Origin of the sequence: Pseudomonas sp. BS3767 (assembly GCF_900099665.1) — a bacterium.
Classification (GTDB): domain Bacteria; phylum Pseudomonadota; class Gammaproteobacteria; order Pseudomonadales; family Pseudomonadaceae; genus Aquipseudomonas; species Aquipseudomonas cerasi.
On sequence record NZ_FNCX01000002.1, the window covers coordinates 517,791 to 575,461 of the forward strand.

Here is a 57,671-nt window from a genome sequence, read left to right on the forward strand (position 1 = left end):
GACGTTAGAATCGACGGCGCAGGCGGTGTGACCACGGCCAAGGGAATGAAAGCGTATTTGAAAGACAGCAGGATGGACCTGCTGTCCAACGTAAGAGGACAGTATGAGGCTCGTTAAAACTCTTCCTTTATTGCTCGGCCTGGGCGCAGCACTGGGAAGCGCGAGCGCCTGGTCCCTGCCAACCGACCGAGATCAGCCTATCCACATCCAGTCTGACGATGCTCAGCTCGATGACAAGAAAGGCGTGGCGACTTACAAGGGCAATGTCATCATCACTCAGGGCTCGATGAAAATCACGGGCAACACCGTGACGATCACGCGCAACGCCCAGGGCGAAGTCGACGTATTCACCTCCGTTGGCAACCTGGCCTACTACGAGCAGAAGCCTGCCGTGGATAAACCGATCGTGCAGGCCTATGCCGTCACCATCCAGTATTACGCTGGCCAGGACCGTATCGTCCTGATCGACAAGGCCAAGGTCATCAATGATGGCAACACCTCGGAAGGCGAAAAAATCGTCTATGACACGGTCAGACAGGTCGTCAGTGCCGGCCGGGCCAATGGCGGTGCCAAGGTGACTACACCACGTCCGCGTATCGACATGGTCATCCAGCCGAAAAAGAAAACCGATCAACCTCAGAAGGCCCAGTAAATGGCGACGCTCAAAGCCCAGCATCTGGCTAAAAGCTACAAAAGCCGGCAGGTCGTGCGCGATGTGAGCATCTCCATCGACAGCGGCCAGATCGTCGGCCTGCTGGGCCCGAACGGCGCCGGCAAGACCACCTGCTTCTACATGATCGTGGGTCTGGTGCAGGCTGATCAGGGTCGTGTGCTGATTGACGATCTGGATGTCAGCCATCAACCCATGCACGGTCGCGCCCGCGCGGGTATCGGCTACCTGCCACAGGAAGCCTCGATCTTCCGCAAGCTCTCGGTGTCCGACAACATCATGGCGATTCTCGAGACCCGCAAGGAGCTCGACGCCGGTGCACGCCGCAAGGAACTGGAAAGCCTTCTGCAGGAGTTCCACATCACCCATATCCGCGACAACCTGGGCATGAGCCTGTCGGGTGGTGAACGTCGCCGTGTGGAAATCGCCCGAGCCCTGGCCACCGCGCCGAAATTCATCCTGCTGGATGAACCATTCGCAGGTGTCGACCCTATTTCGGTAGGCGACATCAAGCAGATCATTCACCATCTCAAGGCCAAGGGCATCGGTGTACTGATCACCGACCACAACGTCCGGGAAACACTGGATATCTGCGAAACGGCCTACATCGTCAACGATGGACAGCTGATTGCGGAAGGCGACTCCGAGACCATTCTGGCGAACCAGCTGGTGAAAGAGGTCTACCTCGGCCACGAGTTCCGCCTTTAATCGACTGCCCCTTTGCGCTTCGCAGCCGATTGATGCCTACGCAGTGTATTGACAACATTTTATTTGTCATATCACTCTAGGCAAATGCACAGGTTTCAGGCATATAATTTGCTTAAGTTGGCGCCACGGCGCCTGTAGTAGATGGCGCATGCGCGCCGGCGAATAAGGTGTTTAGCCCCTGCCATGAAACCATCGCTAGTCTTGAGAATGGGCCAGCAGCTGACGATGACACCGCAGCTGCAACAGGCAATCCGCTTACTTCAGCTTTCAACTCTGGATCTTCAGCAGGAGATCCAGGAAGCGCTGGAGTCAAACCCTATGCTGGAGCGGCAGGAAGAAGGCGACGACTTCGACAACTCCGACCCGCTTGCCGACAACATCGAACAAAAGCCCAACCCCGACGTTCAGGAACCGACCTATCAGGAATCCGCGCCTACCGTGGATAATCTTGAAGACGGTGAATGGAACGAGCGCATTCCCAACGAGCTGCCCGTGGATACTGCATGGGAAGACATCTACCAGACCAGCGCCAGCAGCCTGCCAAGCAACGATGACGACGAGTGGGACTTCACCACACGTACCTCCGCCGGTGAAAGCCTGCAAAGCCACCTGCTGTGGCAACTGAATGTTGCGCCGATGTCCGACAAGGACCGTTTGGTAGCGGTCACGCTGATCGACTGCATCAACAATCAGGGCTACCTCGACGAGACGCTCGATGAGATTCTCGAGTCGTTCGACCCTGAGCTGGACATCGAACTCGACGAGATCGAAGCCGTACTGCATCGCATCCAGCAGTTCGAACCTGCCGGCATCGGTGCTCGCAATCTGAGCGAATGCCTGCTGCTGCAACTGCGCCAGCTGCCAGCGAAAACGCCGTGGCTGACAGAAGCACAGCGCCTGGTCAGCGACTACATCGATCTGCTCGGAAGCCGCGACTACGGCCAGCTGATGCGGCGCATGAAGCTCAAGGAAGACGAGCTGCGCCAGGTCATCGAGCTGGTGCAAAGCCTCAACCCGCGTCCAGGCTCGCAGATCGAATCCACCGAAGCCGAATACGTCATTCCGGACGTGATCGTGCGCAAGGACAACGAACGCTGGCTGGTCGAACTCAATCAGGAGTCGGTGCCACGCCTGCGGGTCAATCCGCAATACGCGGGCTTCGTGCGGCGCGCTGACACCAGCGCAGACAACACCTTCATGCGCAATCAGTTGCAGGAAGCGCGCTGGTTCATCAAAAGCCTGCAAAGCCGCAACGAAACACTGATGAAGGTCGCCACGCAGATCGTCGAACACCAGCGCGGTTTCCTCGAGTACGGCGACGAGGCCATGAAGCCGCTCGTCCTGCACGACATTGCCGAGGCAGTGGGCATGCACGAATCGACCATCTCGCGGGTGACCACGCAGAAATTCATGCACACCCCACGCGGCATTTACGAGCTGAAATACTTCTTCTCAAGCCATGTGAGCACCTCCGAGGGCGGCGAATGCTCGTCCACGGCAATTCGCGCAATCATCAAAAAACTGGTTGCGGCGGAAAATCAGAAAAAGCCGTTGAGTGATAGCAAGATCGCTGGTTTACTGGAGGCACAAGGCATTCAAGTAGCCCGTCGCACAGTCGCCAAGTACCGTGAGTCTCTCGGGATCGCCCCTTCCAGTGAGCGTAAGCGACTGATGTGATGCAGGCCGAGCCACAGCGTCCCAGTGGCAGGCGCCATGCCTGCCTCTTTATGCACTGGCAAAGGAGAAAGCTGTATGCAAGTCAACATCAGTGGACACCAACTGGAAGTGACCAAACCCCTTCGTGAATACGTTGAGCTCAAGCTCAAGAAGCTCGAAGGGCATTTTGACAAGATTACCAACGTGCAGGTCACGATGACGGTCGAAAAGCTCAAGCAGAAGATCGAAGCCACGTTGCACATCCATGGTGGAGAGGTCGTTGCCAATGCTGAACATGATGACATGTACGCTGCCATCGACCTGCTCACTGACAAGCTAGACCGACAATTGCTCAAGCATAAGGAAAAGCAGCAAAGCATCCTCAAAGGTGCGGCCGCTCGCTAACGCCCATTTAATGATCCGAATCGAAAATATCCTGACCCCCGGCCGCTCCCTCGTGAACGTGCCGGGTGGCAGCAAAAAGCGTGTACTCGAAGAAATTGCCAACCTGATCGGCCGTGAAGTGCCGGGCATGGTCTCGGATACAGTATTCGCAAGCCTCGTTGCCCGGGAAAAACTGGGCTCGACCGGTTTTGGCAACGGTATTGCCATTCCCCACTGCCGCCTTGCTGACTGCAGCGAGCCTGTCAGTGCAGTCATTCACCTCGCTACACCCGTGGATTTCGACGCCATCGATGGCGCGCCGGTTGACCTGCTGTTCGTCCTGCTGGTCCCGCAAGCCGCTACCGATGAGCACCTGGAGCTGCTGCGCCAGATCGCCAGCATGCTCGACGACAAAGATGTGCGTAAGCGCCTGCGCAGTGCCGAAAGCGCTCAGGCGCTTTATCAAGTGGTGCTGGACGTGCAGAACGGAAACTGACCATGCGCATGATCATCGTCAGCGGTCGCTCCGGCTCAGGCAAGAGTACGGCGCTCGACGTGCTGGAAGACAACGGTTTTTACTGTGTCGATAACCTGCCGGCAGGTCTCTTGCCGGAGCTGGCGGAACGCGCGCTGATCAACACCGAACTCGCCGAACCGCTGCTGGCGGTTTCGATAGATGCGCGCAACCTGCCCAGCCATCTGACCCGTTTTCCGCAGATGCTGAATGAAGTACGCGCGCGCAATATTCAGTGCGACGTGCTCTACCTGGATGCAGACGAAGCCACACTGCTCAAGCGCTTCTCGGAAACCCGGCGCCGCCACCCCCTGAGCACGGCCGATCGTTCGCTGGCCGAAGCGATACGCGACGAGACCGCACTGCTTGGCCCGATCATCGATCTGGCCGACCTGAAGATCAACACCACCCACCTGAACCTCTATCAGTTGCGCGACGCGCTCAAGCTTCGCCTGCTGAACAAGCCCGAGCCAGGCACGGCGTTTCTGATCGAGTCATTTGGTTTCAAGCGTGGCATGCCCATCGATGCAGACCTGGTATTCGATGTGCGCTGCCTGCCCAATCCCTACTGGAAGCCAGAACTGCGCGACCATTCAGGGCTTGAACAGCCTGTTATCGACTACCTGTCGGTGCAGCCTGATGTCGAAGAAATGTTTCAGGACATCTTTGCCTACCTGAACAAATGGCTACCCCGGTTTGCAGCCAGTAACCGTTCCTACGTTACCATTGCCATCGGCTGCACCGGCGGACACCACCGTTCGGTCTACCTGACCGAGCGGCTTGGTCAGGTTTTGCAACAATCACTCAAGAACGTTCAGGTCCGCCACCGCGACCTCAGCTGAAGGATTTTCACTGCGATGCCCGCTCGTCAAATCACCATCATCAACAAACTGGGCCTGCATGCCCGCGCTGCCGCCAAATTCGTCGGCGTCGCAGGCAAGTTCCCCTGCAAGATCAGGGTCGGCCGCACTCCGGAGAGCATGGTCGATGGCAAAAGCATCATGGCCGTGATGATGTTGGCTGCCGGCAAGGGCACCGAGGTCCACCTGCACACTGAAGGCGAATTCGAACAGGAAGCGCTCGATGGCCTGGTCGAGCTGATCAACAACCGGTTTGATGAGGGCGAATAAGCCCTCGGACAAACGCGGTATACGTCACCACCAGCCTTGCAAGTGCATCCAGCTCAGCCCATGGGCAACCAGTAGCGCCATACCCGCCAACAACAGCACGCTACCCACTACCAGCCGAAATAACCGCGCAGTACTGAGCGTAAGGAATCCGAAGCGCATGGGTTGCCTTGGGTCCGGGTGCCAGGCTCAGGCCAGGGCGGCCTGATAACGGCGGGACACCTCATCCCAGTTGATCACGTTGTAGAACGCGTTGATGTATTCGGGACGACGGTTCTGATAGCGCAGGTAGTAAGCGTGCTCCCACACGTCCAGCCCTAGAATCGGCGTGTTGCCGTTCATCAGCGGGCTCTCCTGATTACCGCTGCTTTCCACCACCAGCTTCTTGTCAGGCGTGACGCTCAGCCATGCCCAGCCACTGCCGAATCGGGTCAACGCGGCCTTGGTGAACGCTTCCTTGAAGCTTTCGTAGCCGCCCAGTTGTTCGTCAATCGCCAACGCGACAGCGCCTGTGGGCAAGCCTCCCCCGCCCGGCACCATGACTTCCCAGAACAACGAATGATTGGCATGGCCGCCACCCTGATTGATCACCGCTGGACGCAGGTTTTCAGGCAATTGCTGGACACTGGCGACGAGTTTCTCGACAGACCAGTCCGCAAACTCCGTGCCTTCCACCGCTGCATTGAGATTGTTGATGTACGTCTGGTGATGCTTGGTGTAGTGGATTTCCATGGTTTGCGCATCGATATGCGGTTCAAGGGCATCGTATGCGTAAGGCAGTGCGGGCAAGGTGTATGGCATGTCAGTGTGCTCCGTAGAAAAGTCCGGAAGGGGCTCCCGAATGGCGTTGCAGCGCTGAGCGCGTATGCTCACCGCTGCTGTTCAGCAACCGATGGGTGCGCGGGTATTCGCCATGTTCGCTGATGAAACTCAGCAGCTCGGCGTAGGTTTTGCTGCTATGACGCAAGGCCGCCTCGCGCAGGGCGGGCGGGAGGCGCTGATCCTGTAGGGTCCGCAACAGGTGCTGGTGGATGGCACACAGGTACTCGGCGCTCTCCTCCGGCTGGCCCAGACTCAGGTGCAGATCCGCCAGGTTATGGTGAGAAATCACACAGGCCGCGACCGCTTCGTCGGCATCCGCCCAGCGTTCGAACAGGACTTGCGCCAACGCCAGCGCCTGAAGGTACAACTCGCGGGCCTCGACCCACTCGCCGAGATTGAAACAGCGATTGGCCTGCTCGATGGTGCATTTCCAATGCTGCATGACATACCTCCAGGAACGTTGGCTAGGCAGCGACCATGGGCCAGGGCGTGGCGGTCAATCGCGTCAGGAACGCCTCTTGACGAGGTAATGCTTGATCAGCAGAGGCTCGTCGGTTTAAAGCGCACAACGAATCCGCAGACCCAAGCCACGCTAGTTTCCAGCTAAGACAACTCGTTCAAAGCAGACCCCGTGATCGCAGTTCATTTTATAAATGATATTCATTATTAAATGAGATACAGAATCAACACAAGCCCAATCGCTTCACCGCCTTGCGCCGGTGAGCGTGAACATGCTTTGAGGGAAGCGTAAAACGCGGGTTCGGAGGGAGGTTATTGGCGGTCAAAGCCGCAAGCGGATGGGTGACGCAGAGCGTCACGAAATGCATTCCCAAGCTGAAGCGTAGGGAACGATAACCTCAACTATCGTGCGGCGCTCCGCGTCGCATGCCGTTCCGGACGCTCTGCGTCCTTTTGACGACGCAGAGCGTCGTGAACTGCATTCCCACGCTGGAGCGTAGGGAAAGATAACCTCAACTATCGTGCGGCGCTCCGCGTCGCATGCCGTTCCGGACGCTCTGCGTCCTTTTGACGACGCAGAGCGTCGTGAACTGCATTCCCACGCTGGAGCGTAGGGAACGATAACCTCAACTATCGTGCGGCGCTCCGCGTCGCATGCCGTTCCGGACGCTCTGCGTCCTCTCGACGACGCAGAGCGTCACGAAATTCATTCCCACGCTGGAGCGTAGGGAACGATGATCGCAACTATCGTGCCCACGCTCTGCATTTATGGGCACGATAGCCGGAATCGGGGGCCTGTCAGCTACCCGCTACGGTCATTCGCTCGATCAGTACCGAGCCGGTGCGGATGTTGCTGCGCAGCTCAAGATCGCTGCCAACGGCGACGATCTGCTTGAACATGTCGCGCATGTTGCCGGCGATGGTCACTTCCTGAACCGGGAACTGAATCTCGCCATTCTCGACCCAGAAGCCTGCCGCGCCACGCGAATAGTCGCCGGTGACCATGTTCAAACCGCTGCCCATCAGCTCGGTGACCAGCAAGCCCCGCCCCATGCGCCGAATCAGCGCAGCCTGGTCGTCCGAACCATGGGTGACGAACAGGTTATGTACACCGCCCGCGTTGGCGGTGCTCGGCATGCCCAGCTTGCGGCCGGAATACGTGCTCAGCACATAGGAAACCAGATCCCCACCTGCCACGAATGGCTTGGCGAAGGTCGCCAGACCGTCGCTGTCGAACGCCGAACTGCCCATCGCATGCTTCAGGTGCGGGCGCTCATCGATGGTCATCCACTCAGGGAACAGGCGCTGACCCAGCGCGCCTTCGAGGAACGACGATTTGCGGTACAGCGTGCCACCGGAAATGGCGCCGAGAAAGCTGCCGAAGAGGCCGCCCGCCAGTTCCGCAGCAAACAGCACTGGCACTTCACAGGTCGGCACCGGACGCGCACCCAGACGGCTTGCCGCACGCAACGCGGCCTTGCGGCCAATGCTCTGCGCATCGGCCAGCAGCTCGCCCTGGCGGTTGACGTCATACCAGTAATCGCGCTGCATCTGGCCTTCACCCTCGGCAATCATCACACAGCTGAGGCTGTGACGCGTTGAGGCATAGCCACCGATGAAGCCATTGCTGTTGCCATACACGCGGCAGCCCTGATGGGTATTGAGCGTAGTGCCATCGGCGTTCTTGATGCGGCTGTCGGCATCGAAGGCCGCCGCTTCGCAGATCAGCGCTTTCTCGATGGCCTGCTCGGGCGTGATGTCCCAGGTGTGATAAAGGTCAAAATCCATGACCTCTTTGGCCATCAGCGCAGCGTCGGCCAGCCCGGAGCTTTCATCCTCGGAGGTGTGTTCGGCAATCGCCAGTGCAGCGGCGACCGTTTCACGAATCGCATCGGCGCCGGTTGCCGACGTGCTGGCCGAGCCCTTGCGCTGCCCGACATACAGGGTGATACCAAAGCCCTGATCGCGGTTGAACTCGACGGTTTCGACTTCACGCTGACGGACCGATGTCGACAGCCCCTGGTCCACCGACACCGCGACTTCGCAGGCGCTGGCACCCTGACGCCGGGCTTCGGCGATGATCTGCTCGACCTGTTCCTGCAGTTCGGGCAAGGCTTGTGGGCCGACGCTTTGGGTTGCACTCATGACTTTCTCCATCAAATTCTTCTTTCAGCACAGGCCGAATACCGACCGGGCCGGACAAGCGGCCCACGACTGGTTATCATGGCGGCGTTTCTTTGCGGACTGCCCCCATGGTTGATTCTTACGACGACTCCCTCGACGGGGAGAAAAGCAAAACCCAGGTCAAACGAGAGCTGCATGCTCTGGTCGACCTCGGCGAGCGACTGACAACACTCAAAGCCGATGTGCTGGCCAAGCTGCCGCTGACCGACGCTTTGCGCAAGGCCCTGGCCGAAGCGCCCAAGCACACGGCGAACATCGCGCGAAAGCGGCACATTCTGTTCATCGGCAAGCTGATGCGCGATCAGGACCAGGAAGCCATTCTGGTGTTGCTGGACCAACTCGATGCCTCCACTCGCCAATACAATGAACGTTTCCACAATCTGGAGCGCTGGCGTGATCGCCTGATTTCGGGCGATGACGCCGACCTCGAGAAATTCGTGGTCGAATACCCCGATGCCGACCGTCAGCAGCTGCGTTCGCTGATCCGTCAGGCGCAACACGAAGTTGCACGCAACAAACCGCCGGCCACCAGCCGCAAAATCTTCAAATACATCCGTGAGCTGGACGAACTTCAACGCGGTCTGCGTTGATTTCGCCCTCGGGGCCGGCAGCAGAGGCAGCCGGCCCCGACTCACATTCAGCTACCGGTGCCACCCACGGTGATCGCGTCGATTTTCAGCGTAGGCTGACCCACACCGACCGGCAGCGACTGGCCATCTTTCCCGCACGTACCGACGCCGCTGTCCAGCGACAGATCGTTACCCACCATCGACACCCTGCTCATGGCTTCCGGCCCGTTACCGATCAAGGTCGCGCCTTTGACCGGCGCGGTGATCTTGCCGTCTTCGATCAGATAGGCCTCACTGGTTGAAAACACGAACTTGCCGCTGGTGATATCCACCTGGCCACCGCCCAGGTTGGCGCAGTAGATGCCGCGCTTCACTGAGGCGATGATTTCCTGCGGATCGCTCTGCCCGCCCAGCATGTAGGTGTTGGTCATGCGCGGCATCGGCAGGTGGGCATAGGACTCGCGACGGCCGTTGCCGGTACGTGCCACGCCCATCAGGCGCGCATTGAGCTTGTCCTGCATGTAGCCCTTGAGCACGCCATTCTCGATCAGCGTGGTGCATTCGGTCGGTGTGCCCTCGTCATCGACACTCAGCGAGCCACGACGCCCCGCCAGGGTGCCGTCATCGACGATGGTGCAGAGTTTCGACGCAACCATCTCGCCCATGCGCCCGCTGTAGGCCGAACTGCCCTTGCGGTTGAAGTCGCCCTCAAGGCCGTGACCCACTGCTTCGTGCAGCAGCACGCCGGACCAGCCAGAGCCGAGTACTACCGGCAAGGTGCCTGCCGGGGCGGGAATCGCTTCCAGGTTGACCAGTGCCTGACGCAGGGCCTCACGGGCATAGCCCATGGCGCGATCGTCGGTCAGGAAATAACGGTAGTCGGTACGCCCGCCGCCGCCATGCCCGCCCCGCTCGCGACGGCCATTCTGCTCGACGATGACACTGACATTGAAGCGCACCAGCGGGCGCACATCGGCGGCAAGGCTGCCATCCGCTGCGGCCACCAGAATGCGCTCCCAGACGCCGGCCATGCTCACCGAAACCTGCTGGATACGCGAGTCCAGCGCACGCGTCGCAACGTCGATGCGCTTGAGCAACTCGACCTTCTCGGCGCGGCTCAACACTTCCAGCGGGTTATCCGGGGCGTACAACTGCGCCACGTCCTGCGAGGTGAAAGCCTGCACGCGACCATTCTGGCCAGCGCGGGAGATGGAACGCGCGGCCTGCGCGGCGGTGCGCAGTGCCTCGGCGGTGATCGCGTTGCTGTACGCAAAGCCGGTTTTCTCACCCGACTGGGCACGCACGCCCACGCCTTGATCGAGATTGAAACTGCCTTCCTTGACGATCCCGTCTTCGAGCGACCAGGACTCGGAGATCATGCCCTGAAAATACAGATCGGCCGCGTCGATTCCTGGCCCGGCCAGATCCCCCAGCACGGACTGCAGGCTGTCGAGGTTCAGGCCGCCGGGTGCCAGAAGGTGTTCGCTGACTGAGGACAGATCACTCATATTCACTCCGAAGCAGGCCGCATGGCGTCCTGCGAAAAAAAGCGCCGGTGACTGGACACCGGCATCCGCGCCCGTATGGACGCCTGTTCTTGACTGTCTCGTGTGGCCAGCAGCACCGCTTCACCCTGTGCCTGCTCGGCCAGTACGCGGCCCCATGGATCAACGATGGCCGCGTGTCCGTAAGTCTCGCGAGGCCCCGGATGGACCCCGCCCTGTGCCGCCGCCAGTACGTAACACTGGGTCTCGATGGCACGCGCGCGGATCAGAATGTCCCAGTGCGCAGCCCCCGTTACCGCAGTGAACGCTGACGGCGCGGTAATCAGTTCAGCACCGGCTTCACGCAGCGCGGTGTACAGCTCGGGAAAGCGCAGGTCGTAGCAAACGGTCAGCCCCAGACGCCCCACGGGCGTATCGGCTACCACCACACTGCTCCCATGAGCATAGTCATCCGATTCACGATAGCGGCCACTGTTGTCAGCGACATCTACATCGAACAGATGCAGTTTGTCATAACGGGCCACCTGCTCACCGTGCTCGTCGATCAACAGCGAACACGCCGTCACCTTGCCATCCGGCCGATCATCCGGCGGCAGTGGCAAGGTTCCGGCAACAATCCATAACTTGAGGTCGCGAGCGGCCAGTTTCAACCATGGCAGGATCGGTCCGTGCCCCTGGGCCTCGGCACGACCGATATCGGCAACGTCACGGCGCCCCATCGCGACGAAGTTTTCGGGCAGTACCGCCAACCGCGCGCCACCTTCAGCCGCCTGTTCCAGCAAACGCCGAGCACTGCCCAGATTAGCCAGGACATCGCTTTGGCTGACCATCTGAATCACCGCGAAGGACATGGCAACCCGCTCCTGAATGACATGGCCACCACTGTACTCCATGAGACGCTATTGGGGCTTTTCAAATGGCTTGTCGAACGTGATCTTCGGCTCTTTCCAAGGCCCTTCGACCTTGTATTGAACGCTGGCGAAACGCGCAACCCGGTCGCCCAGCAGCTTGTCGACCAGAAACAGCGCCCCGCCAATGGCGGGTGCGCCGACAATCAGCGCAGCGATAGGCAGGTTGTTGGTGACCGGCAAGGTCACCAGCAGCTTCGCATCGACGCGATCACGAACCATGTCCAGGGTACCGTTGAGCTCCAGATTACTCGAAGGCCCGGTCAGGGTGATCGGGTTGCGCGTCACATAGACACCGTCGCTGGCGACCAGCAGCCCTTTGACCCGGTCGTAGCTCAGGCCTTTGCCCAGCAGGTCGGAGAAGTCCAGGCGCAGACGCCGGCCGATGGAGTTGAAGTTCAACAGCCCGAATACCCGCAACGCCTGAGCACCGCCCTCGACTTCGACAAACTGGCCTCTGTTGAGCGTGGCATCCAGACTGCCGGAATAGCGCTTCAGACCGACCCAGGCAGGCGAACCCGGCCAGCGTCCGTCCACGTTCATCTCGAAGCGTTCACTGGTGACGGTGGGGGCGAAGTTCCACGCCTTGAGCACATCCGCCAGGTTCTTGCCCGCCAGGCGGCCTTTGAACGAACTGCTGCTGGCCCCGGGCGTGCCCTCCCAGGTAGCGTCACCCTCCAGCAGGATGCCTTTGAGCCCCAGGCTCATGTCCGACATGCGCATGCCGGCAGGCGTCGGCCGGGATTTCAACGCCCAGGCCCCCAGCAACTGATCGCCCTGAAACAGTTGGGAGATCTTCACGTCCAGCGCAGGGATATTGTGCGGGTCGATATCCGCCAGAGGGTCAGGTGCGTTTTCCACCACGGTCGCTGTCGGATCGGATGCAGGCAGTCGAACGTAGAGCATGTTGATGCCGATCGGGGCAGACTTGGCGTCGGGCAGCGTTGCCGTGCCCTTGGCCAGCGCGCTGTCCAGCGACAGGGCCCAGGCTGCCGCGTTGCGCTGCAATTGAACACGCACGTCATTGAGTGTGGTGCCCATCGCGGTCAGCTTGCCGATCTGCAGGTCAACGCTGTTAAGCAGTTGCTTCGCGTTGCCGCCCGGATCATTCCCGGTGTAACGCGCGGCCAGTTCCTGCCAGGGCGCGATATCCAGCTCGGACAACTCGCCACGGATCCGCAAGCCTTTGGCGTCCGGCACGATCGCCCCGCCGCGCCCCAGATAGAGTTCGCCTCGACCTTCGGCAAACTTGCCATTCGGTGCAGCGAAAGCAAAGTTGGCCTGATCGTTATACGCCGCGCCGAGCCTGCGCTCCGCGCCTTGCAGAGTCATGCGGAACTCGCTGGGACGCTCCTGTTCGGCGGTTTTGCCAAACGGTGCGGGCAAATCGATCGCCACGCCCTTGAGCGTGGAGTTGATTACCAGCGGGCTGTCCTTGCTGTCCAGAATCAACTGCAACTGATACGGCAGGTCACCGGAGACCGGCAGCGGCTGGGTCACGTTCAGCCAGTCGGTCAGCCGCTTCACGGTGATTTGCCCGTTCGCCACAATGCGTGTCACGTTGTCGCCTGGCTTGCCCTCGGCGGCGATTTCTGCGGTCACAGGACGATCGAATGCCTGGGCCTTGATGCCTTTGCCACTCAGGCCACTGGCGCTGTCGAAACGGAAATCGCCCTTCAGGCGAGTCAGCTCCAGCACCGGGTCAGCCAGTTTCAGACGCGCATTGTCGGTGCTGAAATCCACCACGACCTTTGGCTCGACGCCCTTGGCCAGCGGGATATCCAGCTTCAGTTTGCCGTCCAGCGGACCTTCGCCCTGCCATCCGGCAAATGTGCTGCCCGTGCCAATGGGCGCCTGCTGGAGAATCTTCAGGCCGTCGATCAGGTTTCCGGAGAAATTACCGTCCACCAGCAGGTGACTGTCCTGACCTGACGGCACATGAGGAATATTGACCAGCACGTTGCTGACCTTGGTATCGAGCAACTGGCCTTTGCTTGCCTTGACACGTACGCCGCTGTTTTCGACGTAGACCTTGCCATCCACTCCGGTCAGCGACGGCCAGCCCGGCTGGAACGCCAGCGTTGCGTTACTGACATCGAAGAACAGGCTGATGACACGCGCCGTATCGGGCGAATTCTTGTTCAGCGACCCTTGATACTGGAAGAACCCCTGCTTGACCGCGCCACTTACCACCGCGGTGCGCAACCAGTGATCGAGCTCCGGACTGAGCGCTGTCGGCAGGTACTTGCTGGTGTAACGGCCATCGCCGTCAACCATGCCGACCCGCAGGTCCATGTAATCTTCCTGATCATGACTGAGATGAATCTTGATCAGAAAGTCCGCCGCAATCTTGCCTTCGTCGCCAAGCACCTTGATATACGGGGCGATCAGCGTGAACGCCTGATCATCCAGTTTCCAGGTCAGACGGGCATTGGCCTTCTGGTAACGCCAGGGTTTGGCGAAGATCGGGTCCAGGTGCAGCATGAAATCATCGGTGTCGAGGCGCAGCTCGCCCTGGCCCAGATCCCCGCTGATGGCACCGGTGACATTTCCGGCCGCCGGGGCCCCGCGATAGGCGTTGAAACCCACCTTGTCCAGATTGGCCGCAAAGCTCAGGCGCTTGTCGCCCACTGCCTGCGGCCGGTAGTCGAGCAGCACGTTATGCAGCCCGCCTGTCACCTTGAGGCCGTCGACCACTGCCATGGCCTTGTCAGGCAGGGGCGCGAGGGAGTCGATCAGCGGCGTGACGGGAGTCAGGTCCAGACGATCAGCCTGTACGTGCCAGAGCTCTTCGCTGTCGGGCGTCGCGGCGGTTTGCGTCAGTTGCACACGGCTTTCCCAGCGCGTGTCGCCAAGGCTCATCGCCAGTGAATCGAGGTTCAGGTCGAAACCTGTTTCAGTCCGTGCAAACCATGCGTTCAGCGCAAGGTTATCGATCGTCGCCGGTTTGCGACCGGCATAAACGCCTTTGACCTGCGGTGCATTGAGGCGCGTCGTCGCGCTTTGCACGGTGCCCTTGCCCCAATTCAACCAGACCTCGCCCCCGGCCTGCAGCTTCGACAGTGTCCATTCGCGCGTGAGACTTTTCGGCAGCCACTTGGCCCAGTCGCTTTGCGGCAGGCTGGCGTAGACATCGGCCTCGCCGTCCTTCCACTGACTGGCCTGAATGCGCGAACGCACGTTGAGCGCGACCGGCTGACCATCCGGCAGGGTCAGGCGTGCGTCAAGTCGCTGGGCATAGCTGCCGGTGTCCAGACTGAGGTTTACATAGGTGAGGGTCAGCGGCGCGGCGTCAAACGGTTGCACCGTAACCTGGCTGTCGAGCAGCGACAAATGCGCGACCATCTGCATCTGCCTGAGCACCTGCTCGGGGTCGAAGGGGCTGTCGTTGTGCACCGGCAAGCCCTGAACCGACCACGCGCCGTCCTTGTCCTGCCTGAGGCTGAACTGCAGGCCGTCCACTTCAAGATGAGCGATGCGCACGTCACGCGCCAGCAGGCTTTCCCAAAGGTCGGGAACAACCCTTACACGATCCAGACGCAGGGCACTGGTGCCCTCGCCGACCATCACATCGTTGGCCAGCAATACCGGAGCAAAGCGGCTCCAGCTGCCTTCCAGGCTGCCGATGCTCAACGGTATACCCAACGCGCTGCTGGCACGGGTTTCCACATCGACACGGTATTCGGCAACCAGCGGCGTCAATTGACGGCCGAGACTCACGTACAGCGCCGCAAGCACCAGAATCAGTGCGCACAGGCTCAGCCCCCAGCGGGTCAGGGTTGCGACAAGGCGAGGAAGACGTCCCATCTCAGGAAGCCCTCCACTGCGGGGTGCGAGGAGCGGAATCGGCGAACGGATTCCGGCTCGGAGGTGCAGGTGCGGTCAGGTACAGGTTTTGCTCATTCGCCACGCATCATTCTCGATAAAACGGCATACCTGCCAGAAACCCGTAGGGCACTTTTCATATATTTCAAACGATCAGCACCCTCAGAGCAGCACCACGTCGTATTGTTCCTGCGAGTACATGGTTTCTACCTGAAAACGGATAGTGCGGCCAATAAAGCTCTCCAGCTCAGCCACGTTGCCGGACTCTTCGTCAAGCAGGCGATCCACCACGCGCTGATTGGCCAGAACGCGATAGCCCACTGCCTGATAGGCCCTGGCCTCGCGCAGGATTTCCCGGAAGATTTCGTAGCAGATGGTCTCGGGGGTCTTCAGCTTGCCCCGCCCTGCGCAGCAATGACACGGTTCGCACAGCACCTGCTCGAGGCTTTCGCGGGTGCGCTTGCGCGTCATCTGCACCAGACCCAGCTCGGTGATACCGATGATGTTGGTCTTGGCGTGATCGCGTTCCAGTTGTTTCTCCAGCGTGCGCAGCACCTGACGCTGATGCTCACCGTCTTCCATGTCGATGAAATCGATGATGATGATGCCGCCCAGATTGCGCAGGCGCAGCTGCCGGGCGATGGCCGTGGCGGCTTCCAGATTGGTCTTGAAGATGGTTTCTTCGAGGTTGCGATGCCCCACGAAAGCACCGGTATTGACGTCGATGGTGCTCATCGCTTCGGCCGGGTCGATTACCAGATAGCCACCCGACTTGAGCGGCACCTTGCGCTCGAGGGCCTTCTGGATTTCGTCCTCGACCCCATAAAGGTCGAAGATCGGCCGCTCGCCCGGATAGTGCTCAAGCCTGTCGGCAATTTCCGGCATCAGCTCGGCCACGAACTGGGTGGTTTTCTGAAAGGTCTCCCGCGAGTCGATACGGATCTTCTCGATGCGCGGGCTGACCAGATCGCGCAAGGTGCGCAGCGCCAGGCCCAGGTCTTCGTAAATCACCGTAGGCGGACTGACGGTCTTGATCTGCTCGCCGATCTGATCCCAGAGCCTGCGCAGATAGCGGATGTCCATGAGGATTTCGTCGGCACCGGCGCCTTCCGCAGCGGTGCGCAGAATGAAACCTCCGGCTTCCTTGATACCTTCCTGGGCAACACAATCGCTGACCACTTTCTTGAGTCGTTCGCGCTCGGCTTCGTCCTCGATTTTCAGCGAGATGCCCACATGCGCAGTGCGCGGCATGTACACCAGATAACGTGACGGAATGGAGAGTTGCGTGGTCAGCCGTGCGCCCTTGCTGCCGATCGGGTCTTTGGTGACTTGCACGACAAGGCTCTGGCCATCATGTACCAGCGACGCAATGCTCTCGACCGCTGGCCCTTCCCGCATGGAGATTTCCGACGCATGAATGAACGCCGCGCGGTCCAGACCAATGTCGATGAACGCCGCCTGCATGCCGGGAAGCACCCGCACAACCTTGCCTTTGTAGATATTGCCGACAATGCCGCGACGCTGGGTGCGCTCGACGTGCACCTCTTGCAGAACCCCGTTTTCCACCACTGCCACGCGCGATTCCATCGGCGTGATGTTGATCAGAATCTCTTCACTCATGACTTGTCACCTTCCAGGCATTGCCAGCAGGGTATGCCGAAATGGCCGAGCAGTTCTGCGGTTTCGCACAGGGGCAGCCCCACCACCCCAGAATAGCTGCCTTGCAGACCCTCGACGAAAATCGCTGCCAACCCCTGGATGGCATAGCCGCCGGCCTTGTCGGCGGGCTCGCCACTGGTCCAGTAGGCGTGGGCTTCATGGGTTTGAATCGGGCGAAAGCGCACACGACTGGTAACAATACGGGTTTCGCTGCGTTGCCGATCACTGAGCGCGACAGCCGTCAGCACGTCATGCTCGCGCCCGGACAGGGCCATCAACATCGCCAAGGCATCTGACTCATCGACCGGCTTGCCAAGAATGCGTCCATCGAGCACCACCGCCGTGTCGGCCCCCATCACGCAGGCCTGGTGTTCGGCTGGCAGCACGGACAGCCCGGCCTGAGCCTTGCCCAGCGCAAGACGCTCGACATAGGCAGCGGGGGTTTCATGGTCGAAGGGGGTTTCGTCGATCTGAGCGCTCAGTACGGTAAACGGCACACCGATCTGAGTCAGAAGTTCGCGGCGGCGCGGCGAGCCAGAAGCCAGATAAAGCGAGGGCATAAGGACATCTCCGTGTCTGTGCGGGTGAGCGCGAGGGACGCAGCGGGGCGTCGCGCTCACCTTGCGCTTAATTGATTTTCAAACGTTTGCGCAATCCACGCAGGCCATAACTGATCCAGGGCCACAACAGAGCGCTGACCAACGCGGGCAGCACCAGCGCCAGCGTAGGCTGACGGTTGCCGGTCAATGCGCTCAGCCAGAGTTGCGCAAGCTGCGCCAGACCGAATACCACCAACAGCACCAGACACTGTTGCCACATGGGAAACATGCGCAGGCGCTGCTGCAGGGACATCACCAGAAAGGTAATCAGGCTGAGGATCAGGGCATTCTGGCCGAGCAGTGTGCCGTACAGCACATCCTCCATCAGGCCCAGTATCCACGCGGTGGTCATACCGTATTTGTGCGGCAGCGCGAGAACCCAGAAGGTCAACAGCAGGGCCAGCCACAGCGGGCGGAAAATTTCCATGAATTGCGGCAGCGGCGAAACGCTCAGCAACAGACCGATCGCAAATGTCAGCCAGACCACCCAGCCATTGCGCCCTGAAACATGACTAACCATCGATAGGCTCCCGAGCGGTGGAAGGTCTTGAGGCAGGCGGCTGTGACGCCGCAGGCCGGGAGGCAGGTCTTGCCGGTGTCGCAGGCGTTGCCGCCGGTGCAGGGGTTGTCGATTGCGCCGCCGGCTTGTGCGTCAGCGTACTGCCCGGAAAGACCGGAACGACTGCCTGTGGCCACATCGGAAAGGCGGGTGTCGGCGGAGGCAACGTCGCCATCACGGAAGGCTCGATGCCCTTGTCGAGGGATTCCTGCGCTTGCGCCGCATCGGCAGCGCGCTCTTCCGGCGAGCGGCCGTCAGAGAACACCAGCAACAGATAGCGACTGCGATTCAACGCAGCGGTGGGCACTGCCCGAACGATCGCGAACGGCTGGCCGGAATCGTGAATCACTTCCTTGACCGTTGCCACCGGGTAGCCGGCCGGGAATCGCTGGCCAAGGCCCGAGCTAACCAGCAGGTCGCCTTCCTTGATGTCTGCGGTGTCCGCCACATGCCGAAGCTCCAGACGTTCCGGATTACCGGTGCCGCTGGCGATGGCACGCAGACCGTTGCGGTTGACCTGCACCGGGATGCTGTGGGTGGTGTCGGTCAGCAACAAGACGCGTGAGGTATAGGGCATCAACTCGACCACCTGCCCCATCAGGCCGCGTGCATCGAGCACAGGCTGACCGAGCACCACGCCGTCGCGTTCGCCCTTGTTGATGATGATGCGATGGGTGAAGGGGTTCGGGTCCATGCCGATCAGCTCGGCGACCTCGACTTTTTCGTTGACCAGCGCCGAGGAGTTCAGCAACTCACGCAGCCGGACGTTCTGCTCGGTCAGTGCCGCCAGCTTTTGCAGGCGACCTTGCAGGAGCAGGGCTTCGGTCTTGAGTTTTTCGTTTTCGGCGATCAGCTCTGTGCGGCTGCCGAACTGACTGGCGACGCCTTGATACAGACGCTGTGGCAGGTCGACGATCCAGTAGGACTGCATGAGCACCATCGACATCTGGCTGCGCACGGGCTTGAGGATCGTAAAGCGGGCGTCGACAACCATCAACGCAACCGACAGAACGGCGAGCACCAGCAGACGTACGCCCAGCGAAGGGCCTTTTGAGAAAAGCGGTTTAATGGGCCGCTCCTCCGGGGCATGCGATCGTTGGATCGAACTTCGATTGGCAATTATTCATGCGGTATGTAACCGGCCCGGACAAATGAAAGAGATAGGCACCCTGTTTCGGCGTCAGCCTGAAGCATACAGGTAGCATATCCGCTACCTGCATACAAAAGACTCCGTGAAAGGCACCCCGGCGAATTATTCGCTGGAGAGCAGATCCATGGTGTGCTTATCCATCATTTCCAGCGCACGGCCACCGCCACGCGCTACACAGGTCAGCGGATCTTCGGCAACGATGACCGGCAGACCGGTTTCCTGCGCCAACAACTTGTCCAGATCACGCAGCAGCGCACCACCACCGGTCAGGACCAGACCACGCTCGGCGATGTCCGAGGCCAGTTCCGGAGGCGATTGCTCCAGAGCGCTCTTGACCGCCTGAACGATGGTCGCCAGCGACTCCTGCAGTGCTTCGAGTACTTCGTTGGAGTTCAGCGTGAACGCACGCGGAACGCCTTCAGCCAGGTTACGGCCACGGACGTCGACTTCGCGCACTTCACCGCCCGGATAGGCAGTACCGATTTCCTGCTTGATGCGCTCGGCAGTGGATTCGCCGATCAGGCTGCCGTAGTTGCGGCGCACATAGGTGATGATCGCTTCGTCGAAACGGTCACCGCCGACCCGTACGGATTCGGCATACACCACACCGTTCAGGGAAATCAGGGCGATTTCTGTGGTGCCGCCGCCGATGTCGACAACCATCGAGCCGCGAGCTTCTTCCACCGGCAGACCGGCACCGATTGCTGCGGCCATCGGCTCTTCGATCAGGAAGACTTCGCGTGCGCCTGCACCCAGGGCCGACTCGCGAATCGCGCGACGCTCAACCTGGGTGGATTTGCACGGAACGCAGATCAGCACACGAGGGCTGGGCTGCAGAAAGCTGTTTTCATGAACCTTGTTAATGAAGTACTGCAACATTTTTTCGCAGACGCTGAAATCGGCGATAACGCCGTCTTTCATTGGACGAATGGCTGCGATGTTGCCTGGAGTACGGCCCAGCATGCGCTTGGCTTCGGTACCGACGGCCACGACACTCTTCTGGTTGCCGTGAGTACGAATGGCAACGACAGAGGGTTCATTCAGAACGATACCGCGCTCACGCACGTAAATAAGGGTGTTGGCAGTGCCCAGGTCGATGGATAGATCACTGGAAAACATGCCACGCAGTTTCTTGAACATGGGAAAGGGACCCTAGGGAACGCGTGGTAAAAAAAGTGCGGCAAACTCTAACAACGACAGGGATTTTGGGCAAGGAGCCAATATGCTAAATTGGCGGTTTTCCGAACACCACCCTCGACGTTAGCGGCTTGAGACAGTAATAACGCGATAGTGTTCCGCAATTGGCAACAAAGCAAATCCATAAGCATTCCACTGGAGATACCCCATGGCGCTTGAACGCTCCGACGTGGAAAAGATCGCTCATCTGGCCCGACTGGGTCTCAATGACGCCGATATCCCGCGTACCACCGAAGCACTTAACAGCATTCTTGGGCTGGTCGATCAGATGCAAGCAGTCGACACCACTGGCATCGAGCCGCTGGCTCACCCGCTGGAAGCCACCCAGCGCCTGCGCGAAGACGCCGTCACCGAGCGAAATCGTCGTGACACTTACCAAGCCATCGCACCAGCGGTCCAAGACGGCCTCTATCTGGTTCCGAAAGTCATCGAGTAAGGGAAAGCGCCTGCATGCATCAAATGACTCTGGCCGAGATCGCTCGCGGACTCGCCGATAAAAAGTTTTCTTCCGAAGAGCTGACTCGCGTTCTGCTGTCGCGCATCGCGACGCTCGACCCGCAGCTCAACAGCTTCATCAGCCTTACTGAAGACCTGGCCATCACCCAGGCGCAGGCGGCAGACGCGCGCCGCGCCGCTGGTGAAAACGGCCCGCTGCTCGGCGCTCCGCTGGCGCACAAGGACCTGTTCTGCACCCAGGGCATCCGCACCAGTTGCGGCTCGCTGATGCTCGACAATTTCAAGGCACCGTACGACGCCACGGTTGTTTCGCGTCTGGCAACGGCCGGTACTGTGACACTGGGCAAGACCAACATGGACGAATTCGCCATGGGTTCGGCCAACGAATCCAGCCATTACGGCGCGGTGAAAAACCCGTGGAACCTGGAATGCGTTCCTGGCGGTTCTTCGGGTGGTTCGGCAGCCGCTGTCGCTGCACGCCTGTTGCCCGCCGCGACCGGCACCGACACGGGCGGCTCGATTCGCCAACCTGCGGCACTGACCAACCTCACGGGCCTCAAGCCGACCTACGGCCGCGTATCGCGCTGGGGCATGATTGCCTACGCCTCCAGCCTCGATCAGGCGGGGCCGATGGCACGCACGGCCGAAGACTGCGCACTGCTGCTGCAAGGCATGGCCGGTTTCGATCCGCAGGACTCGACCAGTATCGACGAGCCGGTTCCGGACTACTCCGCCAGCCTCAATACCTCGCTCAAGGGCCTGCGTATCGGTGTGCCGAAAGAGTATTTCAGCGCAGGTCTGGACCCGCGCATCGCGCAGCTGGTGCATGAAAGCGTCAAGGAGCTGGAAAAGCTCGGCGCGATCGTCAAGGAAATCAGCCTGCCGAACCTGCAGCACGCGATCCCGGCCTACTACGTCATCGCCCCGGCTGAAGCCTCGTCCAACCTGTCGCGCTTTGACGGTGTGCGTTTCGGCTACCGCTGCGAAGACCCGAAAGACCTGACCGACCTGTACAAGCGCTCGCGCGCCGAAGGCTTCGGCCCGGAAGTCCAGCGACGCATCATGGTCGGCGCCTACGCGCTGTCGGCGGGTTACTACGACGCCTATTACCTGCAGGCGCAGAAAATCCGTCGCCTGATCAAGAACGACTTCATGAGCGCGTTCGCCGATGTCGACGTGATTCTCGGCCCGACCACGCCCAACCCGGCCTGGAAGATCGGCGCCAAGACCAACGATCCGATTGCCGAATACCTGGAAGACTTCTACACCATCACCGCCAACCTGGCGGGCCTGCCCGGCTTGTCCATGCCTGCAGGCTTCGTCGACGGTCTACCGGTCGGCGTGCAACTGCTCGCTCCGTATTTCCAGGAAGGCCGTCTCTTGAATGTGGCGCATCAGTATCAGCAAGTCACCGACTGGCACACTCGCGCACCTGAAGGCTTCTGAGGAGAAACACATGCAATGGGAAGTCGTCATCGGGCTGGAGATTCATACCCAGCTTTCGACCCAATCAAAGATTTTTTCCGGTAGCGCGACCACGTTCGGCTCCGAGCCCAACACGCAGGCCAGCCTCGTCGATCTGGGCATGCCTGGCGTATTGCCGGTGCTGAACAAGGAAGCCGTGCGCATGGCCGTCAAGTTCGGCCTGGCCGTCAACGCCGAAATCGGCCAGCACAACGTGTTCGCCCGCAAGAACTACTTCTACCCGGACTTGCCCAAGGGCTATCAGATCAGCCAGATGGAGCTGCCGATCGTCGGCAAGGGCCACCTGGACATCCCCCTTGAAGACGGCACGGTCAAGCGCATCGGCATCACCCGTGCGCACCTGGAAGAGGATGCAGGCAAGAGCCTGCACGAAGACTTCCAGGGCATGACCGGTATCGACCTGAACCGTGCTGGCACGCCGCTGCTGGAGATCGTTTCCGAGCCGGACATGCGCAGCGCCAAGGAAGCCGTGGCTTACGTCAAGGCCATCCACGCGATCGTGCGCTACCTGGGCATCTGTGATGGCAACATGGCCGAAGGTTCGCTGCGCTGCGACTGCAACGTATCGATTCGTCCGAAGGGCCAGGTCGAGTTCGGCACGCGCTGCGAGATCAAGAACGTCAACTCGTTCCGCTTTATCGAAAAGGCGATCAACAGCGAGATTCAGCGCCAGATCGATCTGATCGAAGACGGTGGCAAGGTTATCCAGCAAACGCGCCTGTATGACCCGAACACCAACGAAACCCGCGCCATGCGCAGCAAGGAGGAAGCCAACGACTACCGTTACTTCCCCGACCCGGATCTGTTGCCGGTGATCATCGAGGATTCTTTCCTCGAAGAAACCCGCGCCACCTTGCCGGAGCTGCCACCACAGAAACGCGAACGCTTCCAGAGCCAGTTCGGCCTCTCGACCTACGACGCCAGCGTGCTGGCTTCGAGCCGCGAGCAGGCTGACTACTTCGAACAGGTGGTGAGCATCAGTGGTGACGCCAAACTGGCAGCCAACTGGGTCATGGTCGAGCTGGGCAGCCTGCTCAACAAGCAGGGCCTGGAGATCGACCAGTCGCCGGTCAGTGCCGAGCAGTTGGGCGGCATGCTCAAGCGCATCACTGACAACACCATTTCCGGCAAGATCGCGAAAATGGTCTTCGAGGCGATGGCCAATGGTGAAGGCAGCGCCGATGAAATCATCGAAAAGCGCGGCCTGAAGCAGGTCACCGACAGCGGTGCCATTGAATCGATGCTCGACGAGGTGCTGGCAGCCAACGCGGAGCAGGTCGAACAATATCGCGCCGCCGATGAAGCCAAGCGCGGCAAGATGTTCGGTTTCTTCGTTGGTCAGGCGATGAAAGCTTCCAAAGGCAAAGCCAACCCGCAGCAGGTCAACGAATTGCTGAAGACCAAGCTGGAGGGCTGATCCTCGTCACTCACGTTCCCATGCTATGCGATCAGCGTTATACACGAGTCTTGTGGGAGCGAGTTTGCTCGCGAATAGGCCGGTACAGCCTCTAGAGACAGGGCGTTTGGACCAAGGTCTTCGTGAGCAAGCTCACTCCCACGGAGATCTTTATTCACATCGCGATTGCGGTCAAAGACCCCGCCTTCTGGGCTCTTCATGACTTATGTATAACGCTGAGCGCTCCGCGTGGGAATGCAGTTCCGGACGCTCTGCGTCCGCTGTTGAGTACTCGGAACGTCACGAAATGCATGCCAGCATGGAGGATTGGCACGAGCGTCAACCACAACTACTCCGGCACTCAGGAACCCACCCCATGCGCCGCCTTATTTTTGCCTGCAGCCTGCTGACCTTACTGGCAGGGTGCGCCAACCACATCATCGACCCCCATGGTTACGACGAGACTGGCACCGCCGCCTATTACGGCGCCCGCCATCATGGCAACCGCACTGCCAGCGGCGAACCGTTCAATCAGAATGCGCTGACCGCTGCGCACCGACAACTGCCTTTCGGCACGCGCGTCAAGGTCACCAACCTGGACAACGACAGGTCGGTAGTCGTACGCGTCAACGATCGCGGCCCTCACACGCGCGGCCGTCTGATCGATGTCTCTCGCGAAGCGGCCGAACAACTGGGTATGCTGCGCAGCGGGACAGCGCCAGTCCGCGTGCAGGCCCTGGATTAACCCCAACCTCCGATCACCTCCGACAAGGACACTCGTATTCTCCAGCTATCGGCCCTGCCCGCCCCCGCGCTTATCCAAATGCTCAGTGGCTTGTTATTGCTGCTGATCGGGGCGGAACTGTCAGTGCGTGCAGCGGTACATCTGGCGGCGATTTTCAAGGTCCGGCCACTGATCGTCGGTCTGACCGTCGTGGCGATGGGCACCAGTGCGCCGCAGATGGCAGTCAGCCTGCAAGCCGCGTTTGCCGATAACACCGACATCGCCGTGGGCAGTGTCATCGGCGGCAACATTTTCAATGTACTGGTGATCCTTGGCCTCTGCGCGCTGATCATTCCGCTACGCGTTGCCCGTCAGGTACTGCACATCGATATTCCGTTGATGATCGGTGCCTGCCTGCTGGCTATCGGTCTTTCGTGGAACGGCGAATTCAGCAAACTGGACGGCGCACTGCTGCTTGCCGGGTTGCTGGCCTGCCTGATTATCATCATCCGTCAGGGTGGCCATGCGCCGCGCCACGGGCATGCCGAGACAGCCGAAAAACCTCGTACCTTCACACGCATGCTCATGCTTGCCACGGGCTTGCTGCTGCTGACCGCTGGCGGACACCTGCTGGTCGACGCTTCAGTGGTGATTGCCATCCACCTGGGGCTTTCCGAACGCATCGTCGGCCTGACCATCATTGCCATCGGTACATCATTGCCGGCACTGATGACCTCGCTGATCGCAGCGTTCCGTGGTGAACGCGATATTGCCGTGGGTAACGTCATCGGCAGCAACCTGTTCAACCTGCTGGGCGTACTGGGGCTGACCGCACTGATCGCCCCGGTGCCGCTGACGATCTCGCCAAATGCGCTGGTGTTCGACCTGCCGATCATGCTCGGCGTCTCGCTGTTGTGCGTGCCGCTGTTCTATTCCGGATACCGGATAGACCGTCTGGAAGGCCTGTTTCTGCTGTCGTTGTACCTGACCTACGGGCTGCATATCCTGTCGATCAGCACCGGCATGGCGCTGGCCGAACGGCTTGAAAGCAAAATGCTCACGCTGGTGTTGCCTGTGCTGGGTGCCGTGGTTGTCTGGGGCACGATTCGCGCGTGGCGACGCCAGCACTGACCTCCAACCCGCATCGATACAAGGAGCAAGGCCATGACAGACAAAACGATCAGCGATGGCGAACAGATCCGTCGCCAGGTGATGGGCGATGTCTTCGTCGACCGTGCGCTGGCGAACGCCACCGATTTCAGCCAGCCGCTGCAGGATTTCGTCAACGAGCACGCCTGGGGCAGCGTCTGGAGTCGCGAAGGTCTGCCGCTGAAAACCCGCAGCCTGATCACCCTGGCCGCCCTCACCGCCCTGAAATGCCCGCAAGAACTGAAGGGCCACGTTCGTGGCGCACTGAACAATGGCTGCACGGTCGAGGAGATTCGCGAAGCCCTGCTGCACTGCGCGGTGTACGCCGGCGTGCCAGCGGCCATCGATGCGTTTCGTGCGGCGCAGGAAGTGATCGACAGCTACGTCAAAACCGATTAGATCCAGCCGCCCCATTGCAGGATGAAAATCCCCACGTTGGTCGTGACCGCGGCAGCCAGCGTGGTGATGACGATGATCGCAGCGGCCAGCTCGTAATTGCCGTTGGCCGTACGCGCCATGATGTAGCTGGCAGCCGCTGTCGGGCTGCCGAAATACAGGAACAGAATCCCCAGTTCAGCGCCGCGAAAACCGGCCAGCCAGGCGGCCAGCGTGCACAGCACTGGCAGCGTGACCATCTTCATGACGCTGGCGCTGACAGCCAGTTTTCCACTCTTGCGCAACGACGCCAGCGACAGCGTGCCACCGATGCAGATCAGTGCCAGCGGCAGGGTCATCTGGGCAAGATAGCTGCCGGAGGTTTCCAGCCATTTGGGCAAGCCGATGGCGAAGTAAGCGAAGGGCGAGGCGATGATCACACTGATGATCAGCGGGTTGGCCAGCACGCTTTTGAAGATGCTCCAGGGGTCGGACTTGATCACCGGGCTGTAAACCGCCAATACCACCGTCGATAACGTGTTGTAAAAGACGATGACCAACGCGGCGAGAATGGCGCCCAGTGAAATGCCATCAGGCCCGTACATGCTGGCCGCCAGGGCCAGACCGATGACCCCGTTATTGCCACGAAACGCGCCCTGGACGTAGATCCCGCGCTCTTCGTACGGGCAACGCCAGATCGCCCATCCCCAGGCGAACGCGAAACTCAGGAGCGTCGCAACGCTGAAAAAAATCAGCAGTTTGGGCTGCAATGCGGTGCGCAGGTCGGCGTGAATAATGCCCAGAAACAGCAGCGCAGGCATGGTGACGTTGAACACCAGCCCGGAAGCCGCAACGATGAAACCATCATTGATCGCACCGATACGCCTGAGGAACACGCCCAGAAACAGCATGGCAAACACCGGGGCGGTGATGTTCAGGGTTTCGAGAAAAATAGCCAGCATGCAACGCATCCGGTCCCGTCGTTAGGTAGCTCATGATAGGCCACCGACGACAAGCATGTTGCACGGAATTTCCGAAGCCCTGATCAACCCGCCACAGCGGTTGTTTATCAGACGATGCGGCTGACTGCCTTCTCAGGCTGGAGCCTGCGCTCGAAGACCGAGACCCCGTCGAGATCGCGCAGCGTCACGGTCATCTCACCGGTCTGTCCGTCGATATTCACTTCACCAAAGAACTGAAAACCCGCAAATGGCGAGGTGTTCTGCGCAGGAGGCGCCTTCTGGAACACCAGCTCGGGGCCAAAGGTCTTGTCCAGCACATTGGGACCATAGCTACCGGCATTCAACGGCCCGGCAACGAACTCCCAAAACGGGTCGAAGTCCTGAAACTCGGCCAGATCCGGCTGATAATGATGCGCAGCGCAGTAATGCACGTCGGCCGTCAGCCAGACACAATCGCGAATCTTCTGCGCGCGCAGGTACGCCAGCAATTCGGCGACCTCCAGCTCGCGCCCCGAGGCCGGCCCGTCATTGCCGTTGGCGATGGCCTCCCAACGCTGTACGCCGGGGCTGACCTCACCATCCGGAACGCCCAGGCCGATGGGCATGTCCGCCGCGATGACTTTCCACTGCGCGCGCGACGCATTGAGCTCGCGCTTGAGCCAGTCCAGTTGCTCACGGCCCAGAAACGCAGTGGTCGGACCCGGTTTGTCAGCCAGGTTGGCATCGTTGCCGGCGCGATAGCTGCGCATGTCGAGGACGAAGACGTCGAGCATCGGACCGTAAGGGATCTTGCGATAAATGCGTCCGCCGTTGTCGGCTTCCTGCAAGCGTAATGGCGCGTATTCCAGATAAGCCTGGCGGGCCCGCGAGGACAGCAGGCTGATGTCCTTGACCTTGTAGCGATCATCGAGCTGTTTGCTGGGCGACCAGTTGTTGGTGACTTCGTGATCATCCCACTGCCAGATCTGCGGTACTTCGGCGTTGAAGCGACGCAGGTTTTCATCCATCAGGTTGTAGCGGTAATTGCCCCGGTATTCGTCAAGGGTCTCCGCCACCTTGCTCTTGGCCTCGGTGGTGATGTTGCGCCAGATACGCCCGTCCTCCGTGGTGAGCTGCTCCGGCACCGGGCTGTCGGCGTAGATGGTGTCACCGCTGTGGATAAAAAAGTCCGGCAAGCGCAAACGCATGGCTTCATAAATACGCATGCCGCCAATATCGGGGTTGATGCCAAAGCCCTGCCCGACCGTATCGCCGCTCCAGACGAAGCGGATGTCGCGGCGCTGCTGCGGTGTGCTGCGCAAATGGCCGAACCACGGTTCACTGACGACACCGCTCTGCGCATCCTCGAAAGACACCCGGTAGAAAATCGCCTGATCGACCGGCAGCCCGCTCAACTCGACCCGCGCGGTAAAGTCGCTACGCTGATCGGCCAGCGCCGACACCACGCGGCGTGGCTGGGTGAACATGCTGCGCGTGTCCCACTCGACGACCATGCGCGAAGGCCGGTCGCTTCGGCTCCAGACGATCGCCTTGTCGCCGAACACATCGCCGGACTGCACGCCATCCATCATCTTCGGACGATCCTGCACCGAGGCGATGACCGCCGGCGCAACACCCGGTAACAGCAGACCGGCACCTACCGTTCCAACGGCCTGGATGACACGGCGACGCTTGAGATCGAACTGGCTCACGGTTATCCCCTCGCTGACAGGCAAAAAAGCACCGTAGCAGGGGAATATTGGCGCTGTATGACAACGCAGGAGATCAAGCGCATGGCAGACTTCAAAAACCCCCGGCGTCCGGTAACTGGTAAACTCCCGCGCCTTATTCCAGCCCGAGGCGCTCAGCATGTCTTCCTTGAATCAGGCGCTCAGCGTCGCCCTCGATAATCGCCAGGCGTTGCTTGACCAATTGCATGGGCAGGGGACGGACTGCTATCGACTGTTTCACGGCAGCCAGGAGGGCGCCAGCGGGCTGACCATCGACCGCTACGGCCCGCAATTGCTGGTGCAGAGCTTTCATACCCGCCTGGATCGCGATGCCCTGCTGGCGCTGCATGAACAGGCCAACACGCGTCTGGGCCTGGATACCCTGCTGGTCTATAACGATCGCTCGCAAGGCAACTCGCGCGTGGATCGCCATGACACCGTGTACAAGGCTGAAGAAGCGGCTCTGGCCGATCATGTCGGCCACGAATGGGGGCTCAATTACCGGGTCCGCGGCCGGCATGCAGGCCAGGACCCGCTGTTGTTTCTCGACCTGCGCAACGCCCGCGGCTGGGTCAAGCAGCACAGCGCCGGGAAAAGCGTGCTGAATCTGTTCGCCTACACCTGCGGCGTCGGCCTCAGTGCTGCGGCCGGTGGCGCGAGTGAAGTGTGCAATCTGGACTTCGCCGAAGGCAATCTGGCGGTGGGTCGCGAGAATGGCGCGCTCAATCCGCAACTGCCGCCGATGCAATTCATCCAGTCGGATTATTTTCCGGCAATCCGCCAGTTGGCCGGGCTGCCCATTGCCGCACGCCGCAGCCAGCAATTGCCCAGCTACGTGAAACTGCAACAGCGCCAATATGATCTGGTCCTGCTTGATCCACCCGCCTGGGCCAAGAGCGCGTTCGGCACCGTTGACCTGCTGCGCGACTATCAAAGCCTGCTCAAACCTGCGCTGTTGACCACGGCAGACGATGGCGTGCTGATCTGCTGCAACAATCTGGCGAAAGTCAGCATGCAGGACTGGCGTGAACAGGTACTGCGCTGTGCCACCAAGGCCGGGCGTCCGGTGCGCGACTGCCAGGAGATGCGTCCCGCTGCAGACTTCCCGTCTCAGGACAATCAACCGCCGCTGAAAACGCTGATTCTGCAACTCTGATCCGGCGCTTGATAGCTTAACGTACAACCGGAAAGTTCCTACAAGCCGCGACGGCAGTGCCTTCGGAACCGAACAGGCATGCCATACTCCAAGGGCTTCCAAAAGAGAGAGACGCCGCTGCCCATGTCCAGAGGATTGAAACGCACACTTGGCTCCCTGCTGGCTGTGATCGCGCTCTACAGTTTGCTGGGTTTTTTCATTCTTCCCGGCGTCGCTCTGCGGATCGCGAACCAGCAACTGGCCAATTACGCCACAGTGCCGGCAAAACTCGAACGCCTGGAATTCAACCCCTTCACGCTGGAGCTGACGCTCTGGGGCCTGAACATCGGCACGCCAGGCAAGGAGCAGGTGGCGTTTGAAAAGCTTTATGCCAATCTGCAAATCAACAGCCTGTGGACGCGGGCCCTGCATCTGCAACGCGTCGAGCTGATCAAACCACGCACCGAGTTGCTGTTCGACAAACAGGGCAAGCTCAATCTGGCACAGCTGTTCAAGCTGCCCGCCAGCGAACCGACAAAGGACGAACCCGCCACCAAGCCATTCCCGCTGCGTATCGACGAAATCAAACTGGCGGGAGGCTACGTTCACTTCCAGGACCTGCGCCCCAGCCAGCCCATCGAGTTTCTATACGACGCGCTGGATTTCGAGCTCAAGAACCTCAGCACACTGCCTGAAGACAATGCCGACATGACCCTGGTCGCGGCGGGTCCGGACGGTGGGCAGATCGACTGGGTCGGCCGCATCAGCCTGATCCCGATCACCTCCGAGGGCACGCTGAAGGTCACCGACAGCAAGATGAAACTGTGGTGGCCTTACGTACGTGATGCCTTGCCGCTGGCGCTTGAGGACGGCGTGCTGAATTTCAGCACGGCCTACACACTGAACCTGTCCAAGAAGACCGAGCTCAAGTTGACCAACGTCTCGGCCAGTGTCGCGCCTTTCGCGCTCAACGCTCCCGACGGTCGCCCGTTGGTACGCCTGCAACGCATGGACGTCAGCGAAACATCGGTCGACCTCGCAAAGCAGCTGGTTACCGTAGGCAAGGTCCGCAGCCAGAAGCTGGAAACCTGGGCCGCACGTGAAACCGACGGGCAACTGGACTGGCAAAAACTGTTTGCCAGCCAACCTGGCAAGCCCGCAGCAACGCACACGCCAGCGGTGGACGAAAAAGCCGCCGAGCCGGCGCCTGCCACCGAGGCCTCAGCCAAAGCCAGCGATCAACCCGTGGCGCAGAGCAAACCCTGGCAAGTCCTGTTGCGGGATGTGCAGTTGCGCAACTACATGGTCCATCTGGCAGATCGCGTACCTCAAGAGCCGGTCGCGCTGGACGTTGGCCCACTGAATCTGGACATCCAGAACTTCGACAGCCTGAACAAGGCGCCCTTCACGCTCAAGCTGGATACCGGGCTGGGCAAACAGGGCAATCTCACTGCCGCCGGTGAAGTGAACCTCAACCCGGTCAGCGCACGACTCAACGTAACCACCCGCGACATCGACCTGCGCCTCGCTCAGGCCTACATCAGCCCGTTCATTCGTCTGGAGCTGCGCAGTGGCATGCTCGGCAGCGATCTGGCGGTCGACCTGAAAAGCACCGAGCCACTGGCGTTCAGCGTCACCGGTAAAGCACAGGTCAATCAGTTGCACACGCTGGATACGCTCAAGCAGCGCGACTTTCTGAAGTGGCAGCAATTGGCGCTCGAGGGGCTGGACTACCAGCACGGCAAGGGCCTGTCGATTGCCAAAGTGAACATGGATCAGCCCTACGCGCGCTTCATGATCAATGAGGACCGGACCACCAACATCGATGATCTATTGATCCCGCAGCCAGCCGATGCGGCTGCCGGCAAAACCGCCAGCCAGCCAAAGGCAGCCAGAACGCAAGCCGTAGGCAAGAAGGAAAACCCGCTGGCGATCTACGTGGGTGAAGTGAATATCAACGATGGCTCGGCAAACTTTGCCGACATGACCCTGACCCCCAACTTCGCCACCGCCGTGCAGCAACTCAATGGGCGTATCGGCACCATCGACAATCGCAAGCCTACACCGGCCCCCGTGAATATCGAGGGCAAGGTCGACCGCTATGCGCCGGTCACCATCAAGGGCAGCCTCAACCCGTTCGACCCGATGGCCAGTCTGGATATCACCACCAGCTTCAAGCGCGTCGAGCTGACCAACCTCACCCCCTACTCCGGCAAGTTCGCAGGTTTCCGGATCCGCAAGGGCCGGCTCAATCTCGACCTGCACTACCTGATTACCAAGGGCCAGCTCAAGGCCCAGAACAAGGTGCTGGTGGAGCAGCTACAGCTGGGTGAACGGGTCGACAGCCCGGATGCGCTGGACCTGCCTATTCGTCTGGCGGTCGCGCTGCTCAAGGATACCCAAGGGCGCATTTCCTTGGAGCTGCCCATCGAAGGCGACTTGAACAACCCGCAGTTCAGCGTCATGCCGATTGTCTGGCAGACCCTGCGTAACCTGGTGCTGCGTGCAGCACAGGCTCCGTTCAAGATGCTCGGCGGGCTGGTTGCCGGTGGAAGCTCCGAGGACCTCGGCAGCGTAAGTTTCGCGCCAGGCTCCAGTGACTTGTCGGCAGAGGCGCAAAAGGCCCTGGACAAGCTCTCGGTGGCGCTCAAGGAACGTCCGGACCTGAAGCTGGAGATCGAAGGCACCAGCGCCGCCAGCAGTGACGGTCCATTGATCGCTCAGCAAAGACTGGAACGCGAATACCAGTACACGTACTACAAGATCCTCCAGCGGCGCGGCGACAAGGTTCCAGCCAGGGCCGGTTTGATAGAGGTCCCGGAAGAGGAAAAGGCGCCTATGCTCGAAGGTATCTACAGGACACGCCTGAAACAGCAACCGCCCGCTGAGTGGGCCAGTCTGGGCAAGGAGCAGCGTGCTGCCCAGATGCGTGCCGCCGTACTCAAGTTCTGGAGCAGCAATGAGGTGCTGCTGCGCGAACTGGGCCAGAGCAGAGCCAGCAGTATCAAGGATTACCTGGTGGACAAGGGCAAGCTAGAAGACGCTCGCGTGTACTTCGTCGACGCGCAACTGGGTCAGGCCCAACCGGATGGTAAAGTCATCAGCCCCCTCCACCTCGACAGCGAATGAAGCCATTGGCACACACCCGAATCAAACGGCTGATCAACCTGACCCTCGCCGCCATGGCCGGGTCAGTTGTCGCATCAGCGTATGCCACCTCGACCCTGCGTTGCGGCAGCCAGCTGGTCAGCACCGGCGACCGGACGTTCGAGGTCCAGCAGAAATGCGGCGAACCGGTCAGCCAGGAAGTACTCGGCACTCGGGAAACCTTTAGTAGTAATTATCGAAGGTCAGAAGCCGTGAAGATCGAGGAATGGATCTACGGTCCTGATAACGGCATGTATCAGTACCTGCGCTTTGAAGGCGGTCGCCTGGTAGGCATCGAGAGCAAACGCCGCAACTGATCCCCCGGCTCCCCTTCCCTTCATGTGTTTCGTAGCGCCCATAGAAAAGGCCCCGACTCTTCAGTCGGGGCCTTTAATGGCTACATCCTTGTAGCCTCGCATGAACCTTCCATCAATCAATGACTGCGGGTGTTCATGAGCAGTATTCGATTACTCGGCTTTCAGGCCAGCAGCCGATACGTCTTTAACACCTTTGATTTTCTTGGTGATAGCGACGGCAGTGTTTTTCTGAGCTTCGGTAACTTTTACCATGGAGGACAGGGAAACCACACCTTTGTTGGTCTCAACCTTGATGTCCGAACCTGGGATGCCTTTTTCAGTCAGCAGATCAGCTTTGACTTTGGTGGTGATCCAGGTGTCAGAAGTGTCTTCTTTGACTTCTTGAGTAGTGGTGTTAGCTGCCAGAACCATTGGCGCTTGAGCCGAGGTCTGTGCGAAAGCAGCGTTGGCCATGGTCAGAGTCAGGGCAGTAGCGGTAGCAGCGGCAATAGCGAACTTCTTCATACGATAACTCCTGTTTTTCTCAAAATCTGCACCAGCATGTGGTGGCAGGGTTAACAGGTATATCGCAAGCGGTGTGCCAAAAACGAGACAGTTAAAATAGCCTTTAAAATCAATTGCTTATGTTTTTCTTTGTTTTGCTGAGTCGTGCAGATTGCCCGTTCGTCCAAACCCGGGCTTGCAAGATGCATGTTTGTACCGAGCAGTTTGCATGCTCCATGTGTAAGCCTCTAATTGCGCTCATAAAAAAAGGACTCCGAAGAGTCCTTTTTCATCTGCAGCTCAGATCAATCAGACGCCCGACGCTTTCGCTGCGGCTACGTCCTTGATCGACAGCTTGATACGGCCGCGGTTATCCACGTCCAGTACCAGTACTTCGACTTCCTGACCTTCCTTGAGGATATCGGTCACTTTCTCTACGCGAGCATCGCTCAGCATCGAGATGTGAACCAGACCATCCTTGCCCGGCAGGATGTTGACGAATGCGCCGAAATCGACGATGCGCTCAACCTTACCGACGTAGATCTTGCCGATCTCCGCTTCTGCGGTGATACCCAGAACGCGCTGACGTGCTGCCTCAGCCGCTTCCTTGGACTCGCCGAAGATCTTGATCGAGCCGTCGTCTTCGATGTCGATCGAAGCCTTGGTTTCTTCGCAGATGGCACGGATGGTTGCGCCACCCTTGCCGATCACGTCACGGATCTTGTCGGTGTCGATCTTCATCGCGATCATCGTCGGAGCGTTGGCTGACAGTTCGTTACGCGACTGACCGATGATCTGGTTCATCTGACCGAGAATGTTCAGGCGAGCTTCCAGGGCCTGGCCCAGGGCGATCTCCATGATTTCTTCGGTGATGCCTTTGATCTTGATGTCCATCTGCAGCGCGGTAACACCTTTGGAGGTACCGGCTACCTTGAAGTCCATGTCGCCCAGATGGTCTTCGTCACCCAGGATGTCGGTCAGAATGGCGAACTTCTCGCCTTCCTTGACCAGGCCCATGGCGATACCGGCAACCGGCGCCTTCATCGGCACACCAGCGTCCATCAGAGCCAGGGAAGCACCACAGACCGAAGCCATGGAGCTGGAGCCGTTGGACTCGGTGATTTCCGACACAACACGGATGGTGTACGGGAACACGTCTGCGCCTGGCAGCATGGCCTGGACACTGCGACGGGCCAGACGGCCGTGACCGATTTCACGACGACCTGCGCCGCCCATGCGGCCACACTCGCCCACCGAGAACGGAGGGAAGTTGTAGTGCAGCATGAAGGGGTCTTTTTTCTCGCCTTCGAGCGTATCGAGCAGCTGTGCGTCACGTGCAGTACCCAGCGTGGCAACAACCAGCGCCTGAGTTTCGCCACGGGTGAACAGTGCCGAACCGTGGGTCTTTGGCAGAACACCGACTTCGATGTTCAGAGGACGTACGGTGCGCGTGTCACGGCCATCGATACGCGGCTTGCCGTTAACGATGTTTTCGCGAACGGTGCGGTATTCGATTTCACCGAAAGCGGCTTTGACTTCGCTGGCAGACGGGCTGCCTTCTTCCACAGCCAGTTTGGCAACGATCTGATCTTTCAGCTCGCCCAGACGCGCATAACGGTCGGCTTTGACGGTGATGGTGTAAGCCTGGGAGATCGCTTCGCCGAACTCGGAGCGGATAGCGCTCAGCAGTTCAGTCGCTTCAGGCTTAGGCAGCCACGCCCAGGTAGGCTTGGCGGCTTCGGCAGCCAGTTCCTTGATGGCGTTGATCACGACCTGGAACTCGTCATGCGCGAACAGCACAGCGCCCAGCATCTGGTCTTCGGTCAGCTCTTTGGCTTCCGATTCAACCATCAGGACGGCTTCGGAAGTACCGGCAACGACCATGTCCAGGCTCGAAGCCTGCAGTTGCTCGTAAGTCGGGTTCAACAGGTAGCCGGTGCTTTCGTGGAAAGCAACGCGGGCAGCACCAACCGGACCGTCAAACGGGATACCGGAGATGGCCAGGGCAGCCGAAGTACCGATCATCGCAGCGATGTCCGGATCGGTTTTCTTGCTGGTGGAGACGACGGTGCAGACAACCTGCACTTCGTTCATGAAGCCTTCTGGAAACAACGGGCGGATCGGGCGGTCGATCAGGCGCGAAGTCAGGGTTTCTTTCTCGGAAGGACGGCCTTCACGCTTGAAGAAACCGCCAGGGATCTTGCCGGCAGCGTAGGTTTTTTCCTGATAGTGCACGGACAGAGGGAAGAAGCCTTTGCCAGCGTCAGCCTGTTTGGCGCCGACCACAGTCACGAGTACGCTGACGTCGTCGTCAACGGTGACCAATACTGCACCAGAGGCTTGACGGGCGATACGGCCTGTCTCGAGGGTTACGGTCGATTGACCGAACTGAAACTTTTTGATTACCGGGTTCACGGTTTCCTACCTTTCTTTGTGGCTCTTGGGGAACTGGTTTCTTGCGAATTCTTGGGCAGCGTGGGGAATCGGCCCCTTCCACAGCCCAGATAAAACTTGAGGCTGGGAGCCTGCCAGAACCACCGGGCAAACCCGACGGATCGTGACAGACAACCAACCTCTAGCAACGTCGTTATTAGCGACGCAGACCCAGACGACCGATCAGGGCGCTGTAACGGCTAACGTCCTTACCTTTCAGGTAATCCAGCAGCTTGCGACGCTGGTTTACCATACGGATCAGACCACGACGCGAGTGGTGGTCCTTACCGTTGGCCTTGAAGTGGCCTTGCAGTTTGTTGATGTTGGCGGTCAGCAGTGCAACTTGCACTTCTGGCGAACCAGTGTCACCAACAGCTTGCTGGTAGTCGGTTACGATCTGAGCTTTTTCTTCAACGCTGAGTGCCATGTGGGCAATCCTTTTGTGCAAGGAAGCGCTTCCGGAGAAACGTTTCCAACAGGCCGAGGACAGATCCTCGTATTAAAAAATGAGGTATGACCGTGCCTGTTGACAGCCATCCTCGTTCCACCCCACTCGCCGGCAAGCCGACGCCTGGACTGGTTTCGGTCACTCTGACCGAATCAAGCGACGCGGCGCAATGCGCCCGTCTTCGGCGACTTCACCGATACCGATGAAGCGACCTTCGTGATCCTGCACGCGAACCATACCGAATTTCGGTGCGTCCGGCGCGCGTACTGGCTGACCATGCAACCAGTAAAACGAACTGTGTTCCGAAAACTTCAACAGCGGCCAGTCCAGCAGACCGCTGTCCGATGGCATCAGGAAACGGTCGACCGCTTCATTGCCGCCATCGGCATGCACCTGCTCGAGCTCTTCCAGCGTCACTGTCTGAGCCAGCGTGAAAGGCCCGGCCTGGGTACGACGCAATTCTGCGACATAAGCACCACAACCGAGCTTCTCACCGATATCCTCGACCAGCGTGCGGATATAGGTGCCTTTGCTGCAATCGACGGACAGACGTGCTGTGTCGCCTTCGCAATCAAGTAATTCCAGGCGCGTAATAGTAACAGAACGGGGCTCGCGCTCCACTACTTCCCCTGCACGCGCCAGCTTGTAAAGTGGCTGGCCATCACGCTTGAGGGCCGAGTACATGGGAGGTATCTGGCTGATTTGTCCGCGAAAATGCGGCAGAGCCGCTTCGATATCGTCGCGACCAACGGTCACCGGACGCGTGAGCAAAACCTCGCCTTCAGAATCGGCAGTGGTCGTGGTCTTGCCCAGTTGCGCCAGGGTCTCGTAGGACTTGTCCGAATCGAGCAGGTACTGAGAGAACTTGGTCGCTTCACCAAAACACAACGGCAGAACACCCGTTGCCAGAGGATCAAGGCTGCCGGTATGCCCGGCTTTCTCGGCATTGAGCAGCCAGCGAACCTTTTGCAGAGCGGCGTTGGACGTGAAACCCAGTGGCTTGTCGAGCAGGATGATCCCGCTGACATTGCGGCGTATACGCTTGACCTGAGCCACTCTTTATTCCTCGGTACTTTCAGGCTTTGCATCCGTCGATGCGGGGCCTTCCTGATGCTGACCGTCTTCTGCAACGGCACGCTCGATCAGTGCCGAGAGATGCGCGCCACGCACGACGCTTTCGTCATAGTGGAAGTGCAGTTGCGGTACGCTGCGCAGCTTCATTTCGCGGGCCAACTGCATGCGCAGGAAGCCTGCGGCAGCGTTGAGCACCTTGATGGTCTGCGCGATTTCTTCCGCGCTGTCCTGGCCCATGACGGTCATGAAAATCTTCGCATGACCCACGTCACGGCTGACGTCTACGGCGGTGATGGTGACCAGACCCACACGCGGGTCCTTGATTTCGCGACGGATCAGCTGCGCCAGTTCGCGCTGCATCTGATCGCCGATACGTTGGGTACGGCTGTATTCTTTTGCCATGCTTGTTACCTGTTACTGATCCGGGACCAAACCCTGACAGTCTGAAAGCGGCAAACGCCCGGCCTGACAATTGCCAGACCGGGCGTTGCGTTTAGAGCCCATGGGGAAAGCAGGGCATTTGCATGCGAGGCTCCCACCATGACTCCTGAAGCTCGCGATTTAGAGGCTGCGAGCCACTTGGACCTTCTCGAAGACTTCGATCTTGTCACCAACCTTGACGTCGTTGTAGCTCTTGACGCCGATACCGCATTCCATGCCTGCACGTACTTCGGCAGCGTCGTCCTTGAAGCGGCGCAGGGATTCCAGCTCGCCTTCAAAGATAACGATGTCTTCGCGCAGAACACGAATCGGACGGTTACGGTAGACAGTGCCTTCCAGAACCATACACCCTGCGATCGCGCCGAATTTCGGCGAACGGAACACATCGCGGACTTCGGCGATACCCAGGATATTCTCCCGGACGTCGCTGCCAAGCATGCCGGTAAGGGCTTTCTTGACGTCTTCGATGATGTCGTAGATCACGTTGTAGTAACGCATGTCCAGACCTTCCTGCTCGACGATCTTGCGCGCGCCAGCATCGGCACGCACGTTGAAGCCAAACAGTACAGCGTTGGAGGCCAGTGCCAGGTTGGCGTCGCTCTCGGTGATACCACCGACACCGCCACCCACTACGCGCACTTGCACTTCGTCGTTACCCAGGCCACCAAGGGCGCCCTGCAATGCTTCCAGAGAACCGCGGACGTCGGACTTGAGGACGATGTTAAGCGTCTTCTTCTCTTCCTGACCCATGTTCTCGAAGATGTTCTCCAGCTTGCCGGCATGAGCGCGAGCCAGTTTGACCTCGCGGAACTTGCCCTGGCGGAACAATGCGACTTCACGGGCTTTCTTCTCGTCAGCCAGCACCGACATTTCGTCGCCAGCATCCGGAGTACCGTCAAGACCCAGGATTTCGACCGGAATCGAAGGACCTGCTTCTTTGACCGGCTTGCCGTTCTCGTCGAGCATGGCGCGGATGCGGCCGAAGTTCGAACCGACCAGCACCATGTCGCCCTGACGCAGCGTACCGTCCTGAACCAGAACAGTAGCGACCGGACCACGGCCCTTGTCCAGACGGGACTCGACAACAACACCACGACCCGGGGCCGACGGGGTTGCCTTGAGTTCCAGGACTTCGGCCTGCAGCAGAACAGCTTCCAGCAATTCGTCGACGCCAGTACCCATCTTCGCGGAGACCGAAACGAAAGGCGTATCACCGCCCCACTCTTCGGACGTCACGCCATGGACCGACAGCTCGCTGCGGATACGATCGAGGTCAGCACCAGGCTTGTCGATCTTGTTCACCGCAACAACCAGCGGAACGCCAGCCGCAACAGCATGCTGAACAGCTTCGATGGTCTGAGGCATCACGCCGTCGTCAGCTGCAACCACCAGAATCACGATATCCGTTGCCTTGGCACCACGAGCACGCATGGCGGTAAACGCGGCGTGACCAGGGGTGTCGAGGAACGTGACCATGCCGCGTTCGGTTTCAACGTGGTAGGCACCGATGTGCTGGGTGATGCCGCCGGCTTCGCCAGCTGCAACCTTGGCGCGACGGATGTAGTCGAGCAGCGAGGTCTTACCGTGGTCGACGTGGCCCATTACGGTCACAACCGGTGCACGGGAGAACGACTCACCTTCGAACTTCAGCGATTCGGCCAGGGAATCTTCCAGGGCGTTGTCGCTGACCAGCGTGACCTTGTGGCCCAGCTCTTCGGCGATCAACTGGGCAGTTTCCTGATCCAGTACCTGATTGATGGTCACCGGGGTGCCCATCTTGAACATGAACTTGATGACTTCCGCAGCCTTGACCGACATCTGTGCCGACAATTCGCCGACAGTGATGGTCTCGCCAATGGCAACGTCACGGATGACGGGGCCGGTAGGGCTCTGGAAACCGTGAGCATTGCGCTTCTTCAGCTTGGACTTGCCACGGCCACCGCGACGGAAGCTGTCGCTTTCTTCGTCGGTAGTGCGAGGAGCAACGCGAGGGGCCGGAGCCTTCTCCTTGACCGAAGCGCGATGCGGAGCGTTTTTACGCTCGCCGTCGCCGCCACGGGCGTTGCGGTCGTCAGCACGAGGCTTGTCAGGGCGACGTTGTTCGTCACGCTTGCGAGCATCGGCAGAAGGCGCTGCGCTGGCCGGTGCCGGAGCAGCGGCTGGCGATGCTTCACGCACAGGCTCGGCGGCAACAACAGGCTCGGCAGCAGCCGAAGCGGGCTGGCTTGCAGCAGGCTGATTGCGCGCATCTTCTTCAGCGCGACGCTTGGCTTCTTCTTCAGCCTTTTGACGAGCGGCATTTTCTACCGCACGGCGTTCGTCCATCTCGCGCTTGCGCTCGGCTTCGATCTCTTCCGGGCTACGCTGCACAAAGACTTTCTTCTTGCGCACTTCAACGCTGATGCTCTTGCTGCCAGCAACGCGCAGGGTGCTGGTGGTCTTGCGCTGCAAGGTAATCTTGCGAGGCTCTTCCACCTTGGCCTTGTGACCGCTTTTCAGGTGCGTCAACAAGGCTTGTTTTTCGTTATCGGTCACAACTTGCTCGGCGGCGGTGTGCGGCAGACCTGCCTCACGCATCTGCTGTAACAGGCGCTCTACCGGTGTGTCGACCACTTTGGCCAGTTCTTTCACCGTGACTTGCGTCATGCACTTCTCTCCTCAGGCCGCGCCCAATTACTCGAACCAGTGGGCTCGGGCGGCCATGATCAACTTGCCGGCACGATCATCGTCAATGCCGTCGATGTCGAGCAGGTCATCTATAGACTGCTCGGCCAGGTCTTCGCGGGTAATTACGCCGCGCACCGCCAGTTCCATCGCCAAATCCTTGTCCATACCCTCAAGCGAGAGCAGGTCTTCGGCCGGATGGGCGTCTGCCAGCTTTTCCTCTGTAGCGATGGCTTTAGTCAACAAACAATCCTTGGCACGAGCGCGAAGCTCGTTGACGATTTCTTCGTCAAAGCCGTCGATGTTGAGCATTTCTTCCAACGGTACGTAGGCAATCTCTTCCAGGCTGGTGAAGCCTTCATCAACCAGCACCTGCGCCAATTCTTCCTCGACTTGGAGTTCTTCGATGAAATTGCGCAGGATGTCACCGGTTTCAGCTTGCTGCTTGGCCTGGATGTCCGATTCGGTCATTACGTTCAGGGTCCAGCCAGTCAACTGGCTCGCCAGACGCACGTTCTGACCGCCACGACCAATAGCCTGGGCCAGGTTGTCCGCTCCCACTGCGATGTCCATTGCATGCGCGTCTTCATCTACGATGATTGCCGCTACTTCTGCAGGAGACATTGCATTGATCACGAACTGCGCCGGGTTATCGTCCCAAAGAACGATATCCACACGCTCGCCACCCAGCTCGCCGGAAACAGCCTGAACTCGCGAACCGCGCATGCCGATACAGGCACCTTGCGGATCGATTCGTTTATCCTTGGAGCGAACAGCGATTTTCGCACGAGAACCAGGGTCACGGGAGGCAGCCATCACCTCGATGAGACCTTCGGCAATTTCCGGAACTTCAATGCGGAAAAGCTCGATCAGCATCTCTGGCGCAGTACGCGACAGAATCAGCTGAGGACCACGGTTTTCAGTACGAATTTCCTTCAGCAAAGCACGGACGCGAACACCGACCCGGAAAGTTTCCCGGGAAATAATGTCTTCACGAGCCAGCAAGGCTTCGGCATTGTTACCCAGGTCAACGATGACATTGTCACGTGTAACCTTTTTAACAGTACCAGAAATGATTTCACCCAGACGCTCACGGTAGGCATCGACCACCTGAGCACGCTCGGCTTCGCGAACTTTCTGCACAATGACTTGTTTGGCGGTCTGCGCAGCGATACGACCGAATTCGATGGATTCGATTTTTTCTTCGATCAGGTCGCCGGCAACAGCACCCGGCTTTTTCGCCTGGGCCTGATCCACAGCAAATTCGTGCGCAGGATCGTCCAGATCTTCGTCTTCGACAACTGTCCAGCGACGGAAAGTCTCGTAGTTGCCTGTCTGGCGATTGATCTCTACGCGCAGTTCTACTTCATCTTCAAAACGTTTCTTGGTAGCGGTGGCAAGAGCCAGCTCCAGCGCTTCAAAAATTACACTTGCCGGAACGCCCTTTTCATTGGACACCGACTCAACAACCAGCAGTACTTCTTTGCTCATCGTACGCCTCGCCTTTCGCAAGCCATTGGATCCGCGGGATCCGCAGTAACCGGCACGTCTCAGTCAAACGTGGGAATAATGTTGGCCTTGTCGATCATGTCGATCGGCAACAGGAACTCATGGTCTTCAACCTGCACCACGACATCCTGCTCCTCCACCCCGCGGAGAAGGCCTTGAAAGTTGCGTCGACCTTCGAAAGGTGAACGCAGCTTTATTTTCACTTGTTCCCCGGCGTACGAAGCAAACTGCTCAATAGTGAACAGCGGGCGCTCCATGCCAGGAGAAGATACTTCAAGGGTGTACTCGGTGCTGATTGGATCTTCTACGTCCAACACACCGCTGATCTGGCGACTGACGATTGCGCAGTCGTCGACCAGAACGCCCCCTTCCTTGTCGATATAAATGCGCAGCACCGAATGCTTGCCCTGGGAACTGAAATCAATTCCCCAGCACTGATAGCCAAGGGCCACGACCACTGGGGCCAACAAGTCCTGCAACTGTTCTAGCTTGCTCGACACCTGAACCCCCTCGTGCATGCTTTAGAAATAAAAAAATGGGCAAAAGCCCATCCCTGAAAACGCCGCTGAACATCGACGTCATGTACTGTCCAGCTAACAAAAAGCCCCTTAAAAGGGGCTCCGCTAAAACTGGTTGCGGGGGCTGGATTTGAACCAACGACCTTCGGGTTATGAGCCCGACGAGCTACCAAACTGCTCCACCCCGCGACAAAGCTGGGGCGGAAGTATACGACCGATCCATTGCTGGGTCAATCCAACATCCACCTACAAGAAAGCCCGCTAGTGCGGGCTCTCCTGCTTAATTGGTACCGAGAAGGGGACTCGAACCCCTACACCCTATGGGCACAACCACCTCAAGGTTGCGTGTCTACCAATTCCACCACCTCGGCATTACAACTCTTTTTGGCGACCTCACGAACATCGCCGAATTCTGTCTTACTTCTTCTCTGGGGCTTGAGGTACGTCAGCTGGAACAGCGGCTGGCTTTTGCCCTTCGAGAACCGGTACATCATCTGCTGCCGGTTTTTGCTTCACTTCCAGTACTGCCGGGTCTGGCAAACCTACTTGAGTCAGCTGTTGAGCTTTCTCTTTAGCAAAGTAACCTAACCCCAAGCTGGTTATGAAAAAACATGCGGCAAGTATAGCAGTAAACTTACTGAGAAAGGTAGAGGTTCCTTGACCTCCGAAGACAGTATTTGATGCACCTGCTCCGAACGACGCGCCTGCGTCAGCACCTTTACCCTGCTGCAGCAATACCAGAGCGACAACGCCCAGAGCGCCCAACAGGTGAAAAACGATTACGACTGTTTCCAGCATTTTTTCAGTTTCCCGCGGCGCGACAGATCGCACCGAACTCATCTGCATTCAGGGAAGCTCCACCAATGAGCCCCCCATCGATATCCGGCATGCTGAAGAGCTCGACCGCATTGGCCGCCTTCACGCTGCCGCCATAGAGAAGTCGCACGCCTTGTGCGACTTCGGCATTCTCTTTTGCCAGTTGCGCACGGATGGCTGCGTGCACTTCCTGCGCTTCCTGAGGCGAAGCAGTCAATCCGGTGCCAATGGCCCAGACCGGCTCGTAGGCAATGACAGCATTGACCAGTGCATTGACACCAAACTCGGCGATGACACTGTCCAGCTGACGACCTACCACTTCGAGCGTTTGCCCCGCCTTGCGCTCTTCAAGCGTTTCACCTACGCAGAGCACAGGTGTCAGACCTTTCGCCTGGATCGCCGCGAACTTCTTGTTCAAGACATCATCCTGTTCGCCAATCAACTGACGACGCTCGGAGTGCCCGACAAGTACCAGCTTGCAACCTGCATCAGCCAGCTGACTCGATGCAACCTCACCTGTCAGCGCGCCTTGCTCAGCCTGAATGGCTGCATCCTGCGCACCAACGATGATCGATGTTGCCTTGAGCCCCTCGATCACCTGATGGGTAAACAGACTGGCAGGCATCACGGCGATATCGACGCTGCCTGGCAACGACTGCTTGCACAAACCCTCGATCAGCTCAGCGACGCTGGCGCGGGTACCGTGCATTTTCCAGTTACCAGCTACCATTGGGCGACGCATGCTACACCTCGTGGGTCAAAGTGGGCGCAGATGTTACCCAACAGTTCCGACACTGGCAAGCCGAAATCAGGCGCAAACTTCAGTAACCAGTTTTGCGAGTTCTTCGGCGTACGCCCTGACCTGCGTTTCGTCCTCGCCTTCGACCATCACGCGCACCAGCGGCTCGGTACCCGATTTGCGCAGCAGCACCCTGCCACGCCCGGCCATCTGCTCGGTGACGCGGGCGCAGGCTTCCTGGACCGACGGATGCGAAACCGGGTCTACACCCGACCCGGCGAAGCGCACGTTGATCAGGATCTGCGGGCATTTGCGCAATTTCAGACGCGCTTCGGCCAGACTTACGCCACTTCGGCGCAGAGCCAATATCACCTGCAATGAGGCGATAATCGCATCACCAGTGGTGGCGTGCTGGAAACAGACGATATGACCGGAGTTTTCACCGCCGACCTGCCAGTTGCGCTCGAGCAACTCGGCGATCACATAACGGTCACCGACATTGGCCCGAACAAAGGGAATACCTTGTTCAGCCAGGGCCAGTTCAAGCCCCAGGTTGCTCATCAATGTGCCCACTACGCCGCCCTGCAAGCGTCCCCGCTCGTGCAGGTCGCGGGCGATGATGTAAAGCAATTCATCACCATCGACGATGGTCCCGGTGTGATCGACCATCAAGACGCGGTCGCCATCACCGTCGAAACCGATGCCCATGTCCGCATGCTCGGCAAGCACGGCCGCCTGCAGGGCTTCCATATGCGTGGAGCCACAGTCCTTGTTGATGTTGAGCCCGTCAGGCTGCGCGGAAAGCACCACTACCTGCGCGCCCAGTTCACGAAATACGTTGGGTGCCACCTTGTAGGTCGCACCGTGGGCGCAGTCGATGACGACCTTGAGGCCGGCGAAATCGGTGCTGGTAGGCACGCTGCTTTTGCAGAATTCGATGTAACGCCCGGCCGCATCGTTGATCCGCGAGACCTTGCCGAGGTTCTCGGACTCGGCCACGGTCATCGGCGCGTCGAGTAACTCTTCGATCATCATCTCGATCTCGTCAGGCAGCTTGGTGCCCTGACCGGAGAAGAACTTGATGCCGTTGTCGTAGTGCGGGTTATGCGAGGCGCTGATGACGATGCCAGCCTCGGCATGGAAGGTACGTGTCAGGTAGGCGATGGCCGGTGTCGGCATCGGCCCCAGCAAGAGAACGTCAGCACCCGCAGCGGAGAGACCAGCCTCGAGAGCGGACTCGAACATGTAGCCGGAGATGCGCGTGTCCTTGCCGACGAGAATCCGGCAGGCGCCCATCTTGCGGAAAGCCATGCCCGCCGCCCAGCCCAGTTTCAGCATGAACTCGGGCGTGATCGGAAATTGCCCTACGCGACCGCGAATGCCGTCGGTTCCGAAATATTTTCTGGTAGTCATGGATGCCCCACTGTTGTTATTCAGCTGCTTCGACAGCTGCGATCATGCGCACCACGTCAGCCGTTTCGGCGACATCATGCACACGCAGAATTCTTGCCCCCTTGGCCATCGCCAGAACCGCCAGGGCGAGCCCGCCGGACAGACGCTGGTCGACGGGACGCCCCAGCACAGCACCGATCATGCTCTTGCGCGAAACACCCACCAGCAAAGGGCGGCCGAGCGCATGCAGCGCTTCCATATGCTTGAACAGGCTCAGATTGTGCTCCAGTGTCTTGGCAAAGCCAAAGCCCGGATCAAGAATGATCTGCTGCTGACCAATTCCCGCCGCAACACACTGTTTCATCCGCTCAGCCAGGAAGGCACAAACCTCGCCCACCAGATCTTCGTAGTGCGGGTCATTCTGCATGGTTCCGGGCTCGCCGAGCATGTGCATGAGACAGACCGGCAAACCGGTGCTTGCGGCCGCCTCAAGCGCGCCAGGGCGCTGCAGCGAGCGAACGTCGTTGATAAGCCCGGCACCCAGCCCAGCCGTCGCCAGCATGACCTCAGGCGTGGAGGTGTCCACAGAGATGATCACATCCAGCTCGCGCGCGATGACCTCGACCACCGGAGCCACACGCTCGACCTCTTCCGACGCAGAGACAGCACGCGCACCCGGCCGGGTTGACTCGCCACCGACATCGATAAGCGTGGCGCCGGCCTGCACCATTGCCTCGGCATGACGCAACGCAGCATCGCGCTGGCTGTAGCGGCCACCATCGGAAAATGAGTCTGGGGTTGCGTTGAGGATACCCATTACATGCGTATGGGCCAAATCAAGAACCCGGTTGCCGCAAGGCAACCGGGTTGGATACAGCGCAGATGTCATGTCAGACCTTAGTGCTCGGCAGCAGGGCCGCCAATCGGAGTTTCCGGACGAGGGTCAGGCGTGATCGGAGTACCGTTGGTCCCCGAACCACCACCCCAGTCACGCGGCTCACGCGGAGTACGACCGGTCATGATGTCGTCGATCTGGTCGGCATCAATCGTTTCGTACTTCATCAACGCGTCGGCCATCGCTTCCAGTTTGTCGCGATTATCCGTCAACAGCTGCTTGGCGGTGCCGTAACAGTGGTCGATGATGCTGCGCACTTCGGAGTCGATGAGCTTGGCAGTATCGCCGGAAACACTGGAGTTCTGGCTACTGCCGCGCCCCAGGTAACCTGCATCTTCGTCTTCCGAGTACATCAGCGGGCCGAGTTTTTCAGACAGCCCCCACTTGGTGACCATGTTCCGGGCAATCTGGCTGGCACGCATGATGTCATTGGAGGCACCGGTTGTAACGCCATCGAAGCCAAGGGTCATTTCTTCCGCAATACGACCACCGTACAGCGAGCAGATCTGGCTGATCAACGCACGCTTGGACAGGCTGTAACGGTCTTCTTCCGGCAGGAACATCGTCACACCCAGCGCACGACCGCGCGGGATGATGGAGACCTTGTAGACCGGATCATGCTCTGGCACCAGGCGCCCAACGATAGCGTGACCCGCCTCGTGGTAAGCCGTGTTGCGCTTTTCCTTATCGGACATGACCATCGATTTGCGCTCGGCGCCCATCATGATCTTGTCCTTGGCCAGTTCGAACTCTTTCATTTCTACAACGCGCTTGCCGGAGCGAGCAGCGAACAGCGACGCTTCGTTGACCAGGTTGGCCAGATCCGCACCGGAGAAGCCCGGCGTACCGCGAGCGATAACGCCTGCGTTGACGTCTTCGCCCATCGGAACCTTGCGCATGTGAACCTTGAGGATCTGCTCGCGGCCACGAATGTCCGGCAGACCTACAACTACCTGGCGGTCGAAACGACCTGGACGCAGCAGCGCCGGGTCCAGTACGTCAGGACGGTTGGTTGCTGCAATGACGATGATGCCGTCATTCATTTCAAAACCGTCCATCTCGACCAGCAACTGGTTGAGCGTTTGCTCGCGCTCGTCGTGACCACCGCCCATGCCGGCACCACGATGGCGACCGACTGCGTCGATTTCGTCGATGAAGATGATGCATGGCGCGTGTTTCTTGGCTTGCTCGAACATGTCGCGAACGCGGCTTGCACCGACACCCACGAACATCTCGACAAAGTCGGAACCGGAAATCGTAAAGAACGGAACCTTCGCTTCGCCAGCAATGGCCTTGGCGATCAGCGTTTTACCGGTACCCGGAGGGCCGACCATCAGCACACCGCGCGGGATTCGACCGCCCAGGCGCTGGAACTTGCCCGGATCACGGAGGAATTCGACCAGCTCGCCGACTTCTTCCTTGGCCTCGTCGCAACCGGCAACGTCAGCCAGGGTGGTCTTGACCTGATCTTCGGACAGCAGACGCGCCTTGCTCTTGCCGAAGCTCATCGGGCCGCCCTTGCCGCCTGCCCCGCCCTGCATCTGGCGCATGAAGAACATGAACACCGCGATGATCACCAGTATCGGGAAGCTGGCCACCAGCAACTGGGTCCAGATGCTCTGCTGCTCAGGCTGCTTGCCTTCGATCACGACGTTGTTGCTGACCAGATCACCGATCAGGCCATTGTCCGGGATGTTCGGGCGGATGGTCTTGAAGGTGTCGCCATCGCTGCGCTTGCCCGTAATGACGTAGCCGTCGACAGAAACCTTCTCGACCTTGCCATCCTTGACCTGCTGGATGAACTCGGAATAGTTGAGGTTCTGCGGCTCGTTAGGGCTGGAGAAGTTGTTCATCACCGTCACCAGGACAGCCGCGATGATCAACCACAGGATCAAATTCTTTGCCATATCGTTCAATTAGCTACCCTCTGAAGCAAGCTCCACGCAGCAAGCGTGCCTCGCATGATATTCACCGGCCTAACTTACTACAGAACCTACAGATACGGCAGACACCGTCTGTAACCCTTTGTGAAACTTTGACAACATAATGTTCAGTCATGCTGCATCGGCAACGCCATTTGAAAAAAGCTATCGCACCTTGTCAAAAACGCTCGATGCTGGCTGCGCCATCAATGCCGCGAAAGCCGCGAGCCAGCAGGTATTGCTCGCGTGACCTGTCGCGGGACGACGACGGTTTGCGCATCTGCACCTTGTCGAACAGCTTGCGAATATCCTTGTGGTAGACATCGAAGCCTTCACCTTGGAAGACCTTGATCAGAAAATCGCCACCGGGACGTAGTACCCGACCAGCAAGATCGAGCGCCAATTCGCAGAGAAACATTGCACGCGGCATATCTACAGCGCTCAATCCACTCATATTGGGGGCCATATCGGAAATCACAAGGTCTACCTGCGTATTACCGACTGCCTCCAGGATCTGCTCAAGAATCGCATCCTCGGTAAAATCACCCTGAATGAAGGTCACATCGGGGATGCTGTCCATTTCAAGGATGTCGGAAGCGATCAGACGACCTTGACCGCCGATCAGACGACTGGTCACCTGTGACCAGCCTCCCGGCGCTGCGCCGAGGTCGATCACGGTCATGCCAGGACGGATGAGCTTGTCCTTTTCCTGAATCTCCAGCAGCTTGTAACTGGCACGCGAACGGTAACCGTCCTTCTGCGCCATTTTGACGTACTTGTCGTCGAAGTGTTCTTTGAGCCAGTTATGGCTTGTCTTGGAACGGGCCACGGGGCACCTCAAAAATAAACGAGTCGTGATTAACTGGGCGGTCCCGGACTCGCTCGGGTAAACTGGCCGCCGCTTTTAAAAGATCAGACGCAGAGGTCAGATTATGCCGCTCACTCCAGAGCAGAAGAAACAATACAAATCCATTGGCCACCATCTGAAACCGGTATTGATCGTGGCTGACAATGGTTTGACTGAAGGTGTACTTGCAGAGCTTGAACGCGCACTGAGCGATCATGAGCTGATCAAGATCAAGCTCAACATCCTCGACCGCGAAAGCCGTCTCGGTGCCATCGCAGAACTGTGCAAGGCCGGTTCTGCCGACCTGGTTCAGGTCATCGGCAAAATGGCGTTGATCTATCGCAAGAACCCAAAGGTAAACAAGCAACTGTCCAACGTCCACCGCGCACACGGATAAAAACAGAAGTCAGGGCCGCCAAAAGCGCGCCCTGACTCTTTTTTGCCGCTGAAAGCGCCCGTAAAACGGGCGCCAGCATCAGATGTGACGTACTTCGATGATTTCGTACTCGATAACGCCACTCGGCGTTTTCACCACGACGACATCACCTTCTTCCTTGGCAATCAAGGCACGGGCAATGGGCGAGCCCACTGAAATCTTGCCTTTCTTGATATCCGCTTCGTCCTCGCCCACGATCTGATAGACCACGCTTTCGTCAGTCTCGACGTTAGCGATTTCGACTGTCGTGCCGAAAATCACCTTGCCGGTGTGCGGAATAGTCGTGACGTCGATGATCACAGCGTTCTGCATGCGGCCTTCGATATCACGTATACGCGCCTCGACCATCCCCTGCTGCTCGCGGGCAGCATGGTATTCGGCGTTTTCCTTGAGGTCGCCCAGTTCGCGCGCAGTACCGATGTCCTGGCTCAACTTGGGACGGACCACCTTGGTCAGGTGGGTCAGTTCTTCTTCCAGGGCGCGAGCGCCCTGGACGGTCATTGGGTATTTGATCATGCCTTCAATCCTGCATGGAGATCCTGCAAGCGACGTACGGTCTTCTCCGGACCAAACTTGAGCGCTTCACAAATCGCTTCGCCTGCTGCAATGGTAGTGGTGCAGTAAATCTTGTGCTGCAGGGCGTTGCGACGGATGGAGTAGGAATCCGCGATCGACTGGCGACCTTCGGTGGTGTTGATGATCAGGGTGACTTCGTCATTCTTGATCATATCGACCACATGCGGACGGCCTTCGGTCACCTTGTTGACGCGACGCACTTTCAGGCCTGCCGCTTCGATCAGCTTGGCAGTGCCTGCGGTGGCAACGATCTCGAAACCGAGATTGATGAGGTCACGAGCGACCGCTTCAACCAGAGGCTTGTCATCGTCACGTACGCTGATAAACGCGGTACCACCAGTTGGCAGCACTTCGCTCGCGCCCATCTGGGCCTTGGCAAACGCTTCACCGAAGGTATCCCCCACACCCATCACTTCACCGGTCGATTTCATTTCCGGGCCGAGGATCGGGTCAACGCCAGGGAATTTGGCAAACGGGAACACTGCCTCTTTCACGCTGTAGAAGTTCGGAATGATTTCCTTGGTGAAGTTCAGCTCTTTCAGGGTTTTGCCTGCCATCACGCGGGCAGCGATCATCGCCAGCGAAACACCGATGCACTTGGAAACGAACGGCACGGTACGCGATGCGCGCGGGTTGACTTCAATGACGTAGATGTCTTCGCCCTGAAGCGCCAGCTGCACGTTCATCAGGCCGACAACGCCCAGTTCCAGCGCCATCTTCTTGACCTGCTCACGCATTTCGTCCTGGATGTGAGCCGGCAGCGAGTAAGGCGGCAGCGAGCACGCGGAGTCACCGGAGTGAACGCCCGCCTGCTCGATGTGCTGCATGATCGCACCGATCACCACATCAGTACCGTCGCAGACCGCATCGACGTCCATCTCGATTGCGCAGTTCAGGAAATGGTCCAGCAGCACAGGGCTGTCGTTGGACACCTGAACCGCTTCGCGCAGGTAACGCTTGAGTTCGTCTTCCTGGTAAACGATTTCCATCGCACGGCCACCCAGTACATAGGACGGACGCACCACCAGTGGATAACCGATCTTCGCTGCGGCACGAATCGCTTCGTCTTCGCTGCGCACCGTGGCGTTTGGCGGCTGACGCAGGTTCAGACGCTCGACCATGTGCTGGAAACGCTCGCGGTCTTCGGCACGGTCGATGGCATCAGGGCTGGTACCGATGATCGGTACGCCGGCGGCCTCAAGAGCCCGCGCCAGTTTCAGAGGCGTCTGGCCACCGTACTGGACGATCACACCTTTCGGCTTCTCGACACGGACGATTTCCAGCACGTCTTCCAGGGTAACAGGCTCGAAGTACAGGCGGTCCGAGGTGTCGTAGTCAGTGGAGACGGTTTCCGGGTTGCAGTTGACCATGATGGTCTCGTAACCGTCTTCACGCAGTGCCAGCGCGGCGTGCACGCAGCAGTAGTCGAACTCGATACCCTGGCCAATACGGTTCGGGCCGCCACCCAGGATCATGATCTTGTCACGCGTCGAAGGGTTGGCTTCGCACTCTTCCTCGTAGGTCGAGTAGAGGTACGCGGTGTCGGTTGCGAACTCGGCGGCACAGGTGTCGACGCGCTTGTAGACCGGGAACACTTCCAGCTTGTGACGATGAGTCCGCAGGTTTTTCTCGGTAACGCCCAGCAGCTTGGCCAGACGCGCGTCAGAGAAGCCCTTGCGCTTGAGACGGAACATCAGGTCGCGGTCGATCGCCGACAGACCCAGGGTCTTGATCTTCTCTTCGTCCTTGATCAGGTCTTCGATCTGCACCAGGAACCACGGGTCGATCATGTTCATGGCGAAGATTTCTTCGACCGTCATACCGGCGCGGAAGGCATCGGCGACGTACCAGATACGCTCGGCGCCCGGCACGGTCAGCTCGCGCTTGAGCGTGCTCATGCTTTCCGGATGGCTCAGATCCAGTTTCGGATCAAGACCGCACACACCGACTTCCAGACCGCGCAGGGCTTTCTGCAGGGATTCCTGGAAGGTACGGCCGATGGCCATCACTTCACCGACCGACTTCATCTGAGTGGTCAGACGCGCGTCCGCCTTGGCGAATTTCTCGAAGGCAAAGCGCGGCAGCTTGGTGACGACGTAGTCGATCGACGGTTCGAACGAAGCCGGGGTCTTGCCGCCAGTGATTTCGTTCGACAGCTCGTCGAGGGTGTAGCCGACGGCCAGCTTGGCGGCAACGCGGGCGATCGGGAAGCCGGTCGCCTTGGAGGCCAGCGCCGAGGAGCGCGATACACGCGGGTTCATCTCGATCACGACCATACGGCCGGTGTTCGGGCAGATGCCGAACTGAACGTTGGAACCACCGGTTTCTACGCCGATCTCGCGCAGCACTGCCAACGAGGCATTACGCAGGATCTGGTATTCCTTGTCAGTCAGGGTCTGTGCAGGCGCCACGGTGATCGAGTCACCGGTGTGCACACCCATCGGGTCGAAGTTTTCGATCGAGCAGACGATGATGCAGTTGTCCTTTTTGTCGCGGACAACTTCCATTTCGTACTCTTTCCAGCCGATCAGCGATTCGTCGATCAGCAGCTCCTTGGTTGGCGACAGGTCCAGACCACGGGCGCAGATTTCTTCGAACTCTTCACGGTTGTAAGCGATGCCGCCGCCGGTACCACCCATGGTGAACGAAGGACGGATGATGCAAGGGAAGCCGAGCTTTTCAAGCACCGCGCTGGCTTCTTCCATGCTGTGCGCAATACCGGAGCGCGGGCACGCCAGGCCGATGGACTTCATCGCCTTGTCGAAACGCGAACGGTCTTCTGCCTTGTCGATGGTGTCGGCGTTGGCGCCGATCATTTCGACGCCGAACTTCTCCAGAACGCCTTCGCGCTCCAGATCCAGTGCGCAGTTCAGAGCCGTCTGGCCGCCCATGGTTGGCAGCAGTGCGTCAGGACGCTCTTTTTCGATGATCTTGGCAACGGTCTGCCACTTGATCGGCTCGATGTAAGTGGCGTCGGCCATGGCCGGGTCAGTCATGATGGTGGCCGGGTTGGAGTTCACCAGGATGACGCGGTAACCCTCCTCGCGCAGAGCCTTGCAGGCCTGGGCGCCGGAGTAGTCGAATTCACAGGCCTGGCCGATCACGATGGGGCCGGCGCCGAGAATCAGGATGCTTTTAATATCTGTACGTTTTGGCATGGGTTGTCACTCAAATCCGCAGGTCAGTCGGCAAGCCGTCTTGAACATTTGTCTGAGGTGGCCTGGGCGGCAGCGACCGGACATTGAGTCCGGGGCCGCCCTGGGCACCTGCGTATTACCGTCTCAAGGCAACCAGTCAGCGGCGCTTGGCCATGGCTTCGATAAAGCGATCGAACAAAGGCGCGACGTCGTTCGGGCCCGGGCTCGCTTCAGGGTGACCCTGGAAGCTGAATGCGCTCTTGTCGGTCAGCTCGATACCCTGCAGGGTGCCGTCGAACAGCGACTTGTGAATGGCGCGAACGTTGCTCGGCAGGGTCGCCTCATCCACCGCAAAACCGTGGTTCTGGCTGGTGATCATGACCACACCGGTGTCCAGATCCTGGACCGGATGGTTGGCACCGTGGTGGCCGTGGCCCATCTTCACGGTCTTGGCACCCGCGGCCAGCGCCAGCAACTGGTGGCCCAGGCAGATGCCGAACACCGGAATGTCGGTTTCCAGCACTTCCCTGATCGCCTTGATGGCGTAATCGCACGGCTCCGGATCACCTGGGCCGTTGGACAGGAAAACGCCGTCCGGCTTGTAGGCGAGCACTTCACTGGCAGGCAGTTGTGCAGGCACCACGGTTACGCGGCAACCGCGCTCGACCAGCATGCGCAGGATGTTGACCTTGACGCCGTAATCGTAGGCGACCACATGATAAGGCAGCTCGGACGCGGCGATTTCAGGGTGGCTGTCGGTTTTCAGATCCCAGACGCTGGAGCGCCACTCGTAGGTATCCTTGGTGCAGACTTCCTTGGCCAGATCCATGCCCTTGAGGCCCGGAAAGCTGCGAGCAGCGGCAATGGCCGCCTCTTCGGTGATGTTATCACCGGCCAGGATGCAGCCGTTCTGGGCGCCTTTCTCACGCAGGATGCGGGTCAGGCGACGCGTGTCGATGCCAGCGATGGCAACGACGTTGTTGGCTTTCAGGTAATCACCGAGGGACAGCTTGTTACGCCAGTTGCTGGCTACCAGAGGCAGGTCGCGAATGACCAGGCCGGCGGACCAGACGCGATCCGACTCTGCGTCTTCAGGGGTGGTGCCGGTGTTGCCGATATGCGGGTAAGTCAGGGTAACGATCTGCTGGGCGTAGGAAGGATCGGTAAGAATTTCCTGATAGCCTGTCATTGCGGTGTTAAACACCACCTCACCAACGGTCTGACCGTCGGCTCCAATGGCTTCGCCGCGAAAAATGCTGCCATCAGCAAGGGCGAGTATGGCTGGCTTAGTCAAGAAGACCTCCCGTAAATAAAACCTGAAAGGGCGATCGCAGGCTGCAAAAAAGCGGAATGACGTAGTTACGTCACCCCGCTTTCTTATGGAATCATCTGCGCGCTTTTAGTGGACACACTAAAGCTGTAGCTTACAGAAAAGGCCCATTTTGGTCTACCACCAATGAGCCTGAAATGCGGGGAAATGCGACAGGGCCACGAATGGCCCTGTATGAAATCAATGCAGACCCAACACATCCTGCATGTCATAAAGCCCAGGTGCCTTGCCGTCGAGCCACATTGCAGCCCGAACGGCACCCTTGGCGAAGGTCATGCGACTGGATGCCTTGTGCGTGATCTCGACCCGCTCACCGTCCGCGGCGAACAGCACGGTGTGATCACCCACCACGTCACCGGCACGAATGGTCGCAAACCCGATGGTCTGGCGATCACGCGCACCGGTCTGCCCCTCACGACCGTAGACCGCAACCTTTTCCAGATCACGACCCAGCGCATTGGCAACCACTTCACCCATGCGCAAGGCGGTGCCGGACGGCGCGTCGACCTTGTGCCGATGGTGCGCCTCGGTGATTTCGATATCAACCTCATCACCCAGAACGCGCGCAGCGGTGTCGAGCAGCTTCAGACACAGATTCACACCGACGCTGAAGTTGGCAGCAAAGACGATCGGAATGTCTTTACCCGCCTCTTCCAGACGCAGCTTTTCTTCCGCACTGAAACCGGTGGTACCGATAATCATCGCCTTGCCCGCCTTGCGACAGAACGCCAGATTTTTCAGCGTCACCGAAGGATGAGTGAAGTCGATCAAAACGTCGAACTCGTCCGCCACCTTTGCCAGATCACCCGACAGCGGCACGCCGATACGACCCAGCGCAGCCAGTTCGCCCGCATCAGCGCCCACAAGCGTGCTGTCAGGACGATCAATAGCAGCGGTCAAGCCGGCGCCCGGTGCCTGCTGAACCGCCTCGATCAAGGTCTTGCCCATACGCCCGGCGGCGCCTACTACAGCAATACGTCGCATGCCCTGCTCCCGTTGATAGCCTTACAGATCGCCGAAGAAACGCTTCACACCCTCAAACCAGCCACTGGCTTTCGGGGAGTGAGACTCGTCGTTTTCAAGCGAGGTGCGGAACTCTTCAAGCAGCTCGCGCTGGCGCTTGCTCAGGTTGACCGGGGTTTCGACTGCAACACGGCACATCAAGTCACCGGCACCGCCGCCACGCACCGGAGCGACGCCCTTGCCACGCAAGCGGAACTGCTTGCCGGTCTGGGTACCTTCGGGGATTTTCAGCTTGACGCGACCGTCGAGCGTCGGCACTTCAAGCTCGCCGCCCAGCGCTGCATCGGTGAAGCTGATAGGCACTTCGCAGAACAGGTGCTTGCCGTCACGCTGGAAGATCGCGTGTTCGCGCACATTGATCACGACATACAGGTCGCCGGCAGGGCCACCCTGGGTACCCGCCTCGCCTTCGCCAGACAGACGAATGCGGTCACCGGTATCGACACCTGGCGGCACTTTGACGGAAAGCGTCTTGGACTCTTCGACGCGGCCTTCGCCATGGCAGGAATCGCACGGATCGGAAATGATCTTGCCGTGGCCGTGGCAGCGCGGGCAGGTTTGCTGCACAGAGAAGAAACCCTGCTGCATGCGCACCTGACCAATACCACCGCACGTAGGGCATGTGACAGGCGAAGAACCCTTCTTGGCACCGCTGCCGTCGCATGGCTTGCAGTTGACCAGCGTCGGAACGCGGATATTCACGTTAGTACCGCGAACTGCCTCCTCCAGATTCAGCTCCAGCGTATAGCGCAGGTCGCTGCCGCGCTGAGCGCCGCCACGACCACCGCCGCCACCGGCACGGCCGCCGCCAAAGAAGTCGCTGAACACATCGCCGAAGATATCGGAGAAGTTGGCGCCACCGGCACCGCCACCAAAACCACCGCCGCCACCCATGCTCGGGTCGACACCGGCATGGCCATACTGATCGTAGGCCGCGCGTTTGCTGGCGTCGGAAAGCACTTCGTAGGCCTCGTTGGCCTCTTTGAACAGCTCTTCCGATGCTTTGTCATCAGGGTTGCGGTCAGGGTGATGCTTCATCGCCAGACGGCGATAAGCCTTCTTCAGGTCCGCCTCGCTGGAGCCTCGCTCCACTCCCAACACTTCGTAATAATCACGCTTTGCCATAATTCTTCCGCACTCTTGAGGACGTTCGGCGAAAGCTCTCCTGAGCCACACCAAACTCGTTGAGCCCCATACAGGCCCGGACCCAACTCACGTCGATTCAACGATCCTGGTCTTCGTTCAGAGCCAGATGCATCCGGCCGAGAAAGCGGCAGAATGATTCGCCACGCAGGAGCGTCGCGATCTTGCCACGTGGCTTGCGGAGCAACTCCGCACGCCGAAATTTTTGCTTGTTCCAGACACGCCAACGCGGGAGCAAGCTCCCGCGCGGCGACATCCTACCAGTCAGCGCTCGAAAGAGGTCAACCGGCTTTCAAGTGAGCCTGCGCTTACTTGTGGTCTTTTACTTCTTCAAACTCGGCGTCGACAACATCGTCAGCCTTGGCAGTTTCTTCAGCTGGCTTGGCCGCAGCGTCCGGGTTTTCAGCCTGCTCGGCGTACATCTTCTGAGCGATTGGCGCGGAAACCTTGGACAGCTCTTCAACCTTGGCTTCAATGGCGGCCTTGTCGTCGCCT

General features: G+C 59.3%; 53 protein-coding genes and 2 tRNA genes (2 of these 55 cut by a window edge). 19 read left to right on the forward strand and 36 right to left on the reverse strand.

What is annotated here, in order from left to right; all coding sequences use genetic code 11:
• The 8 genes from lptC to BLR16_RS06895 form a co-directional block, all read left to right on the forward strand.
• A protein-coding gene (lptC, locus tag BLR16_RS06860) for an LPS export ABC transporter periplasmic protein LptC (protein WP_024661038.1) crosses the window boundary here: on the forward strand, positions 1 to 117 show its 3' end. Its footprint begins 456 nt before the window's first position; the window shows 117 of its 573 coding nt (coding positions 457-573); its start codon lies off the left edge, out of view; it ends in the stop codon at positions 115 to 117.
• Positions 104 to 652, forward strand: coding sequence for a lipopolysaccharide transport periplasmic protein LptA (gene lptA / locus BLR16_RS06865; RefSeq protein ID WP_002555088.1), 549 nt, complete (start codon positions 104 to 106; stop codon positions 650 to 652). The genes lptC and lptA overlap by 14 nt, the downstream gene beginning before the upstream one ends.
• A complete protein-coding gene (gene lptB / locus BLR16_RS06870) occupies positions 653 to 1,378 on the forward strand; it encodes an LPS export ABC transporter ATP-binding protein (RefSeq protein WP_002555089.1) in 726 nt (241 codons plus the stop codon).
• Positions 1,379 to 1,561: 183 nt separating this feature from the next.
• Positions 1,562 to 3,055, forward strand: a complete 1,494-nt coding sequence (locus BLR16_RS06875; RefSeq protein ID WP_003364093.1) for an RNA polymerase factor sigma-54 — start codon at positions 1,562 to 1,564, stop codon at positions 3,053 to 3,055.
• A gap of 75 nt (positions 3,056 to 3,130) precedes the next feature.
• Complete coding sequence (gene hpf, locus BLR16_RS06880; RefSeq protein WP_002555091.1) at positions 3,131 to 3,439, forward strand: ribosome hibernation-promoting factor, HPF/YfiA family; 309 nt, start codon at positions 3,131 to 3,133, stop codon at positions 3,437 to 3,439.
• Positions 3,440 to 3,449: 10 nt separating this feature from the next.
• Entirely contained in the window at positions 3,450 to 3,914 is a 465-nt protein-coding gene (ptsN, locus tag BLR16_RS06885; protein ID WP_003364094.1) for a PTS IIA-like nitrogen regulatory protein PtsN, read from the forward strand.
• Positions 3,915 to 3,916: 2 nt separating this feature from the next.
• Positions 3,917 to 4,774: an RNase adapter RapZ gene (gene rapZ, locus BLR16_RS06890; RefSeq protein WP_003364096.1), complete on the forward strand. Its 858-nt coding sequence runs from the start codon at positions 3,917 to 3,919 to the stop codon at positions 4,772 to 4,774.
• A 15-nt stretch (positions 4,775 to 4,789) separates the two neighbouring features.
• Entirely contained in the window at positions 4,790 to 5,062 is a 273-nt protein-coding gene (locus BLR16_RS06895) for an HPr family phosphocarrier protein (protein WP_003431495.1), read from the forward strand.
• 24 nt (positions 5,063 to 5,086) lie between these two features.
• On the opposite strand, the gene BLR16_RS28805 is transcribed toward BLR16_RS06895, so the two are convergent.
• From BLR16_RS28805 to pmbA, 4 genes are all read right to left on the reverse strand, one after another.
• Entirely contained in the window at positions 5,087 to 5,221 is a 135-nt protein-coding gene (locus BLR16_RS28805) for a hypothetical protein (RefSeq protein ID WP_255301235.1), read from the reverse strand.
• Positions 5,222 to 5,248: 27 nt separating this feature from the next.
• Positions 5,249 to 5,860: a superoxide dismutase gene (locus tag BLR16_RS06900; protein WP_074805075.1), complete on the reverse strand. Its 612-nt coding sequence runs from the start codon at positions 5,858 to 5,860 to the stop codon at positions 5,249 to 5,251.
• Position 5,861: 1 nt separating this feature from the next.
• Positions 5,862 to 6,323: a tetratricopeptide repeat protein gene (locus tag BLR16_RS06905; RefSeq protein WP_003364099.1), complete on the reverse strand. Its 462-nt coding sequence runs from the start codon at positions 6,321 to 6,323 to the stop codon at positions 5,862 to 5,864.
• A gap of 815 nt (positions 6,324 to 7,138) precedes the next feature.
• Positions 7,139 to 8,485, reverse strand: coding sequence for a metalloprotease PmbA (pmbA, locus tag BLR16_RS06915; RefSeq protein WP_003364100.1), 1,347 nt, complete (start codon positions 8,483 to 8,485; stop codon positions 7,139 to 7,141).
• Positions 8,486 to 8,592: 107 nt separating this feature from the next.
• On the opposite strand from pmbA, the gene yjgA reads away from it, so the two are divergent.
• The gene (gene yjgA / locus BLR16_RS06920) at positions 8,593 to 9,114 is read left to right on the forward strand and encodes a ribosome biogenesis factor YjgA (RefSeq protein WP_074805081.1); all 522 of its coding nucleotides are present in this window, start codon (positions 8,593 to 8,595) and stop codon (positions 9,112 to 9,114) included.
• Positions 9,115 to 9,161: 47 nt separating this feature from the next.
• Here the strand turns inward: yjgA and tldD are convergent, their stop codons facing one another.
• The 8 genes from tldD to mreB all read right to left on the reverse strand — a co-directional run bounded on the left by tldD (position 9,162) and on the right by mreB (position 20,438).
• A complete protein-coding gene (gene tldD, locus BLR16_RS06925) occupies positions 9,162 to 10,601 on the reverse strand; it encodes a metalloprotease TldD (RefSeq protein ID WP_003400228.1) in 1,440 nt (479 codons plus the stop codon).
• A 2-nt stretch (positions 10,602 to 10,603) separates the two neighbouring features.
• On the reverse strand, positions 10,604 to 11,449 hold the full coding sequence (locus tag BLR16_RS06930; protein ID WP_054082038.1) for a carbon-nitrogen hydrolase family protein: 846 nt from the start codon (positions 11,447 to 11,449) through the stop codon (positions 10,604 to 10,606).
• Positions 11,450 to 11,497: 48 nt separating this feature from the next.
• Positions 11,498 to 15,313, reverse strand: a complete 3,816-nt coding sequence (locus BLR16_RS06935) for a YhdP family protein (protein WP_058416189.1) — start codon at positions 15,311 to 15,313, stop codon at positions 11,498 to 11,500.
• A gap of 180 nt (positions 15,314 to 15,493) precedes the next feature.
• The gene (rng, locus tag BLR16_RS06940; protein WP_003364105.1) at positions 15,494 to 16,951 is read right to left on the reverse strand and encodes a ribonuclease G; all 1,458 of its coding nucleotides are present in this window, start codon (positions 16,949 to 16,951) and stop codon (positions 15,494 to 15,496) included.
• Positions 16,948 to 17,550, reverse strand: a complete 603-nt coding sequence (locus tag BLR16_RS06945) for a Maf family protein (protein WP_003431505.1) — start codon at positions 17,548 to 17,550, stop codon at positions 16,948 to 16,950. The genes rng and BLR16_RS06945 overlap by 4 nt, the downstream gene beginning before the upstream one ends.
• 67 nt (positions 17,551 to 17,617) lie before the next feature.
• A complete protein-coding gene (gene mreD / locus BLR16_RS06950; protein WP_003364106.1) occupies positions 17,618 to 18,109 on the reverse strand; it encodes a rod shape-determining protein MreD in 492 nt (163 codons plus the stop codon).
• Positions 18,102 to 19,169 carry a rod shape-determining protein MreC gene (mreC, locus tag BLR16_RS06955; RefSeq protein ID WP_024663093.1) on the reverse strand — a complete coding sequence of 356 codons (1,068 nt, stop codon included), beginning with the start codon at positions 19,167 to 19,169 and terminating at the stop codon, positions 18,102 to 18,104. The genes mreD and mreC overlap by 8 nt, the downstream gene beginning before the upstream one ends.
• 231 nt (positions 19,170 to 19,400) lie before the next feature.
• Complete coding sequence (gene mreB / locus BLR16_RS06960; protein WP_002555108.1) at positions 19,401 to 20,438, reverse strand: rod shape-determining protein MreB; 1,038 nt, start codon at positions 20,436 to 20,438, stop codon at positions 19,401 to 19,403.
• Positions 20,439 to 20,643: 205 nt separating this feature from the next.
• Between mreB and gatC the strand changes: the two genes are divergently transcribed.
• The 6 genes from gatC (at position 20,644) to BLR16_RS06990 (ending at position 26,104) form a co-directional block, all read left to right on the forward strand.
• The gene (gene gatC / locus BLR16_RS06965) at positions 20,644 to 20,931 is read left to right on the forward strand and encodes an Asp-tRNA(Asn)/Glu-tRNA(Gln) amidotransferase subunit GatC (protein WP_002555109.1); all 288 of its coding nucleotides are present in this window, start codon (positions 20,644 to 20,646) and stop codon (positions 20,929 to 20,931) included.
• Positions 20,932 to 20,945: 14 nt separating this feature from the next.
• Positions 20,946 to 22,397, forward strand: coding sequence for an Asp-tRNA(Asn)/Glu-tRNA(Gln) amidotransferase subunit GatA (gene gatA / locus BLR16_RS06970; RefSeq protein WP_058416186.1), 1,452 nt, complete (start codon positions 20,946 to 20,948; stop codon positions 22,395 to 22,397).
• A gap of 10 nt (positions 22,398 to 22,407) precedes the next feature.
• Positions 22,408 to 23,853 (forward strand): Asp-tRNA(Asn)/Glu-tRNA(Gln) amidotransferase subunit GatB, encoded by a 1,446-nt coding sequence (gatB, locus tag BLR16_RS06975; RefSeq protein ID WP_058398014.1) that lies wholly within the window; start codon positions 22,408 to 22,410, stop codon positions 23,851 to 23,853.
• A gap of 355 nt (positions 23,854 to 24,208) precedes the next feature.
• Complete coding sequence (locus tag BLR16_RS06980; RefSeq protein ID WP_003307318.1) at positions 24,209 to 24,577, forward strand: septal ring lytic transglycosylase RlpA family protein; 369 nt, start codon at positions 24,209 to 24,211, stop codon at positions 24,575 to 24,577.
• 78 nt (positions 24,578 to 24,655) lie between these two features.
• Entirely contained in the window at positions 24,656 to 25,687 is a 1,032-nt protein-coding gene (locus tag BLR16_RS06985; RefSeq protein ID WP_003431514.1) for a calcium/sodium antiporter, read from the forward strand.
• Positions 25,688 to 25,720: 33 nt separating this feature from the next.
• On the forward strand, positions 25,721 to 26,104 hold the full coding sequence (locus BLR16_RS06990; protein ID WP_003431517.1) for a carboxymuconolactone decarboxylase family protein: 384 nt from the start codon (positions 25,721 to 25,723) through the stop codon (positions 26,102 to 26,104).
• Here BLR16_RS06990 and BLR16_RS06995 read toward each other — a convergent pair.
• Both BLR16_RS06995 and BLR16_RS07000 read right to left on the reverse strand, forming a co-directional pair.
• On the reverse strand, positions 26,101 to 27,042 hold the full coding sequence (locus BLR16_RS06995; protein WP_054082035.1) for an AEC family transporter: 942 nt from the start codon (positions 27,040 to 27,042) through the stop codon (positions 26,101 to 26,103). The two genes, BLR16_RS06990 and BLR16_RS06995, sit on opposite strands and share 4 nt — an antisense overlap.
• Before the next feature lie 107 nt (positions 27,043 to 27,149).
• Positions 27,150 to 28,733, reverse strand: coding sequence for an alkaline phosphatase D family protein (locus BLR16_RS07000; protein ID WP_074805400.1), 1,584 nt, complete (start codon positions 28,731 to 28,733; stop codon positions 27,150 to 27,152).
• A 157-nt stretch (positions 28,734 to 28,890) separates the two neighbouring features.
• On the opposite strand from BLR16_RS07000, the gene BLR16_RS07005 reads away from it, so the two are divergent.
• The 3 genes from BLR16_RS07005 to BLR16_RS07015 all read left to right on the forward strand — a co-directional run bounded on the left by BLR16_RS07005 (position 28,891) and on the right by BLR16_RS07015 (position 33,350).
• On the forward strand, positions 28,891 to 29,907 hold the full coding sequence (locus BLR16_RS07005) for a class I SAM-dependent rRNA methyltransferase (RefSeq protein ID WP_003431522.1): 1,017 nt from the start codon (positions 28,891 to 28,893) through the stop codon (positions 29,905 to 29,907).
• Positions 29,908 to 30,030: 123 nt separating this feature from the next.
• Entirely contained in the window at positions 30,031 to 33,015 is a 2,985-nt protein-coding gene (locus tag BLR16_RS07010; RefSeq protein ID WP_054082033.1) for a DUF748 domain-containing protein, read from the forward strand.
• On the forward strand, positions 33,012 to 33,350 hold the full coding sequence (locus BLR16_RS07015; RefSeq protein ID WP_003364124.1) for a DUF2845 domain-containing protein: 339 nt from the start codon (positions 33,012 to 33,014) through the stop codon (positions 33,348 to 33,350). Before BLR16_RS07010 ends, BLR16_RS07015 begins: the two co-directional genes overlap by 4 nt.
• Before the next feature lie 150 nt (positions 33,351 to 33,500).
• Here the strand turns inward: BLR16_RS07015 and BLR16_RS07020 are convergent, their stop codons facing one another.
• The 16 genes from BLR16_RS07020 to rlmE form a co-directional block, all read right to left on the reverse strand.
• Positions 33,501 to 33,854, reverse strand: coding sequence for a BON domain-containing protein (locus BLR16_RS07020; RefSeq protein ID WP_002555119.1), 354 nt, complete (start codon positions 33,852 to 33,854; stop codon positions 33,501 to 33,503).
• Positions 33,855 to 34,142: 288 nt separating this feature from the next.
• Positions 34,143 to 36,248 (reverse strand): polyribonucleotide nucleotidyltransferase, encoded by a 2,106-nt coding sequence (gene pnp, locus BLR16_RS07025; protein WP_074805092.1) that lies wholly within the window; start codon positions 36,246 to 36,248, stop codon positions 34,143 to 34,145.
• A gap of 175 nt (positions 36,249 to 36,423) precedes the next feature.
• Positions 36,424 to 36,693 carry a 30S ribosomal protein S15 gene (gene rpsO, locus BLR16_RS07035; RefSeq protein WP_002555121.1) on the reverse strand — a complete coding sequence of 90 codons (270 nt, stop codon included), beginning with the start codon at positions 36,691 to 36,693 and terminating at the stop codon, positions 36,424 to 36,426.
• 159 nt (positions 36,694 to 36,852) lie between these two features.
• The gene (gene truB, locus BLR16_RS07040) at positions 36,853 to 37,770 is read right to left on the reverse strand and encodes a tRNA pseudouridine(55) synthase TruB (RefSeq protein WP_003431529.1); all 918 of its coding nucleotides are present in this window, start codon (positions 37,768 to 37,770) and stop codon (positions 36,853 to 36,855) included.
• 3 nt (positions 37,771 to 37,773) lie between these two features.
• A complete protein-coding gene (gene rbfA, locus BLR16_RS07045; RefSeq protein WP_003364128.1) occupies positions 37,774 to 38,190 on the reverse strand; it encodes a 30S ribosome-binding factor RbfA in 417 nt (138 codons plus the stop codon).
• Between the two features lie 159 nt (positions 38,191 to 38,349).
• The gene (infB, locus tag BLR16_RS07050; RefSeq protein WP_003431531.1) at positions 38,350 to 40,875 is read right to left on the reverse strand and encodes a translation initiation factor IF-2; all 2,526 of its coding nucleotides are present in this window, start codon (positions 40,873 to 40,875) and stop codon (positions 38,350 to 38,352) included.
• A gap of 27 nt (positions 40,876 to 40,902) precedes the next feature.
• On the reverse strand, positions 40,903 to 42,384 hold the full coding sequence (nusA, locus tag BLR16_RS07055; RefSeq protein ID WP_003364132.1) for a transcription termination factor NusA: 1,482 nt from the start codon (positions 42,382 to 42,384) through the stop codon (positions 40,903 to 40,905).
• 59 nt (positions 42,385 to 42,443) lie between these two features.
• On the reverse strand, positions 42,444 to 42,902 hold the full coding sequence (gene rimP / locus BLR16_RS07060; protein ID WP_002555126.1) for a ribosome maturation factor RimP: 459 nt from the start codon (positions 42,900 to 42,902) through the stop codon (positions 42,444 to 42,446).
• A gap of 130 nt (positions 42,903 to 43,032) precedes the next feature.
• Positions 43,033 to 43,109, reverse strand: a tRNA-Met gene (locus tag BLR16_RS07065).
• A 96-nt stretch (positions 43,110 to 43,205) separates the two neighbouring features.
• Positions 43,206 to 43,291 (reverse strand) — tRNA-Leu (locus tag BLR16_RS07070).
• 46 nt (positions 43,292 to 43,337) lie between these two features.
• Positions 43,338 to 43,718, reverse strand: coding sequence for a preprotein translocase subunit SecG (gene secG, locus BLR16_RS07075; RefSeq protein ID WP_003313628.1), 381 nt, complete (start codon positions 43,716 to 43,718; stop codon positions 43,338 to 43,340).
• 4 nt (positions 43,719 to 43,722) lie between these two features.
• Entirely contained in the window at positions 43,723 to 44,478 is a 756-nt protein-coding gene (gene tpiA / locus BLR16_RS07080) for a triose-phosphate isomerase (protein ID WP_003364135.1), read from the reverse strand.
• A gap of 66 nt (positions 44,479 to 44,544) precedes the next feature.
• Positions 44,545 to 45,888, reverse strand: coding sequence for a phosphoglucosamine mutase (gene glmM / locus BLR16_RS07085; RefSeq protein WP_074805100.1), 1,344 nt, complete (start codon positions 45,886 to 45,888; stop codon positions 44,545 to 44,547).
• A gap of 16 nt (positions 45,889 to 45,904) precedes the next feature.
• Positions 45,905 to 46,756 carry a dihydropteroate synthase gene (gene folP / locus BLR16_RS07090; RefSeq protein WP_054082031.1) on the reverse strand — a complete coding sequence of 284 codons (852 nt, stop codon included), beginning with the start codon at positions 46,754 to 46,756 and terminating at the stop codon, positions 45,905 to 45,907.
• Between the two features lie 8 nt (positions 46,757 to 46,764).
• A complete protein-coding gene (gene ftsH / locus BLR16_RS07095; protein WP_003364143.1) occupies positions 46,765 to 48,669 on the reverse strand; it encodes an ATP-dependent zinc metalloprotease FtsH in 1,905 nt (634 codons plus the stop codon).
• Between the two features lie 193 nt (positions 48,670 to 48,862).
• Complete coding sequence (rlmE, locus tag BLR16_RS07100) at positions 48,863 to 49,513, reverse strand: 23S rRNA (uridine(2552)-2'-O)-methyltransferase RlmE (RefSeq protein WP_003313635.1); 651 nt, start codon at positions 49,511 to 49,513, stop codon at positions 48,863 to 48,865.
• A gap of 103 nt (positions 49,514 to 49,616) precedes the next feature.
• Here rlmE and BLR16_RS07105 point away from each other — a divergent pair, with 103 nt between their 5' ends.
• Entirely contained in the window at positions 49,617 to 49,928 is a 312-nt protein-coding gene (locus BLR16_RS07105; protein ID WP_003340569.1) for a YhbY family RNA-binding protein, read from the forward strand.
• A 78-nt stretch (positions 49,929 to 50,006) separates the two neighbouring features.
• On the opposite strand, the gene greA is transcribed toward BLR16_RS07105, so the two are convergent.
• The 6 genes from greA to dnaK all read right to left on the reverse strand — a co-directional run.
• Positions 50,007 to 50,483, reverse strand: a complete 477-nt coding sequence (gene greA, locus BLR16_RS07110) for a transcription elongation factor GreA (RefSeq protein ID WP_003400161.1) — start codon at positions 50,481 to 50,483, stop codon at positions 50,007 to 50,009.
• A complete protein-coding gene (gene carB / locus BLR16_RS07115; RefSeq protein WP_074805103.1) occupies positions 50,480 to 53,701 on the reverse strand; it encodes a carbamoyl-phosphate synthase large subunit in 3,222 nt (1,073 codons plus the stop codon). Before carB ends, greA begins: the two co-directional genes overlap by 4 nt.
• A 136-nt stretch (positions 53,702 to 53,837) precedes the next feature.
• Positions 53,838 to 54,974 carry a glutamine-hydrolyzing carbamoyl-phosphate synthase small subunit gene (gene carA / locus BLR16_RS07120; RefSeq protein ID WP_074805108.1) on the reverse strand — a complete coding sequence of 379 codons (1,137 nt, stop codon included), beginning with the start codon at positions 54,972 to 54,974 and terminating at the stop codon, positions 53,838 to 53,840.
• 216 nt (positions 54,975 to 55,190) lie between these two features.
• A complete protein-coding gene (gene dapB, locus BLR16_RS07125; protein ID WP_003431540.1) occupies positions 55,191 to 55,994 on the reverse strand; it encodes a 4-hydroxy-tetrahydrodipicolinate reductase in 804 nt (267 codons plus the stop codon).
• 21 nt (positions 55,995 to 56,015) lie between these two features.
• Positions 56,016 to 57,158, reverse strand: coding sequence for a molecular chaperone DnaJ (gene dnaJ / locus BLR16_RS07130; protein ID WP_092194180.1), 1,143 nt, complete (start codon positions 57,156 to 57,158; stop codon positions 56,016 to 56,018).
• A gap of 326 nt (positions 57,159 to 57,484) precedes the next feature.
• On the reverse strand, positions 57,485 to 57,671 hold the 3' end of the coding sequence (gene dnaK / locus BLR16_RS07135) for a molecular chaperone DnaK (protein WP_003431542.1). 1,730 nt of this gene lie beyond the right edge of the window; 187 of the gene's 1,917 nt are visible here — the last part of the coding sequence; the start codon falls outside the window, past its right edge; it ends in the stop codon at positions 57,485 to 57,487.

Bases quoted from the DNA above. Each gene is read 5' to 3' on its own strand.
- lptB (WP_002555089.1), top strand. From the start codon at position 653: ATGGCGACGCTCAAAGCCCAGCATCTGGCTAAAAGCTACAAAAGCCGG.
- BLR16_RS07005 (WP_003431522.1), top strand. From the start codon at position 28,891: ATGTCTTCCTTGAATCAGGCGCTCAGCGTCGCCCTCGATAATCGCCAG.
- BLR16_RS06905 (WP_003364099.1), bottom strand. From the start codon at position 6,323: ATGCAGCATTGGAAATGCACCATCGAGCAGGCCAATCGCTGTTTCAAT.
- folP (WP_054082031.1), bottom strand. From the start codon at position 46,756: ATGACATCTGCGCTGTATCCAACCCGGTTGCCTTGCGGCAACCGGGTT.
- gatC (WP_002555109.1), top strand. From the start codon at position 20,644: ATGGCGCTTGAACGCTCCGACGTGGAAAAGATCGCTCATCTGGCCCGA.
- dapB (WP_003431540.1), bottom strand. From the start codon at position 55,994: ATGCGACGTATTGCTGTAGTAGGCGCCGCCGGGCGTATGGGCAAGACC.
- BLR16_RS28805 (WP_255301235.1), bottom strand. From the start codon at position 5,221: ATGCGCTTCGGATTCCTTACGCTCAGTACTGCGCGGTTATTTCGGCTG.
- rapZ (WP_003364096.1), top strand. From the start codon at position 3,917: ATGCGCATGATCATCGTCAGCGGTCGCTCCGGCTCAGGCAAGAGTACG.
- BLR16_RS06930 (WP_054082038.1), bottom strand. From the start codon at position 11,449: ATGTCCTTCGCGGTGATTCAGATGGTCAGCCAAAGCGATGTCCTGGCT.
- BLR16_RS06935 (WP_058416189.1), bottom strand. From the start codon at position 15,313: ATGGGACGTCTTCCTCGCCTTGTCGCAACCCTGACCCGCTGGGGGCTG.
- rpsO (WP_002555121.1), bottom strand. From the start codon at position 36,693: ATGGCACTCAGCGTTGAAGAAAAAGCTCAGATCGTAACCGACTACCAG.
- mreD (WP_003364106.1), bottom strand. From the start codon at position 18,109: ATGGTTAGTCATGTTTCAGGGCGCAATGGCTGGGTGGTCTGGCTGACA.
- pmbA (WP_003364100.1), bottom strand. From the start codon at position 8,485: ATGAGTGCAACCCAAAGCGTCGGCCCACAAGCCTTGCCCGAACTGCAG.
- gatB (WP_058398014.1), top strand. From the start codon at position 22,408: ATGCAATGGGAAGTCGTCATCGGGCTGGAGATTCATACCCAGCTTTCG.
- BLR16_RS06875 (WP_003364093.1), top strand. From the start codon at position 1,562: ATGAAACCATCGCTAGTCTTGAGAATGGGCCAGCAGCTGACGATGACA.
- rng (WP_003364105.1), bottom strand. From the start codon at position 16,951: ATGAGTGAAGAGATTCTGATCAACATCACGCCGATGGAATCGCGCGTG.
- BLR16_RS06900 (WP_074805075.1), bottom strand. From the start codon at position 5,860: ATGCCATACACCTTGCCCGCACTGCCTTACGCATACGATGCCCTTGAA.
- dnaJ (WP_092194180.1), bottom strand. From the start codon at position 57,158: ATGGCAAAGCGTGATTATTACGAAGTGTTGGGAGTGGAGCGAGGCTCC.
- infB (WP_003431531.1), bottom strand. From the start codon at position 40,875: ATGACGCAAGTCACGGTGAAAGAACTGGCCAAAGTGGTCGACACACCG.
- BLR16_RS06980 (WP_003307318.1), top strand. From the start codon at position 24,209: ATGCGCCGCCTTATTTTTGCCTGCAGCCTGCTGACCTTACTGGCAGGG.
- tpiA (WP_003364135.1), bottom strand. From the start codon at position 44,478: ATGCGTCGCCCAATGGTAGCTGGTAACTGGAAAATGCACGGTACCCGC.
- gatA (WP_058416186.1), top strand. From the start codon at position 20,946: ATGCATCAAATGACTCTGGCCGAGATCGCTCGCGGACTCGCCGATAAA.
- BLR16_RS06895 (WP_003431495.1), top strand. From the start codon at position 4,790: ATGCCCGCTCGTCAAATCACCATCATCAACAAACTGGGCCTGCATGCC.
- BLR16_RS06985 (WP_003431514.1), top strand. From the start codon at position 24,656: ATGCTCAGTGGCTTGTTATTGCTGCTGATCGGGGCGGAACTGTCAGTG.
- BLR16_RS06995 (WP_054082035.1), bottom strand. From the start codon at position 27,042: ATGCTGGCTATTTTTCTCGAAACCCTGAACATCACCGCCCCGGTGTTT.
- glmM (WP_074805100.1), bottom strand. From the start codon at position 45,888: ATGACTACCAGAAAATATTTCGGAACCGACGGCATTCGCGGTCGCGTA.
- BLR16_RS07105 (WP_003340569.1), top strand. From the start codon at position 49,617: ATGCCGCTCACTCCAGAGCAGAAGAAACAATACAAATCCATTGGCCAC.
- tldD (WP_003400228.1), bottom strand. From the start codon at position 10,601: ATGAGTGATCTGTCCTCAGTCAGCGAACACCTTCTGGCACCCGGCGGC.
- ftsH (WP_003364143.1), bottom strand. From the start codon at position 48,669: ATGGCAAAGAATTTGATCCTGTGGTTGATCATCGCGGCTGTCCTGGTG.
- BLR16_RS07015 (WP_003364124.1), top strand. From the start codon at position 33,012: ATGAAGCCATTGGCACACACCCGAATCAAACGGCTGATCAACCTGACC.
- lptA (WP_002555088.1), top strand. From the start codon at position 104: ATGAGGCTCGTTAAAACTCTTCCTTTATTGCTCGGCCTGGGCGCAGCA.
- ptsN (WP_003364094.1), top strand. From the start codon at position 3,450: ATGATCCGAATCGAAAATATCCTGACCCCCGGCCGCTCCCTCGTGAAC.
- greA (WP_003400161.1), bottom strand. From the start codon at position 50,483: ATGATCAAATACCCAATGACCGTCCAGGGCGCTCGCGCCCTGGAAGAA.
- BLR16_RS07020 (WP_002555119.1), bottom strand. From the start codon at position 33,854: ATGAAGAAGTTCGCTATTGCCGCTGCTACCGCTACTGCCCTGACTCTG.
- nusA (WP_003364132.1), bottom strand. From the start codon at position 42,384: ATGAGCAAAGAAGTACTGCTGGTTGTTGAGTCGGTGTCCAATGAAAAG.
- BLR16_RS06945 (WP_003431505.1), bottom strand. From the start codon at position 17,550: ATGCCCTCGCTTTATCTGGCTTCTGGCTCGCCGCGCCGCCGCGAACTT.
- yjgA (WP_074805081.1), top strand. From the start codon at position 8,593: ATGGTTGATTCTTACGACGACTCCCTCGACGGGGAGAAAAGCAAAACC.
- secG (WP_003313628.1), bottom strand. From the start codon at position 43,718: ATGCTGGAAACAGTCGTAATCGTTTTTCACCTGTTGGGCGCTCTGGGC.
- BLR16_RS06990 (WP_003431517.1), top strand. From the start codon at position 25,721: ATGACAGACAAAACGATCAGCGATGGCGAACAGATCCGTCGCCAGGTG.
- hpf (WP_002555091.1), top strand. From the start codon at position 3,131: ATGCAAGTCAACATCAGTGGACACCAACTGGAAGTGACCAAACCCCTT.
- rbfA (WP_003364128.1), bottom strand. From the start codon at position 38,190: ATGGCAAAAGAATACAGCCGTACCCAACGTATCGGCGATCAGATGCAG.
- mreB (WP_002555108.1), bottom strand. From the start codon at position 20,438: ATGTTCAAGAAACTGCGTGGCATGTTTTCCAGTGATCTATCCATCGAC.
- carB (WP_074805103.1), bottom strand. From the start codon at position 53,701: ATGCCAAAACGTACAGATATTAAAAGCATCCTGATTCTCGGCGCCGGC.
- BLR16_RS07010 (WP_054082033.1), top strand. From the start codon at position 30,031: ATGTCCAGAGGATTGAAACGCACACTTGGCTCCCTGCTGGCTGTGATC.